Raw genomic sequence first — 51,030 nt, 5'->3', positions numbered from 1 at the left:
TGTCGATCTTCTGTGTAGTTACGACATGAGAATGCTGTTGACCTGCTGTGCTTAGAGTTCAGAGATGACACTGCGATCTTGGCTGGTATGGCTTCTGAACTGCTGTGGTTTATCAGAAGGGTTGTAGACCCTCAGGCTGATCTGGCATCTCACCTGTGGTGCTGTGACTAGACAGAAGATGTCGTAACTAGAGAGATAGTTACTTTGCTCGGGAGTAGAGTGCGACGTCGCAGCATAGTTGATCTTTGGGTGGCGGCTGCCTATGCGAGCTCTCCCGTCACGCGGCATATCTAGAACCAGGTACGCGCCGCCGTCACGAAGGGGGAGATCATCCAGTACGGCAGATGCCGCAGGACGTGCTGGACCCAGTGTTCGAAGTGGCGGGTATCCGGTTCGGCGTACCACCAGCCGAAGTAGCTGACGGATGCCTTGGCCGTCGATCAACACACCGACGGCGCTGGGGGACCGCCGCCCCGGCCTGATCCGGGCGAGCTGACTTGGCGGAGCCGCCCTCAGGGGAGGGCATTGCTCGCAGGTGGAAGCCGAGGCCGCTTGCATGGATGGCGCTCGCGGACCGCTTCACGTTGTCCAGTACGTCCTGCTCGGCTGTGCTGAGAACTGGGAATGGTCAGAGGTTGTTGTCGGTGAGGATTCCGCGGTGCACCGTTTCCTCGACTGTGCGTCCCTGCCGCTGTGCCAGGGTGTGGAAGGCGTCGTGTTCCCGCTGCCAGTTCAGGGCACGCTCGGCGGCCGTCTGGCGGACGTACTCATCCGGGGCCAGGCCCAGTACGGACGCGTGGGCGACGATGGCGTCTTGCTCGACGGGAGTGAATTCCGCAAAGAACTCCTGAGGTTGACCGACCGGCTCGGCTGGCATCTGCACTGGCAGTGCCCTGTGCAGACCGTGACGCTATCGCAGTATTTGCCCGCCCGGATTGGCTGGCCCAGGCCTGGGAGTGGTGCGATATCGGATGCTGGTGGGACGGCTGCTTTGTCAGAGTGGGGGAGTGGCTGATGACTTTCGGTTTCTGACGTTGCGGGCGTTCGCGCGGCCGCCGCGGCTGCTGGTGGTGGTGCCTTCTGTTGAGGCGGCGTGGGTGCGATGGGCGGCGGCGGGGCTGGGCGCGTTGAGCCGGGTCTGGGGAGGCTGTGCCGGAGCGGTCGTGCCTGCCTCGGTGGTTGATCATCCTGCGCTGGCGGACGTGATGCGGCGGATGCAGCCCGATCATGTACTGGCGTACGCGCCTTCAGGCGCCACAGTCGAGGGGATCTACCCGGGAGCCGTGCGCCGAGCGCTGGGCGGCCTCGAGGGCGAGGCGAGACGTCAAGCCGAGGACTTCGCACGCACGGAGGCGTGGAATCTTGGGGGGTTGCCGGATCTGGAACCGGCGCTCGCGGCGCTGCGGGAACGGCTGAGCGTCAATGCCATAGGGGAGGCGGTGCAGGAGACGCAGCTATTTGACGACCCGGCACAGGTGGGTCTGACCGCGTTGGCCGACGTGGCTCTCCGACCGGTCCTGGGCGTGCCCTTTCCTCTGGTGACGACGCCGACTGCTTTGGCCTATGCGGCCCGTGTGGGTGTGGACTTGGAGGCGCCCGCCGCCGCGAATCTCGTGCCGGATGAGGCGCGCTGGCGGGACGGGGTCACCCAGCGGGCCAGCACCGCGCTGCTGGACTGGCTGCACCCCGCATCACCGCAGGACACGCTCGCCCTGCTCGATCCTGCGGCAGCCCGATGCGTGCACCTGGACCGTGACCGCCTTCGGGCCGAGCCGGTGGTGGTCGTCGGGGACAGGCCGGAGGATTTCGCGCTGGCCCAGCTCGCCGGCCTGGTCCACGGCCCGTGTATGTGGCTGCCATGGCAGGACCCGAGCCCGTTCACGATCATGGGCCGCTTCCCGCGCTGGAGGGGATCGGGCACGATCCGCGTCACCAGTGCCTCGATGTCCGTGGAGGACGTCGCAGCGCGGATGCACACGATGTGGGACCGGCGGCCGCGCGCCTTCATCAACGGCAAAGAGGTGGACGACAAGGCATTCATCTGCGTGCCTGTGGAGGACCTGCGCACCAGGGGCAACAGCCTCTACGTGCATGAGCAGGCGTGGGATCTGCCGCGTTCGCTGCCCGCCACCGTGTCGCCGGACGGCTCGCTGGAGGCGGCCCTGGGGCTGCCTGCGGAAGTTCCGCCAGGGCTCGATGCCGCCCGGGACAAGTGGCAGGTCCTGCTGGTTGCTTCGGACCACCCGCTGCCACCACACCGCACCTTGACCGGCGACGCACTGCACGCTGGACAGGCCAACTCATGGGAGACGTTCGTACGGGCCGCGGACGGGGGCATCACCTACTCCTCCCATCGCTTCGACTTCGTCCCCCATGGCGCCTCCCTGGCAGGCACGCTGGCCGCACCACGGCTGCGCTGGCCGAGCCTGCCGGCCGTTCTGGTCCTGGCGGCCAAGCCTCACCGTGTGCAGCCAAGCGCCGCGGGCAAACGGGCGGCCGTGGCCGAACGCCTACTTGGCTCCCGGGCAGCCCTTGAGGATCTTGCCGCCGGCCCCGGATGGGACCTTTTGCAGACGTTCCTGCCCGGCCAACAGCATCCCGGCCAGCCCGAGGACGGCTGGTGGTCCTTGAAGACCTCGGTGGTGATGACCTTCCGCGCCCTGGCCGCCACCCCCCTCGCACCCGAATGGGACACCCCGCAACGTCGCGCCCAAGTCGACGAATGGGCCCGGCAGGGACTCCTGCGCCGAGGACTGGCCCTGGGGTGCCAGGAGTGCCCGGCCTTCGAGTTCTACCCCCTGGAGGAGATCGCGCAGCACTACCGTTGCCGGCGCTGCGGCGCCGGCAACGACCTCGTCCAGGCACGCTGGAAGACCGGCACCAGCGAACCCGAGTGGGCCTACGAACTGCACCCGGCCGTGGCCGAACTTATCGACAACAACGCCCACGTGCCCTTGCAGGCCACCCGCTACCTGCGCTGCCGGGCCAGAGGCATGCGCCCCCTGATGACAGCGGAATTCGAGATTTTGCGCAACGGCGAGCCGTTCGTGGAGATCGACTTCGCTCTGGCCGACGCCGACGAAGTCTGGCTGGGCGAAGCGAAGAAGACCAACGCCTTGGGCGACACCCATCGCGACATCAAAAGAGAGCTGTGCAAACTCCTCGATGGCTGCCAGGCGGTTGCCGCGCACCGCCTCGTCCTCGCGACCGCCGCTCCAGCATGGAACACCGCCACTCTGACGGTGGCCAGACGAGAACTGCACGGCCTGCGCACAGCTGGCAAGTACGCCCCCGATGTCTACCTCCTTACCGCCGTAGGTTCCTCCGCGCCAGCCTTCGAGTGCCTCGCCCCGACTCAAGACTGAACACCCGCGCATCTGGCATCGGGTCTTGCCCGTACGCCAGTCCTCCCGTTACCCCTCCCTTCAGGACACACCGAGGCTCAAGCGCCACAACCAGACGGCATCCGCACCTTCCGACGACGGCCGCCGGCCACTCCAGTCCCCGCCTGCGAGTGCAAAGAGGGACCAGCGCCCGCATCGTGCAGGCCGCCTGCCGACATGACATCGGTCATCACGTTCCGCACTTCACGCTCGGCTCTTCGGGGCCACGTCGGTTCACCCGCCAGGGACACGTTGGTCGGGCAGGTGGAACCGGACCGTGTGGAGGTAAGTTCAGTGTCCTTGCCGAAGGGGTGCCGTATGCGGTTGGACAGGTTCTGTGTTCCTGCGGGGGAGGATGTGCCTGTCGACTCCGGCGGATTTCTCCTGAGCCCGCCCGGCTTGTACGGCAGACCGTCGCCGGTGGTGCCGCTGGCCGATGCCTGCGCCGCCTCCGCGGTTCTCCTCGGGGAAGCCGGTATCGGCAAGTCTCATGCCCTGGCCACCGTCCTTGAAGCGAGCAGAAGTGCCGGGGACCGCAACGCCTGCGTACGGGTTGATCTCGGCGAGGTGAGGTCCTGGGACGACCTGACGCGCAAGGCACGGCTGGTACTCAGCCCGCCCGTCTCTGCGGGACCGCCACAGGACTCGACGCTCTCGGACCACGAGAGTGCTCCTGCACGCCTCCTTGTCCTTGACGGCGTCGACGAGTGCCAAGCCCCCAGCAAAGAGCTCGCCGGCTGGCTCACCGACCTGACCGAGACTTACGACTGCCGGCAGTTGCAGGTACTGATCGGCTGCCGCAGCATGGCCTACACCGAAACGCTGCGGCAGGCCGTCGCTGCCGCTTTCGGCATTACGGACGCTCGCACATACACCCTGGCACCCCTACGCCAAGCCGACTTGGCCGTGGCCGCCACTGCTAGGGGCGCTGATCCCGAGCAATTCCTCGAAGCGGTAACCACCGCCGGAGCCCAGACCCTCGCGCGTACACCTCTGACCCTCGACCTGCTGCTGGACACCTTCCTGCAGCACAGCGCACTCCCTGCGAGCCGCGCGGAGCTATATGCATTCGCCCTCCCGCACGCGGTCATGCACCAGGGCAAAGACCGCGCCCCGGACGACCTTGCGGGAAGCCAGGCCCAGAGATTCGCCACCGCCGCCCGCCTTGCCAGCTACTGCCTGCTGACCGGCGCTGACGGCGTCACCACCAGGCGCGACCCCGAGCCCGGTCGGTCTCTGCTGACGATCGACACCTTCCTCGGCAGACGGGAAAGCAGCTCCGGAGAGACCTTCACCATCGAGCGTCCGCTCATCGAAAGCGTGCTGCATAGTGCCCTGTTCAGCAGCCGCGGAACCGCAGCCGCCGGCCCCGCTCACGCCTCCATCGCCTCCTACCTCACCGCCCGGCATCTGTGCGACCACCGCATCCCGCGGGAACAACTGCAGGGACTTCTCATCCACCGCGCAGAGGTCGGCGATCCCGGAATCCCCACTGACCTTCACGAACTGGCTGCCTGGCTCATCGCCCTGAACCCTGCCCTGGGCCCATGGCTGATCGGCATCGACCCCCAGGCCATCGGCTCCTACAGCTCTTACATCGGCGACCCGCATTGCACCAGCCTCATTGTGGAAGGCCTGCTGAGGCAGGCACGGGAGAACACCCCCCGCAACGGCCTGTTCTGGCGGCACACGACACCGCTGCGACACCCCGGCCTCACCGCGCAGCTGACCCGGGCTCTTCGCGACGCCGTAAGCCGTCCCCTCCAGGGCACGTACGAGCTGGAACTCATCCTCGCCCTGATCGCCGAAAACCAGGTAGGGGAGCTGTTGCCAGCAGTGGCGGCTTTCGCCGCAGATGCGGAACGTCCCCATGCGCTACGGCGTATGGCTGCCCAATGCGCCCACCTTCTGGACCAGGACAGGGCTGCGCCCCTACTCAAACCCATCCTGGCCGAACTGGCCGGACGGCCAGAGCACGATCCCGGCGACGGCCTGCGCGGCGCCGTCCTGGAGACGTGCCAGCCATGGCTCACTACCGAAGAACTCACCACAGCGCTGACGCCGCCACAAAGTCACCCGAGCTCGTACACGTCTTTCTGCCAGAGCCTGCCGGACTTGCTCACAGACGACCAGGTCATCCCATTTCTCGACTGGGCCAGCACGGTGCTCATGGACCCCAACTCCCCTTGGGCCGGATGGTCCGACGCGGGCGCGATGGCCCAAAGCCTTATGGACAGGGCGCTGAGCGGACCGGCCGCCGAGGCGCACATCCCGGCCGTCGCCGCATGGCTGCGCCCCTACCTTCGCACCTACCCTCAACTGGCCGTCCCCGCTCCGCTGTGCGCACCACTGGATAATCCCGGCGACGAGCACACGCGCTCTCTGCGCCGTATGCTCGCCCGGCACCTCATCGAACAGGCCCTTGATGACGAGGATGCCTTCCAACTGGCAGAAGGATGGCAGGAGTACCCGCAACGGTCCTACCGGCGCAGCCTTGCGATCGCCACGGAGCCTGAACGAGAACAGCGCACCAGTCTGCTCGATGCCGGGGACTTCGCCTGGCTCGTAGAGCTGGAACGCGATCTCAGTGATCCAAAGGCCCGCCATGCCTGGCCTGCGCTCGAGCAGGTGTGGTCGATGGTCAACACGACCGAGGCCGGCCAGGAGACGGCATGGGCCACACGCAACACCAGGGTCTGGGCGGCCGTGTTTGCCCGTGACTTCGAAGCTATCCCCGTGAACGGCGCCCTCGCGGATCAACTCAAGGCCCGCGAAGCGCGGCGGCAGGCCCGGACGCAACCTTGGGAGGGCCGGGCCGAGTACGTCGAGGCCACCCGCGGCCTGCTCGCACAAGCCGAGTCTGGCAATGCCGACAGCTTTGTGATCCTGTGCCGCAACCTGCAGTGCGATCCGGACACGGGCCGATTTGCCCTTGTCGACTTCGGCAGCGACCTGCTGTCGCTGCCCGGCACCGCCATCCTCACGGACGGCTACGAACACCACCTACTTGCCGCGGCACTTCGCTTCCTCACAGAAAACCTCCCCACCGACGGCAGCTGGATCGGCACTCCCAACTTTTCCCGGCGCTCGTGGGCTGCCATCCTTGCCTTTACCGCACTCCTGAGTGAGGGCCAGGCGCTGGCCCACTTGCCCCCGAGTCAGTGGCGTTCCTGGGCGCCCACCCTCCTGGCCTTTCCCCTCACCAGTGCGGCGGCTCAGCACATGGGCCCGCGCAGCCAGTTGCTGGAAAGGTGCCTTCCTCATGCTGCACAGGAACTCGAGGACACCTACGACGTACTGGTGAGGGCCTACTACGCGGCGCAAGAAACTCATCCCGCGCTCGGCCTGGTATCCCGCATCTGGACTGCACAGTTGGAGACCCGGTTGCTGGACACGCTCACCGACCTCACCACGCAGGCTCACGAGAGTGCTTCCAGCTCGGCCGCCGACTCGGGGGGCCGTGAGGTTCTTACCTTGGTTCTTTCCGAACTTCTGGAGCATGGTAGTGCGGAGATGCGCCAGCAGGCGCTCGAGCGATTCGGGATGCCGTTGCATGGAGCCAGCCCCATGCACGACGAGCGTTTGGACGCCGCCTACCTGCGTGTCTTTCTGGCGTGGATGCCCACCGAAATCTGGCCGACAGCAGAACGCCGCCTCCGCACCGACCCAACAGCACTCCAAGCTGTCGCTGATGCCTTTATGCGCTCCGGCAGGACCCGGGCATGGCTCACCGGCCTTCCCACCCCCGCCCTGGCCGAAATCGCCCGGCTTCTCCTTAGCCACTCCCCGTCGGTCTCCTCGGATGCACCGCCGCACAAGCACAGCACCGTCGTACTCGACCACCTGGCATCCCGAGGCACCAGCGAGGCCATCCTTTCTCTCCGTGCCCTTGCAGGCGACTGGCCCGAGGACTCAGGCCTGCGAATTCTGGTCCACGAAGCCGAGCAAGCACACAGGGAACTCTCCTGGATCCGTCCCACCCCCGACGAGCTGAGCGAGCTGATCCAGGACCCCCGGCGGCGACTGGTCAGGGATGGAGCGGATCTCCTGGACCTCGTCGTCACACTCCTGAACAAGATCCAGGAAGAGCTGATTCAAGGAACCCTCCCTGCAGCGATCTTGTGGAACGAGACCCGAACGGAAACGCTTCCCGACGGCAAGAAGACACGACAGCGACTGCGTTTCCCCAAAGACGAAAACCTCGTATCCGACTACCTCGCCCACTACCTGCGTCGCGACCTCGCCGAAGGTGGCATCCTCATCAACCGTGAGGTACAGGTCAACCGAAACATCAAGGGAGCAGGCGACCGCATCGACCTGCTCCTGCAGGCCCCAACCGCTCCACAGCCCCAATCCGCAGCCCCCCGGGTGCCGGACGAACCCGTAGCCCATGTCGCCATCGAAGTAAAAGGCAACTGGCACAACGAGATCGAAACAGCTATGGAGACCCAGCTTGCCGACGACTACCTCACCGCGCTCCACACCCGCAACGGCCTCTACCTGATCGCCTTCTTCCCCCACGACCAATGGACGGCAGATGAACGCAAGCGACCGGCAGCAGGTCAGACCCGAGCCAGCCTGCAAGAGACCTACGACACCCAAGCCAGTCATCTCAACAACAGCAGAAACCTGGACATTCGCGCATTCGTACTCGACTGCACCATTCGCACTCCAGCACAGCGCAACACCTGACTAGCGAACCCCGTGAGCGACCGTCTGTCCTCACGCCCCATCGAGGTGAACTGCTTCAGCCAGTCGGCATCGCCTGCTCCAGCGACGACCACGACACCGCTCGTCAACCAGCTCAGTGCAGGCAGATCCTCTCCAAGGTCCCCGCTACCTCCGCCACGGTCTCTTCTCCTGCTCAGGGAACTCTGATCATTCCCGACGGCCGGAGGCTGCCTCGCCTGCCCGAGTAGATGGCCCCATGGGCCGCCTGGCTGATGACCTGCACCATCATCACCACCGAAGCCATTGAAGCCACCGACGCGGCCGACCACGTTGTTTGTGCGGACCCTGGGGTGCCCAATGCCGGTACCGCGCCATCGCCACGATGGAGCCGGACCGTCTGCAAGTCGGCTACGGGCTGCAGTAGACGAGGAAGGCGCCCTTGGTCACTGTTTTGACCCAGGAGTGGGCCCCGGCCAGCAGGAGCTGTTGTTCGCTGCTGCATGCGGCAGCCGAGAGGCCAGGCTGGGCGATGACGGTGTTGATGTGGGGGCGCAGCTGCGGTGCACGTTCCCGGATGCGGTACAGCTCGTCGATGCTGCCGATCAGGTACGGGCTCTGTCCCGGATTGCGGGCGGCCCACTTCACGGCACGCTGGTACAGGGTCCGCAGCAATGCCTCGATGCCGTACTCGCGCCATTTCGCGCCCCGCACGGCCTGGCCACACACCTCGTACAGGTCGGCGACCCGGCGGCCCGGGGCAGGTTCGTGGGAGTACTTGCAGTGCACGAGGGTGATCGTGATGTCGGTGTCGTCGGCCGTAACGCCGACGAGATCGGCCACCTCGTTGGCGCCGTCGTCGTTGAGGAGGATGTCGAAGTGCTGCTGCCCGCTCAGGTGGAGCGACATGTAGTGCTGCACCGAGTTCGCCAGCCGCTCGGGTCCCATCGACTCGACCTGGATGTCCACGCCGGTCCATTCCAACGGGCTCAGCAGGGACAGGTCGAAGGGCGGCAGGTCGGTGCGCGGGGCGAGCAGGCGGTCGTCGGGGGCCAGGAGGCGGTCGCCGGCGAAGAACAGATACGGCTTGTTCCGGTTGATCCAGTCGGCGGCGGGCACGAGGGTGCGCTGGTAGCGGACCAGGGCGTCTTCGGCGATGGGGGAGTAGGTGAGACCGCGGTCGGTGAACTCGGCGGTGTAGGCAACCTCCCAGTCGGGGGAGATGAGCGAGAAGCGGAGCGGTCCTTCGGTCGCGAAGTCGTCGACACGGAAGCCGACATCGGTGACGGGGTGGGATCGGCCGTTGTAGGTGAAGGGCGGGCCTTCTCCCAGTCCGGCACGCCACTGCCAGGGCCATTCCAGTCCGAGCAGCGGGAACGGCGGCCGTTCGGTCTGCTCGACGGGAATGATGAAGCCGGCCATCACGTGCTCAAGGTCCACCCGCGAATCGAGGATCTTGGCGCCCTGTTCGTCGCACCAGTTCATCCATGCCAGCAGGTTGGGTGCGGTGCGTGGTGACCAGAAGCGGCCTGAGAGCGCTGCACAGATGGTCACCTTGGTGCCGTCGTCGAGGCCCGAGGCAACGATGTGCGTCTGGCTGCGGTTCTTACGCGCCGCCGCGTCCAGGGCCTCATAGACGTCGCTGCCCACCAGGAGCGAGAATCGGTTGAAGTGGTCGTGGGAGTCCAGCAGACCGACGTTGGTGGCCACCACCCGGTCCAGACCGGCGAACACCCGGAAGGTGTCAAGCCCTTTGACGGGCTGGCTGTCCCCGCCCAGGACCGCCCTGGCCAGCTCTGTGTAGTCGCCCCTCTTGTGGGAGCCGTAGACGTACAGCAACCGGCGCACAGGGTCGAAGTACATGACGACCAGCTCGTAAAGGACCTGCTCCAGAAACTGCGGGGCGCCCCAGTCCACCAGGGCGCGGTGCTCCACGACGAACCAGGCGACGCGGTCGTTGGCTCCGGTGGCGACGCTCTGGCCGAGTACCCGTTCCTCCCCGTAGCGGCCGACGGCGGCCTGCGGGTCCCATTCGCCCGATGGGGCCCGGTGCAAAACGGCGCTCATCTTCGGTGCCAGGACGCTGACCGCCATGCCGTCGGGGACGTTCGAGAAGGATGTGTCGAACTCGCTGAGCTCCTCGCCGCGGGCCGTGCTCTGCTCGGTGATGTCCTGCAGAACCAGATTCCAGTCCGCGTCCTCCTTCAGCAGATCGCGCAGCGGAGACAGTGCCGACTCGGGATCACGGGCCACGAACACCGATGCGGTGCCGATCCGGCCGGACGCGGCCGCCGCACCGCGCGTGAACCGCCCGATGAACTGGATCATCGGACTAAGACTCTTCCTGACGTCGTGCACTGCAGCGACCTTCAGCTCGGGCATGTCGAAGCCCTCGCCGAGCATGTTCACACACACCACGATGCGGCAGCTGCGATCCCGCATCTGGTCCAGCGCCCTTTTACGGGCAGCAGGCGCCAGCCCGTCGTACAGCGCCACCGGCCCGAAATCAGGCGCGACCTCGCGGTACAGCTCACAGATCTCCTTGGCCCGCCTGACGGTGTTGACCCGTGCCATCAGCAGATGATCGAGATCGGCGGACCGGTCATCGCGCAGGCGTTGCACAGCCAATTCGGCGATCTTGCGGTCGTTGTCCTCCAAGCTCAGCACCGCCCGGTAATCGACACGGGTGAAGTACTGCTCCTTCTGGGCCTGGCGCAGCGGGTAGCGGAAGATGGTCCGACCGGGGATCTTTTTGCCGTCCTCCCGGAACGGTGTAGCGGTGAACAGCAGCACCTTCCGTTCCTCGAACTGACGGATCACGCTAGTCCAGGTCGACGCCGGCGCATGATGGGCTTCATCGACGATCAGATGACTGAACTCGGACAACAGCGCCTGCCGCGCCTCCGGCGTGCAGTGATGCAGCACATGCGGTGTGGTCACCACGACGTTGCAGGCCGCAGCGAACGCCTTCGCGTCGGCCGCATCCGTGAACCGACGCGTCACCCGGCCCACACACGGCCGCAGCGCGCTATCAGAGACCACCTTCTGCCGCTGCAGGATGCCCAGCGACTCGAACTTCGCGGCGATCTGGTCCCGCAGGGCAATGCTCGGCACGAGCACGAGCAGCCGCTCGGGACGGCAGGCCACCAACAGAGCCAGCATCGTCTCCGTCTTGCCGGTGCCGGTCGGCATGACGACGAGACCAGGTTCGGGAAGCGTCGAGTACCAATACCCGATCACCGCGTGCAGCGCCCCGCCCTGCGGCGGCCTCAAACCGTCCTCCCGCACCGCATCGTGCAACTCGAGCGCGTTCTCGTACGACTCCAGCACCGCCTGAGGGGTCAGCAGCTCCTGTGGCCCTCCCCACGCCACCAACCCCTCGCCGCCATCGGGCAGTGTTGCGCTCAATACCGCCACCGTCTCGTCGCGGGCGACAGTCCAGCGTCCGAAGGAGTTGCACACGAACTGACCCTCGGGCTTATCGATGACCTGCAGATCTCCTGCTGGTACGAGAAGTTGACGGACCGTATTGCCCGACCACTGCTGAGCGACCGCCCACAGCTCTTGTGTCCGCAATCCCATCGCCCACCCGCTTCCCTGTCCACACCCCACTCGGGCTGTCACTCGAAACCGGTGGCTGAGTGACGGTGTGCCCCTGAGCGCTGCGGGGCCGAGGGGAAGACGCCGTACACCTGCGCAGGAGCTGATTCATGGTCCGCATGTGGCAGCAGTTATGCAACCAAAAGCAGAAAATGATCCAATTCATTCATTGGGTCTGCTGATCTGGGCGCAATGGGCATCGGGTGGGGCAGACATGAACACAAAGCGCCCACGAAGCCGTTGTGGTGATCTGGTTTGTTCGCTGAGTGTGGCCTCTACGACGATCGTTGAGGCATCGACTAGGGCGTGTGTCGGAAGTAGATCTTGGATGCGATGATCTTGGTTCGTGTCGCGTGGAGTCTCACAGACGGGCAATGGGCGGTGCTGGAACCGCTGTTGTTCAAGGGCAAGAAGCCGGGGCGGCCGCCGATCTGGAGCCGACGGCAGCTGATAAACGGCATACGCTTTCGGGTACGGACCGGCATTCCGTGGCGGGACCTGCCGGTCGAGTACGGGCCGTGGGGGCGGGTGTATGACCTGTTCCGCCGCTGGCAACGGGATGGCACCTGGCAGCGGATCTTCACCGCGCTGCAGGCCCGGGCCGACGCCAAGGGGCTGATCACCTGGGACCTCAATGTGGACTCCACGGTTTGCCGGGTCCACCAACACGCCGCCGGTGCCAGGAAAAGGGGGATCTCTAAAAGGAGCTGCCTGGCGGCGTCGCCGCCGAACCCGCCGATCATGGGCTGGTCCGCTCGCGTGGCGGGCTGACCGCCAAGCTGCACCTCGCGGTGGAGCAGGGCCAATAGCCCATGTCCCTTGTGATCACCGCCGGGCAGCGGGGCGACTCGCCGCAGTTCGAGGCCGTCCTCGGCCGCATCCGCGTGCCCCGCCTCACGACGGGCGGGCCCCGCAACCGGCCCCGGCGAGTCCGTGCCGATAAGGCGTACTCGTCTCGGAAGAACCGTGCCTATCTGCGTAAACGCGGGATCCGCTGCACCATCCGAACAAGGCCGACCAGCTCGCCAACCGTAAGAAGCTCGGCTCTCGGGGCGGCGACCGCCGCAGTTCGACAAGACCGACTACCGCGAGCGCCACGCGGTCGAGTGCGGCATCAATCGGCTCAAGAGGCACCGCGCCGTGGCCACGAGATACGACAAGCTCGTCGTCCGGTACGAGGCAACGGTCCTCATCGCGGCAATCAACGAGTGGCTGTGACCAAGCGACTCAAGACGGGAAACACGCTCCGCAGGTCATCGTCGTCCACCGTGGCGGTCGCGGCCGCCCGCGCTCCTGCCGAGCCGTTGAACGCCACGCTCAACCCAACGGACGCGAACAGTGGCAGGTCGGAGCGGCTGTCTCCGACGGCCCCGCACGAGCGGGGACTCAACCCCAGCTCTCGCACATGCGCGAGAGCGAAATCTCGTTTGTCGTACTCGTCGAAGTGATGAGCAACCCGGCCCGTGAACCGGCCGTCGGAAGTCTCCAGCCGAGGTCCGCCGAACGCATGGAAGCCGAAGCGGTCAGTGAGGTAGCTGCCGACCGGCGACCAGGCGAGGGTTGCCAGCACAGGCACCAGCCCGTTTTGCCAACACCAGGCCACCGTCTCCGTGATGCCCGAGACCAAGGGAAGCCCGTCGAGCCAGCCCGCGACCTGGTCTTCGGGAACCCCTGCCCAGCCTGCCGCGTCCAGCTCGGAGACTTGCCGATTGTCCAGCGTGCCGGAGGCGTAGGCGTCTTCAGCTTTGGCCAACTCGTCCCGATGGCCAAGAAAGCCAGCCAGGAAGACCGACGAACTCGTACCTGGGACGAGGGTGCCATCGACATCGAAGAACACGGCGCCCGCATGATCGGATGAGAACACCGGCCAAGGATGCCACCATCACGCGAAACGCCAGACCAGGGACGCTCCGCATACTTCCGATACACGCCCTGGTCCGACCCGCAGCGGTGCGTCCCCTGATGCCGCCGTTAACCTGCTGGCTGCAGGAGGAGACCGGGGGAGCGCAGCGAATGGTGCAGCCTGACGAATTCGAAGTCTGGTACACGACAGAGGAGTTCCCCGACTCCTTCAACCGGACCGGCCGGATGGTCTTCACTGCCGACGTCTTGGCGCATGCTCTGTTCGTCACCGGCAGGGCACCGCAGGACCAGGTCGCTTACGGCTGGACATCGGTCTATGAGTGGCTGCACCGCGTTGCGCTCATCCCGGCGTACGTCCGCCGGGCGCCCACAGGCCGCCTCACCCGGTCCGATCTCGCACGTGACCTTGATCGCTCGGAGAAAGTGGCTCTCTCCTACATGTTGGGGCAGGCCATGACCGGGGTCTTCAGCCGGCAGACGGCCTCTGTGCGGTTCTTGATGCACGTGGACCGCTACGCCGCCCGCTACGGGATCCGGTTCGCCGCCAACACCCGCAAGCGCGCTGACCTCTTCGGAGAGAGACAGACCGGCGGTTGGGTCGTCGCCGAGGCCAAGGGAAGATCCGGGAACATCGATGACGAGTTGAAGGAGACGATGCGGGCCCAGAAGCGGACGATCCGCTCGATCGGAGGAACGCCCCCGGCCCTGGCGTTTGGGTGTGCTGCCCATTTTCCCCAGTACAAGGGGGTGCCGGATCATCTGAAACTGCACGCGGTGGATCCCGAGGAGGCCGAGCCTGAAGCCATCGACGTCCCAGCGGACCGTGACCGTTTCATCCTGGCCTACTACGAGCCCTTCCTGGCAGCGCTCGAGGTGGGACAGGAGGAACGCGCCCGCGACGGATATGAAGTTGCGTCTTTCGGCCCGTTCGGGATCAGCGTCGGGGTCCTGGCCTCCGTTGCCCAGCGCATCAGACGGGCACAGCGGGGCCGCATGGAGCATCTCTACCAAGACGTCGTTGAACTCCTCGACACGTACCTGGCCGCGGACGGGCCCGCCCGTCAGTTCACGGACGGAACGGTCGTCATGTGCAAGTGGCAGCAGGCACTCGACCAGGACGACTGGAGCACCGAGACGGCCGAGGACTACCCCCAGTGGTGGTGAAACCCGGCGCGGCTGGCCGTTCCCCCAGACGTCCAGCGCCGCACCGCCCAGCTCCGTGGGCGGAGGGGGAAGAGGCGGTGATCAAAGGTCCGATCCGGGTGTCAGGGGTGTTGCGTGAGGGGGGCTTCGGTGCTGTTTGCCCATGCGGTGTCGAATTGCTGGAGGGCGATGGTGTAGAGGAGGCCGGGGGCTCGTGCGTACAGGCAGGGTGAGTTCCTGCCGTGTGCGTTGTCGCTGTAGAAGGTGAGGTAGGCGGCCTTGTCGGTGGCGATGACGCGGCATGTGTGGGGGAGGTTGTAGCGGTGCAGTTGGATGTTGCGTTGTGCACGTGCGGCCTGGGCGAGGTAGTTGATGTTGGCTCGGACCTGGTGTCTGAGCAGGTCAGGGGTGAAGCCCGGGTCGAAGCGGGCGACGTCGTGGGAGCGGCGGTCGAGCCAGGAGTCGTGGGGTGCGTCCGGGTCGGGGAGCAGGATTTGGACGGATGCGGGTGAGAGGCCGCCGGACCACAAGGGGGCGAAGGCGTCGCGGGTGAGTATGTTGCCGCGTCCTGCCATGACTTTGACCCACTGGGCACGGGCGAGGTCCTGGCGCATGGCTTGCTCTGCGGAGGCTTGGTGGCGGTAGACGCGGTGGAGTCCTGTGCCGTTGAACCAGGAACAGGCGGCGGTGAGCCGCCACAGGGGGCGTGCGGCGCGCAGGAGGCTCAGGGCGAGCAGCAGGGCGCTGGTGGCGAGGGAGCTGAGGATGCCGAGCAGGAAGGCGTTCATGCTGAGGCTCCGGTCGGGGAAGGTCTCTTGTGGCTGTGCCGGTGCTCGGGATGAGGTCAGCAGAAGTAGGGCAGCAGGCAGCTGAGGACATGGGCGGCGTTTCGGCTCGCGAGTTCGTGGTGGCTGTGGCCCTTGTGTTCGTCTGCGTTGTCGGACACGCCGCGGATGACGATCCATCCGGGGTTGGTTGTGCCGTGGACCGAGTTCTCTTGCCAGTACTGGCTGAGGCCGCCGGCTTCCATGTCCACGGCGAGGACCTTTTCGTGGTAGGTGGTGAGGTAGGTGCGGATGTCGCTGGCCCGGTCGGCGATGACGGCTTCGCCGGACCCGATGACGCCGGGATAGACCTCGTACTGTTCGCCGGCGTGAGCGGCCGTCTGGCCGTTGATGCGTGCCGGAGTCCCGTGCTCGGTGAAGTAGGCGTTCACGGCGTGGACGATGTGCGCCGGTGCCTGCCGGTGTTCTCCGCGGCGGCGGGTGTCGTGAGGGTTGATCTTGCGGTTCTCGTAGTAGACGACGTCGGTGGAGACAATGACATTGCCGATGCGGGCGTGGTCGTCATGGATGCCTCCGGCGATGCCGGCAAGGGCCCACAGACGAGGGTTGTAGTGGCGGCGGAGGTTTTCCAGGGCGGCCATGGTGGACCGCTGGCCCTGGCTCTGAGTCTGGGTGGCCACGATGCGCAACGTAGTGTCGGAGACAGTGTGTTCGCCCTGGTAAAAGTAGAGGCCGGTGGGTGTCTTGTGCCGGTTGAGTTTTAACGCGTCGATGACGGAGCGCAGTTCCTCGCTGAGGATGGTGACGATCCCGAGGTCCCATGGGACGTTCGCCTCGACGGCGCCGGGTTCGGGCGAGGGCTGAGGGGCGGTCGTGGAGGCGTGCGCCTTGTCTCCGATGGCGATGGTGCTGAAGGTGTTCTTGCTGCCGCGATTGACGATGCCCTTGTTGTGGGTCATGTGGCTGCTCCGTTCTGGGCCGGTGCGGGCTGGCTTGCGGAGACGTTGACCTGAGCCGCGTCCCCTACGGCGTTATTGGTGAAGCTGTTGTTGTCGCCGAAGTTGAAGATCCCGCTGTTGATGATCTTGAGGGCGCGGTCGTTGAACCCGGATGTGTCGACGTCCCGGCTCTGGAGGAAGTCGCTGGCGGCGCTGAGGAGCCGCTGCTCTATGGTTTTCAGCCGTCCGAGGATGTCGCTCTTTTCCAGTTGGACCTTGGTCCAGGTCTGGGACGACTCTTCCCGTATGCTCACGCGGCTGCCGATCAGGATGTTGCGGATCGGCGATGTGGTGAGGTCGCGGGGCAGGACGGCGGCCTTGGCCAGCGTGTAGAGGTAGCGCAACAGGCGCCATGAGTGCTGGATGTCGGTGGGCAGCGCGCTCAGTTCGTTGAAGGCCGCCCATAGGACGGCGGCAGCGCCGTGGTGGCCGAACTCCTCGGCTCGCTGGAATGAGCGCGGTGTGTGAGCGAGCACGCATGCTGCCGTCGACAGGCTCAGGGTGCGTCCCTGCAGGCTGACGTGCAGCAGGACGGTCGCGACGAATTCGGACCCGTCGGCGGGGGTGATGATCTCGAGGAAGTGGTGCTGCTTCGACTCCGGCGTGTTGATGATGGAGCGCAGTTCGCTGCGGGTGAAATGGTGCGGAAGCAGTGACCGGTCGGCGGCGACATCGGTCTCGGCGACGTAGACACGGTCCCGGATCTCGGCCGGCAGCCGGACGTCATGAGTGTCGGCATTCAGCGGCAGCACCGCTTCGCGTAAGTACTCGACGAGTTCGTGTGCCTTGAAGGGCGGCACCGCGTGCTCACGCTCGTGCAGAGGTTCCTCGTCGGATTCGGCCCGCAGCAACTGGATGCTCATCGGCGGGTTCCACTGGTAGACGAGCTCGCCGGCGCCGATGAACGGCGATTCGTCACCGAAGAGCGTGAACATGGTGAGGTCGTCGTCCTCGTCGTCGCTGTGCCGGGAGCGGCGGTACACAGCGCACATGTGGTGCTGCTGGCGATCAGCCGCCCGCTGGCGGCCGGACAGGCGAGCGGGACGCAGAACAGGCGTGCGCAGTATGCGGTTGAGGATCATCTGGCGCGTGGCTCCAACAGCCAGGTAGACGAGTGTGAGCGCCGCAACCAGCAGGAGCGCCGCCAGTGCCTGCCCCGGGTAGAGAAGGCCGACGGCCAGGATGATCAGGGCCAGCCACAGGGCGGCCGTAGTGACGCGTTTGATGACGCGCCCTTTGGGCGTGGTGGCGCGCGGGAGGAGGACTTTGAGGAGATAGCGGTGGGCCCCTAAGGGATCCGCGGTACGGCGCCGGGACCTGCCGGCCGTCATCGACCGGCTGTCAACTCCTCGCAGGGCTACGGCCAGACGCAGCAGTAACAGCAGAGCGAAACTGCTGGCGACCAGGACAGCGGCGGGAACACTTCCGGTGAGCAGAGGGCCGGCTATCGCAGCAAGAACCGTGGCACGGGGGAGAGCCCTGAGTGCAGCGGCACGCCATGCATGCTGCATGACGGGGACGATGTCGAAACCGTAGGACGGGGCGACCCTGCGGTGCGGCGCAGTGCAGACTTCGTCGATGACAAGGTCACGGAAGCGTTCGTCCACGTACACGCCGGCACACAGGTGACGGGTGGCGGCCGTGGGCTCGAGCGTTGTCTCCAGTGCTGGTGGCGCATCGGACGTGGTCATGTCCTACCCCCCGGCTCCTACAGTTATGGTTGCTGTGACCATAAGTGTCGGCGGAGTTTAAGTCAATGAGACCTTTAGGGGTGCGAGTGGACGACTGGCTGAAAGACTCAGATGAGGTCGGACCCTCCTGGCTGACCGTCGACCTTGCGATCTTCACCCTCAGAGACGACCAGCTGATGGTGCTCCTGGTCGAGCGCGGCCTGGACCCCTTCCGCGGCATGCCCGCAATGCCCGGCGGCTACGTACAGAAGAACGAGACGCTGCGCGACGGCGCTCTGCGTGAGCTGGCGGAAGAGGCCGGCATGGACGGCAGCCGCCTGCACCTGGAGCAGCTCGGCACGTACGCAGACCCAGGACGCGACCCGCGGGGCAGAGTGGTGACGGTCGCCTACCTCGCCCTGGGTCCCGACCTGCCGACCCCCGTCGGCGGAACCGACGCCGCACGCGCATTCTGGGCACCCGTAGCGTGCTTGGAGGGCGGCTTGCTCACCTTGGCGTTCGACCACCAGGCCATCCTGACGCAGGCCCTGGAAGTGGTCCGCCGGAAGATCGAGTACACCGCCGTGGCAACCGTTTTTTGCGCGGAGACGTTCACGCTCAGAGATCTACGCACGGTGTATGAAGTGATCTGGGGCCAGCAGCTGGACCCGAGCAACTTCCGACGCAAGGTTCTCAACACCAAGGGATTCGTGGAGCCGACGGGGGATCAGTGGCTTCCGCCTACCGGCCGTCCAGCCGCTCTCTACCGCCGTGGACCGGCATGGCTGCTCAATCCCCCCCTGCTGCGTACCGCAACCTCAGGTCAGCGAGACTGAGGCCGCACCGGCCCCGCGGAGCTAGGCAGGCGCGAGCAGCGCGTGGGCCTGACCGGCGGTCGAAGCAGCACTCTTCCTTTGTGAGCTGCGGCAATACGGCCAGATAGCTCAGCCACCCCAGATGGTGTCGGGCTCGCCAGCATGCGTCCGCATGATCTGCCTGTCGCGTCTGAGTCTCTCGGGCATGGGGACGCACTGGATGAGCGGGAAGCCCCCATTGAGTCGAGGGAAATTCGCGTGGATGCGCGGGCTGGAGACGGTCACGTTGGAGCGTCGTCGAATCGGTGTCCAGGACCAGCATGTCATGCACTCGGGCCACATCGCCTGGGCCAAAAAAAGCCCGCAGCAGCATCTGTTCGGCTGCTACGGGCGGATTCCCGTCCGGTGCCGTCCTGCCGGTCAAGAGGCAGGACGACGGTAAGCCAGGACCGCTACTGTCCAGTGCTCCAGTACTCCTGGATGCGGGCCAAAGCCTCTTCCCTGGTCATGGCGGCCACGGATTCCTCGGACAGGCCCACCTCGTGGATCAGCTTGAAGGCGATGCCGACGGGGATGGACTCCCGGGGCTGCTCAGGCGCGCCACGGTCGGGGCGTACCCCATCCTTGACGCAGGCCCAGAATTCCGCCTCGGTGACCTCGAGTTGAACCCGCAGGATGTGGTGCCACATGTCCTGCCCGTAGGTGCTGCGATCGACCGGGCGGGAGATGCGGGTGTACAGAACGCGACCGTCGAACAATGGCAGTTCGTACCGGACGTGATCGCCACCGCGAACCCGCCACTGGTCGATCTCGCAGAACTTTTGGTGGCTATTGCGGTCGGGTGCGGGCCATTCCACTAGGCGCTCACCCGCCCGTGACCCGGTGCGGTGCTCATGATGTTCAGCAGTGGGACCAGCCCCCTTGCGTCGTGGCTGTGAATGCCCTGCACCTGTCCCTGCCGGGTTGCGGCACGGATCCTGCAGTTGCGCCGACACTCCCGACGCGTTGAGAGGAGTGGTCCCGAACGCGGAGGGGGCAGAGGCGTGCGGGAAGGCTGGGGTTTGAACCTTCCAGGGCATACCCTCCCACCCCTGGTCCACGTACGTCAAGTACGTGACGTACGTGGACCAGGGGTGGGCTACGTAGCACTCCAGGTGCTCTACGGAGAGTGAAGGGCGACCTGAGTTCATATGTAATGATTTGTATTAATAAGCAGTTGACTGACTGGTTCGGTGCCCTGGGTTTCTGGAGTCGGATGTCATCGCTGGGTGGCGCTGTCGTCGTGGAAGGGCCTGGGTGGCTTGAGGGCTGCGTTGCGCCCGGCGGTCTGCCCAGTGCTGGATATCGCCTACGGTCACTGTGGGGCGCAGTCTGTGGTGGGCTCGGTCCAGGCGGTGCTGCGCCTGGGCCGGCCCCTTCCAGCTCTGGCCCGGGCGGCAGTGGCCTGAGAAGAGGTAGCTTCCCGTGGCTACAGGTGCGCAGCGGACGGTATCCGGTCGACGGTCTTCGTTGGGCCGAGAGGGTACCGGTATGGGAGTGGCAGTTCGCGTGATCGCGGTGGGAACACGGGGCAACTGCCGTGACGGTCAGGCGGCGGCGAACCGGATCACGCTCGGGGGAGGTCTGGCCGGGCCCGGTCAGGCGTCGGGGGGCGAGGGGTGGGCGGGCGACCCGTCCTCCCCGACCAGCCACGTGCGCAGCTGGGCATCGTCACTGATGCCCACCAACTGGACCAACCCCCAGTTGCCCTGATGGTTGGGGGCGGTTGAGAGGTGGTCATTCCAGTCCTCTGCGTATTCCCGCAAGGCGCAGAGCATCTCCGTAATGGCCGCTTCCAACGTTGCCCCGTCGGCCGCGATGGGCAATCCGGGGAAGAACAGGGACCAGCCGTCCCCCTCTGCCACCGCCTCGGCCCGTGGGCACAGCAGAGCCAGATAGTGGCGCAACCGCTCGGCGTCTACGACCGCGGCTCTGCCGCTGTCTCGGCGCACGGTGGCGACCATGCCGCGCTCGGCCGCGTCAAGCAAGTCTTTGAAGTGCGCGCGTGCGTCGGTGTAGCTGTCGTAATGCACTGCCGGCATGGTGTGCGCTCCTTCGCTGCGAGCCGACCGTACGGCATCATCTGCCGTCGGCTCGGAAATGTGCTCCGACGGACCTTCCCGGACAAAGGATCAGCCAGGAGCCGGCACGCGAAAACTGTGCCGGTCAGGGCTGCCACTGAGGATCCCATCCGTGCCGCCTTCCGGGGTGGGCCGCCGTTGGGTGAGGTGAGGAACGAGGCCGCGGGCCAGCTTCCCGGAGGAGGAGTGTTGCGACGAGGATCATCACGGACGCGACAGCAATAAGGGTCATGGTGGTGACCCTTCCCTTCCTGTATCCCGTGTGGGCTCTCGAAGAAGACTGCCATCCCTAGTAGAGTACGTCAAGTACGTGACGTACTTATCAGGCTCGCTGCTGGCCTGGCCGAGACCATCTCCGCTGGCCAAAAGAGCGAGCGAGGCCCCGCTGGGACGGCTCTCGCAGTCTGTGAAGTTTGGCAGCCCTGCGGCGAAACCTGCGCCTGAATCTGCTCAACCTGCTCCTCGTGTAGAAACCGGTTTTGGAAATAGAGGCGCGTCAGGGCGGTCTTGAGCGTCATCTCCAAGACGCCGGCTCCAGGGAAAGAGCGAGCAGGGCCACATCGTCGCCACAAGCGCCCAGGGCCGACATGCCGCGCCAGAGTGCAGACCAGGCCCCCGCGCCCTGCGGACAGATGCTGGCGCCAGCGTTCCAGGCTGGCGCTGACGGGGAAACCGGATTGCTCCGCCAGGGCCGTGAGGGCCCAGTCTGCTCGACTGGGAGCCTGTGCGCGGCATGAGGAAACGCTAGCCAGAAGCTGACGCGCTTGGATACCAGAGCCGCGGGGGTGGCTGCGGGCAGGAGGATTCTGGTGCGGTCCTTGCGGCGACCGAGGCCTTGCGCCAGGTCACCGACGGGACACAGCCGGCCCCGCGCGATGTCGAAGCCGGCTGTGTGAGGGGCGCCGCGCGTCAACACGGACGACCGAGTCCGTGCGGTTGGGTGCTGGAGCCAGTCGCATACGGAACTACGAACGAGCGTCGCAGCCATGGCCCGTTCACGGCAAACAGAATTGGGACGGAACGCAGGAACCGGCCTCTGCCCAGTGGCTCGTGGGCCCCAGGTTCCGGCCGGGCAGGGAGAACAGCCAGGCCACCGGTCTTGCCGGAATTGACCACTTGCTGTCCCGGATTCGGCGCCATCCGAAAAACGGGTCTGGCCCAAATCGTCACATGGGACGAGTGTGCATCAATGGCGTGCCCAGGGCCTGCCGTGGTGGCACCATGCTGTCACGCCGCGACGCAGCGTCAACTGCCCGTGGCCTATGACGAATTGCTGGAGCCAGTCAGGCCCACCGCCGTCGGCCGTGGGCCGCCCCGCACGTAGGGAACTTCCTCATGCACGATTCCATGGCACTCTGCGTTGTGCCCGACGGCTCTACCCGCTGTCAGCTCGGCGGGGCGCAAGCCGCCGTCATCGTGGTGGTCATCATCGTGGCGGCCGCCTTGACCAGGGACGGCATGCCGCCAAGGGACGTTCTGTCCCTGCTGGGCGGGGCCGGCCTGCTGTCGGTGACCGTGACTCAGCTGGCCACCGGAGCCGCGAGCCGCACCCTGCGCTACCTTGCCCGAGCACAGCCGGCCTCCCTGCACAGGTAGGCATGATCATGGGCCGAACCGAGAACCCGGTCCCGCGGCCAGACAGCGCCCTGGGCCGACTCGCCAATTACCTTCGGCGATGCAGAGCCCGTGCCGGGCTGACCAACGCGGCACTGGCGGCACGTACGAAATGCAGCGCCACCACGCTACAGCGGGCGGCGGGCGGGGCTGTCCTGCCCACACTCAGAGTCGTCTTAGCCTACGAGCAGGGATGCGGCATAGCCGACGGTGAAGCGCGCCAACTATGGGAGCGGGCTCGACAGGCGGCGGGACTGAGCGATCGACGGCGGGCGATGCCCCCTTATCCAGGCAAAGCACCCCGGCCGGACCTGATCGCCGACCGGGCGGATATGAGCCGGGCACTGCTGGATCTGCGCGAACGCAGCGGACTGAGCTATCGCGCAATGGAGCGCAGGCTGGAAAAACGGCCCGAACTGGGACCGCTGTCTCGGTCAACCGCACAGCGCATACTCACCCGCCAGTCCTTTCCCACCAGCCAACGGCAGCTCATGGCCCTGCTCCACGCCTCCGCTGTGCCCCAGAGGGCCTGGGGCGACTGGGTCCGCGCATGGAAGAAAGTGCACCGTGCACAGGCCCGGAAAGAGTCAGCAATCACACCCGCCCGCAAGCTGGCAGCCCGCGAGGCGGCATCAGAACTGGCCCGATTCGAACTCGAATCAGTCGAGCCGTTCCGCACCCCGACAGCGGCGTGGAGCGTCCGCTGCTGTATCTGCGGCGATCTTTTCCGGGTCCGTCTCAATGACCTGGGCACCGACTGGGCCGGATGCCCCAACCAATGCCCCACTGCCCTCGTACGGGCCGCGGCCGATGCCCTGCTGAAGGAGCTCAAGCCCTTGTCGTGTCCCCGTTGCGAGGGCCCGGTAGCCACGGCGCAGCACATCACATCGTCCGAAGGATGTTCCCTCTGCGGCAAGGCCCCGCTTCCTGAAGCCACGCTGTCACCGCAGGGCCTGTAAGCGGCAACCCCTACTTCCTGACCACGGCGCAGCCACCGACGTATCATCACTTCCTACGCCCGTAACGGCCGGGAACAGCCGAACGCTGCCACCGCCTCGCCCACCTGATGCGCGGAGCCGGCACCAAAGCCGCAGTCCCCACAGAGCGTATGGGCGAGGCGTTCGTTCTGGCGCACGCAGGCCAGGTTGGTCTCCATCTCGACGAGAATCCTCGTGTGCTGCGGAGAATTGACGAGCTCGCATCACACAAAGGCGATCTCGCGCTCACGGCAGGCCATCTGCCCGGCAGCGTCCTCGCACTCCCGCATGATCACGGATTCCGCTGAGCCTCGCAGCGGGACTGCTCCGCGCGACTCGTGCATAGGGTGCTGCCCCGTTGACGTTGTGCCTTCGACTTCTTCCCCGAGGATCTGTCCCTCTCCTTCGACCCCGGCACATCGGCGGCTGCGCGAGTACCCCATCCGCACAAGGCGAAGAACTTGCCAGCCCTCTCGGTCCGGCGCGAAGAGCCCGTCTACTGACGGAGCCCCTGTGATTCACGGCAGCACCACCCCGCCCGCTCGGCCGTTCGAGGGTTTTGTGTTTTCCACCCGGACGGTCAGCCAGGCCCCATTATGGGGCGATGACCGTGCCTAGCCCCGCCCAGCGGCTCGCCGACCATGTTCAGCATCTCCTGGGCGGTGGTCCGTTTTCCCCGCCCGGTGGTTGGAACCACATGGGTGCTGTCATCTGCGACGTCAGCTTCCAGCCCCGGTGCAACTATGCGGCCACCCTGCGGCCGCGCCTGCTCCGACTGCAAGAAGGCTGGCCGGATGCTCGCACCGTCCGCGGGTTCCAGAACCGGCTTGCCTCCGAAGACCTCGCCCTTGCCATGAAGTTCAACCATGCGAAGAAGGTCGCAACAGCCCACGCCATCACCGACCTCCTGGCCGACCACGGGGTCGACACCCGCGAAGATCTCCATACGTGGCTTGACCGTCAGGCCAACCGCGCTGCTCTGCGCACAGTGAAGGGAGTGGGCCCGAAGAGCATCGACTACATCGGCACCCTTGTCGGACGGGCCGAGGTCGCCGTCGACTTCCATCTGCGCTCCTTTGCCGCGGAAGCTGGTGTGGGAGATCTCCGCTACGAGCGGCTGCGCACTGTGTACGAGGAGGCCGCCGCACTTCTCGGGCACCACAGAGGCGGACTGGAGCATGCCGTGTGGCGGTACAAATCGGGGGCCGCATAGCCACCCCTGTGCACGCCCGGCCTGCACACGCTCCCCGCGCCACCCGGCGTATCCCCGGTAGGGTGCTGGGGTGGATCAGCGCGGTAATCAGGGAGAACGTGGTCTTCCCGCTCCCGACGGTCAGCCCACGCTGTGGCAGGACCACGAGGACCTGCCAGCCACCGACATGCCCTTCGGGGTCGTGCTCCTTGCCCTCGGTGCCGCCCACGGCCTGGGAAACAAGGGACTGCACGCACTGGTGCGTGCACACCGAGAGCAACTCGGGCGGGTATGGGACCTTCCCGACGGCCGCCTGGCCGACGAACTCGCCCGCGCCAAAGTCCCCACCGCCCGCAAGATCGCAGACGAGATCAGCACCCACCGGCCCGAACTGCTGAAGGCAGCCCGGGCCAAAGCCGACGAACTCGCCCGCCGCAACGTCCACATCATCGGCCCCTCCGACCTGCCCGCCCGGCTTGCCGAACTCCCCGGCGGACCCCTGTGGCTGTTCGTCGAGGGCGACCCCCGCGCCCTGTACGAGGGACCGCACGTGGCGGTCGTCGGCACCCGGGACGTGAGCCCCGACGGCGTACGCGCCACCGAAGCCGCCGTGCGCACCCTGGCCGCCTACCCGATCACCCTGGTGTCCGGGCTCGCCAACGGCGTCGATGCCGTCGCGCACCGGGCCGCCCTGCGCGACGGCGTACGCAACGTCGCCTTCCTCGGCCACGGCATCGACGTCGTCTTCCCGGCCGAGACCGCGGACATCCGTGCCCGCATCGTCAGCACCGGCGGCGCGGTCGCCAGCGAGTACCTGCCCGGCGAGCACTACCGCAAAGCCCAGTTCGTCCAGCGCAACCGCCTCCAGGCCGGCCTCGCGGACATCGTCGTCGCCGCCGAGGGCCAGCGCACCGGCGGCACCGCCCACACGGTGCGCTTCGCCGCCACCTACCGCCGCCCGATCATCGGCTTCACCTGGCCCGGCGCCGGCGACCTGACCGACCTGATCGACACCGAGCCCACCGGCCGGCTCATCGACATCTTCACCCCGTCCGGACGCCGCACCCTTGACGCCCTGTGCCGTAGCGCGGCCAACTCCTACGGACACACCACCTTCGGCCTGAGCCTGGTCGAGCGCCAGCTCGGCCGCGAGGTGGAACTGCGCGCCCTGCCCCCCGAAGACCTCAAACGGCTACGGCAGCGCCTGGACGACCTGCTGGGCCAGGAAGACGGTGGCCATGCCCGCTAAAGCAGTCATCTTCGACTACAAGACCCTTCTCCTGAGGCCCGGCACCCCCGCAGCCGCCGAGACGGCCACACTGCTGCACTCCCTGGTGGCCCAGGGACTGCAATGGTGCATCCTGTCCACCGACCCGCTCTCGGCGGCCCAGAAAGAGCAGATACAGCAACTCGGCTACCCCGCCCCCAGCCTGGCGGTCGACCAGTCCCACATAGCCGGCGGCAAAAGGCGCGGCTCACCTGCCTGGATCGACGCCGTCACCACCGCCCTGCACCTGCAGCGGCACGAGCTGCTCTACATCGGCTGCACGGCCATGGACTGGCGCACCGCCATCAACTCCGGTGTCATGTACCAGCACGCCAAATGGGCCGCCCCGATGCCCAGCGGCACGACCTCGCTCGTCGCGCACGCCCCCGGCGACGTGGACAGGTTCCTGGAGATGTTCCTCTCCGGCGACCCGAGCTGGTCGCACTGCACCGACCAGGGCAACTGGTCACTGCGCTCGCTGCTGCCCGCCTCCGCGGTGCTGCCCTCGACTTCGCCGGGCCCCACCTTCAAGCTCCAGGACGTCTTCACCTACAAACGACCGGTGAAGATCGCGGATGCGGACGCCCGGAGCATCCTCATGCTGTTCGTCCTCGCCAACGCCTACCTGGAAGACCTGATCCCCGCCAACCCCTACTTCTGCATCTACCCCAGTAGCACGAGCGGCCAGGTCAGCGAGCGGCTGAAGACCTACCTCGACAAGGCAGCTGCGCTCTTTCATGGCTACTACCGCGAAGACCTCCTCGTCCGCGCCGCCGACCGCACCGGACACCAGCCTGGAGCGCTGGAAGGCCAGCCAGGGCCAGGCCGCCCAGAGCATCTCCATCGCCACGCAGGCCCAGACGGTTCACTTGGGCCCCGGCTACCGAGGCAAGCTCGGCACGAAAACCGTCGTCGTCCTCGACGACTTCACCACCCACGGCATGTCCCTGGAATGGGCACGCCTGCTGCTGACCGCAGCCGGAACCCGGCGGATCGTCATGCTCACCGTCGGCAAATACGGCAGCCGCCACACCCGCTACGACCTCAAAGATCCCAGCACGCTGGCCCCTTACCAGCTCAACACTCTCACCGCCGACAGTTTCACCACGACGCCGGTGACACCGGTCTTCGACCCCCAGGCTCAAGACCGCCTCTACCAGCGCCTTGCCACCGCCCTAGACAGTCCCGAGGATTGACGGTGCCCCTATCTGGCTCGTCCCGCACGGCATCACATCCCGCGTTCTCCTGCCGTAGGACGGTCCTCAAGGTCACCGATCGGCAGGAATCGCAGGCCGGCAAGTCACCATGCCTGACTTTTCCGGTACGGCCGCCGGGAGCCAGCTGGCAACCGCCTCCGTCGTTTCTCCACCTGCAACGGCCCACAGGTCTACTCTGAGGCAGATGCAGAGCGCATTAGCCTCGGTCCCGGTCGGTCTGCTGGGCCGCCACGGTGTACCGATAGACAGGTTCTACGGGCGACTGATGGACGCGGTCACCTGGCAAGACGGCAAATGGGTGCACAGCAACCGTGACTGTCGTGCTCCGGCTGGAGTCGGCCCCGGGGAAGCCTGCCGCGTCCACTTCGATGCGGATATCGCATCCCGCATGTGCGGCTGCTGCCGGGTGGATCCTCTGGGTGCTGACGACGGTCTCGCGGACGCCGCCTTCGACCTTGTGAACCTCTGCGAGATCCTCGAAGAAGAAGACGAAGAAGTAGGAAACCGTGAAGAGCCGGACTACGTACCGGACTTCCTCGGGCCCAACTTCAATCGTGATCACTGGCGCACTCTGCAGTATCAGCTGTCGGTAACCATAGAGAGTCTGCGGGCGCACCCATGGCTGCACGACTGGGCACGTCCAGCACTGTCGCGTACCGCAGCCTGCACGGAACGCCGGTGCGAGGAACAACGAGCCCTCATCAACACAGCCATCGTCGAGCAGGCAGCCGTATCTCTGCAGCAGCAACAGCAGTCCGCCACACAGCTGGCACAGCTCTGGCAGTCGTGGCGGAAGAGACAGGACTGGCACTTCAAAAGCAGCCCCGACTACCTCTACTACGGCAACGACGCCCGTCTACAGCCCCCGAGCAGTGTCACGGCCAAGCGCAGCGCAATAACCGTAGAGGTCAGTGTGCGGCTTCCGCCCCCTGCACCGGACTGGGACGGGTATCGTGTGGTGGAAACCCTGTCGACCTGGGAGCTCGCTGCGCTCGTCGCCTACAAGACCACGGCTGACTGGGCCGGAAGCATCGTCTCCCTGGCCGCGCCGCCCGCCGTCGTGCAGGAGTTCCTCAGCCCTGTGAGAGGCCTCGACGTCACACCCCTTCCGTAGGGCACGAGCAGAGCATCGCGGCCGCCTTCACGACAGCCCCGCCCCATTGCCGATCATGGTGCCGGGGAAGCCGTCGAGGAGCCCATGCCCCAGGGGCTCTGCGCCTGGTTGTCGCGCTCAGAGCGCTGGCGTGGCGCACGCCGCAGGGGCCATCGCAGCCGCCCGGGCCGACGTCAGACCACGGAAAGGCGTCGCTGCGGTCACACGGCATCCTTGAAGGGCTCCTGCCCATACGGCAGATCCGCTGATCTGTCCATGGGAGGGGCGTCCGTTCGCCGGTACCTGGCACGGACGTCTCGGCGTCTCGCGCCTTCCGTGACTGCCCGTAAAATTCACCCCTCAGCTTTTCATCGGGGGGAATGTGAGTTCACCTGAGCAGCCGTCATGGTTCCATCCGCTGTTACGGCTTCACCACAGATACGTCGACAAGCGCGTGTCCGCGGGAGAGGCAGCAGCCAAGGAGCTTGGCGTCGATTTCAAGACCGACGCCATCTGGCAGGCTCTCGCATACGACCGTCGCCAGTTCGCATCGATGGCGCTCCAAATGACCGCCGCCGTGAGCGTCCTCGCGCTGGCGCTGATCATTGGCACGCATGCGGCTTGCACACCGGGTGGAACGCTTGAACCAACCCCGGACACAGACTGTTCCCTGACCAAGTACCCCTGGTGGGCGCCTCTCGTGGCGATGAACGCCAGCGTGCTGATTCTCCTCGGTGCGCTGTGGCTCGTGGATGCCATACGCGGCCGGACAACGGCCCGTTGCTCGCACCCGCTGCACTCTCTCCTTGATCTGCTGACGTGCAGCGCCGTCACCTCGCGCCCCGACGCTCCCTATACACAGGCCATCAAGCTCAGCCAGAAGGTCTCTCGGCTCGGGCTGCCGCTTCGGGCTCTGGCCCGTACCGCCGCCGAGGACTTCGGCAAGCGTCGGGCTCTGCGCACCGAATTGGTCAAGCATCTCGGCCGCGTCGACTCCGCCTTCATCGACGCGGCAAACCAACTGGCCGGTGACCGCCAAGCATCCGCGCGGAGAATCGGTGAGCTTGCCGCGCATGCGGCAAACAACATCGCCTGCGGCCGCTTTACCGCAGTGCTGCCGCCGGAGGCCCTGGCCGAGGACCCGCCACTGGAGCCTGACCAACTCGACGGCCGCCGTCTTGGCACCTCCTGCCTGTGGGCGGCGATCATAGTGGCCGGCACCTTCGCCGTCTTGTCGCCCCTGGGCGTCGCTGCCGAGTTGCTGGTACCCGTCGCGCTGATCGCCTTCCTCGTGGTCGTGTACGCCCTGCTCGCGTTCCGGTACGGACTGTCGGAAGCGACGAGGCTCACACGCAGCATCGGCGGGTTCTTCTCGGCAGGCCCGCCTCTGTAGCCCACCTGCTACCGCGTTCGGACCTTGCTGCGCCGCAGGGCCCACTCGAACCGGTGGGCCGGCGAAGTTGTGACCGTCGCCCGACATCTGCGGTGCGCGGACAAAGACCAGGTGGGGAACCGGCTGGGACCAACAGCCGCCCCAGTGTGATCAAGGGCTTCCCCCGTAGGTGGCCCGCACCGGGCTGCGACGGATGCACCGGATGTACGCGAACGGCCGGCGCGTGACGGCTTCACGTCAGCGCCATGTCGGAGGAAACGGTGTAGATGATCACCTCGGCGCCAGGAGGGGCGGCGACACGATCGGTGCCGCAGCGGCTGCATCTCGCCGTGTGATCCGGGCCAGCGCCATAGCGTCGCCATGCACAGAAGGCAATGCCGCTCACTCGAAGGTGTGACGGTGTGAGGCGGCCGTACCGATTTGCCGAACGACGTAGTGTCATATGCCTGTTGCCTCCGGCGCGAGGCAGCACAGACAGACCAGAGGAGAGGACGGCATCACCGATGGCGGACACCGGCTGGAGTGCACAGGGGCTGTGCCGGACGGCCGACCCCGACGACCTGTTCGTCGAAGGCGCCGCACAAAATCGCGCCAAAACACTGTGCACCGGCTGCGTCGTGCGGACCGAGTGTCTCGCCTACGCCCTGGACCAGCGCATTGAATTCGGCGTGTGGGGAGGCATGACCGAACGCGAGCGTCGGGGCCTGCTGCGTCGTCGGCCGACCGTCACCTCCTGGCAGCGGCTGCTGGAGACGGCCCGTGCGGAACACGACCGCACCCAAAGCGCCATGAGCGCCGTCCCTGAAGCGAGTTGACGTCTCCCTCGGCAGAGAAGCGTGCGCTAGGAGCGCTTCGGCGGGTCGGGGCGGCCGAAGCGGCCATCGAAGGAGACGGAGGAACCAAAGAGGTCGTCAACGGAAAACGAGTACCCCGTCGCACCGGGACTGCTCGTAGCCCCAGGCCCATCCGCCTCCTGGACCAGCCCGGTGATCACAGCATCCCAACAGGAACGGCAGCGGCACGTTTCGCCCTGCCGGTGCTCGACCGCAGCCTGGTCCGCAGCTTCGCGCACCTGCTCCGCCAGCGGCTCGAAGCCTGCTTTCCACCGTGCGGCGGACGCCTTCGACGCGGCACCCTCGCGGCTGAGGCCGGCGGCCTCACGCTCGGCACGCTGCTTGGCACGAATCATCGGCCAGTTGGGGCCACCGCTGTACCCGTACGACATTGCCGCTCCTCTCGCGTGACCTACGCGTTGTCCAACCGTTCATCGGCTGCGCCGGACACGCTCACCACCTCCGTTGGAGCAAGGTGCCTGGCGTGGCCAGCCGCCCAGGGGGTCTAGAAACGGCCGCGCAGAGTCCAGCCTCCGGGAGCGGGCTCCAGCTCGGTGGTGATCATCTGGCCCAGTCTCCAGGGCAAACAGGAGCGTTGGTCAAGTGTTGTCTGCAGGCTCTGTGCGGTGTGCGGGGCATGCAGCGGCAGGCGCCGGTGGCGGCCGCGGGCCGGCCGCTGCGCCGCGGCCCCGGCCCGGCGGTTGCGCCGTGGTCGTGGCAGGAGCGGATGCCGGCTGGCCCAGATTCCGACCAGGTCCAGGCCCTCGGCGGGGAGGCCCCATTCTTCAAGGAGTAGTGCGACCCGCTCCAGCCAGGCGTGATCCTCGTCCGGGGTCAGGGTGCGGCGCAGGCGCCGCCGTTCCCGCGCTGCCAGTGCCTGGGCCAGACGGACCGCTTCCGGGTAGAACACCAGCGGAGCGACGCGCAGTTCGTCGCGTCCGGCACGTCCCAGTGCGCGTCTGCGGGCCTGCCAGATCGGCGCGGTGAGGGCGGGGATGTTCCACCAGCAGGAGGCGAGAGCGTAGGCGTCCGCGAACATGGCGCGGCCACCCCCGCCCAGGCGCCGCTCCAGCTGCAGCCGCAGCCGGTGGGCAGCGACGACCTCGGGCAGCGCAGCCAGAGGGAGGGCAGCCGTCCCGGGTTCGCGGCGGTTGTCCAGCCAGCGGCCGTGGCGGGCACACACCTGCCAGGTCGCATCACTGGCCAGGTAGGCGTCCAGACTGGTGCCCTTGGTACGGGCGCACAGCTCGCACACCCGCACCAGGAAGCAGCCGTCCGTATCCCAGGGCCAGTCCCACACCGGCGGCCCCTCCACCGGCAGCAGCCGGTGGTTGCGCAGGTTCGGCAGCGCGCGTTGCAACTCGGCGACCTGACGTCCGGACATGATGGCGAGCCGCTCCAGCGCGGCCAGGTTCAGATACCCGTCGCCGTAACGCGGATCGCTGGGGACCCCGTCCTGACGTAGCGGGGTGCCGATCATGAGCCAGAACTCTTCATCGGGAATGCCGCCGTTGAGGTCTGCCAGGCGGCGCATGTAGGAGCCGGTCGATTCCCCTCCGATGAACGGCATCTGCGACCGCCCCAGCCGCTGCGCCGGACGCCAGGCCCTCGTCCGGCGCGGTCGGGCCGCCCGGGAACGGGGAGTACGCGCTGTCACTCACGCACGCCTTTCTCTCGCCTGCTTTCGACCGGAGCGGCTCTGCACCGCCGGATCACCCGCAGCAAGCACGGCAGACAGCTGCCGCCGCCCCAGCAGACGGGATCTGCCAAGACACCGCCCGTCCCAGTACTTCTCTACGGCGTCCGGCCGGCGCACGTGGCGCGTTCAGCCACCGCGTCCCGCACGGGACGCGTCTTTGGCCGAAATCGTTCGCTGCGCCGCCCGGGCGGCAGGCCCGGCCGGTACATTCCCGCGCGATCTGAGGGCCCGGCCCGGGAGCGGCGCGCCCTTGGCGGTGCCTTGGCGGTTCCGTGAGGAGACGGTATGGAGTTACGCCCGCACCAGGTCGACGCGCTCGCCGCGATCGAGGCCGCCGCGGTCGCAGGCGAGCAGCGCATGACCGTGGTGGCCGCCTGCGGTACCGGCAAGACCCTCATCGCCCAGCAGGCCGCGCAGCGTCTGGCCCCCCGGGGCGCCGTGCTGGTGCTGATGCCGACAAAGGCGCTGGTGACGCAGACGATCAGGCGCTGGCGTGAGGCCGGCCATCGGGGGCTGGCGCTCGGGGTCTGCTCCCTGAGCCAGCGGGACAGCGGACTGTCTCCCGGCGAGGCGGTGATGACGCGTGGCGCGCGGGCGATCGCCCGCGCGCTGCGGGTGGGCGGCCCCGTCACGGTGTTTTCCACCTACGGTTCGCTGCACCACATCCGGCGCGCGCACGAACGGCACGGCCTGCCGCCCTGGGACTTGGTGATCGCCGATGAGGCCCACCGCACCTGTTCCGCCTTCGGAGACGGCTGGGGCACCGTCCACGACGACAGCGCCATCCCCGCCAAGACCCGCCTCTACATGACCGCCACGCCCCGGATCTGGGGCACCCCGTCCCAGCCCGAGCTGCTGCCGTTCATGGAGCGCATTCCGCTGGCCACCATGGACCACCGCGAGATATTCGGCCCGACCGTGTTCGAGCTGGGGATGGCCGAGGCCATTGAGCGCGGCATCCTGGCCGACTACCAGGTCATCATGCCCATTGTCGACGACAGCGACCTGCACGCCATCCTGACCGCTCGCCACCCCGCCACCAGCGCCCACCACAACGGGCTGCGCAACGCCGCCGTCCAGGTCGCCCTGCTGCGGGCAATCGCCGAACACCAGCTGCGCCGCGTCCTGGTCTTCCACAACCGCGTCGCCCTCGCGGAGGCCTTCGCTGGCTGTCTGCCGACCACCGCCATGGAGGTGGGCGACGAACTGCGCATCGAGAACCTGTGGGCGCAGGCGATCCACGGCCAACAGCCCAGCGACTGGCGCCGTGACCTGCTCGACGACTTCGCCGACCCGGACCGGGCCTGCGCGGTCCTGTCCAACGTGCGGGTACTCAACGAAGGCGTCGACATGCCCGACGTCGACGCCGTGCTCTTCGCCGACCCCCGCTACAGCATCATCGACGCCATCCAGGCCATCGGCCGCGGCCTGCGCCAGCCGCCGGGCGGCGGGAAGAAGACCACCCTGATCTTCCCGGTCTACCTGCACCCCGGCACCGACACCGCCGACCTGCTGCACAGCTCCGCGTTCGCGAACCTGCTCACCCTCCTGCAGGCACTGCGCGCCCACGACGACTCGTTCATGGACCGTATCGCGCTGCCCGCCCGCTCCCGCTCCGCCATCGCGGCGCGGCGGGCCGTCTACTACGCCCATCCCGAGCGCGTCGCCCAACTGGCCCGCGCCCTCGGACTGGAGATCACCCTGCCGGCCATCGGCAGCTGGGAGCAGGCCCTTGCCTCCGCCACCGGCTACCGCACCAGCTTCGGGCACCTGGATGTGCCCGCCGACTACACCGACCCGGACGGCTTCGCTCTGGGTGAGTGCGTGAGTAACCTGCGCCTGCGCCACTTCCTGGGCCGCCTGCCGACCGAACACCAACAGGCCCTGGACGCGCTCGGCATACCGTGGACCGCGCCGGTGCAGACTTTCGACTCCATGCTGGAGCACGCCCGCGCCTGGGCGGCCGAGCACGGCCATCTCGCCGTCCCCGTCAAGGCTGACATCGGCGGCCACCGGCTGGGCGCATGGCTGGCCACCCAGCGCCGCAAGGCCACCACCGGCTGGCTGCCCGCCGCCCACCAGCAGGCGCTCGCCGTCCTCGACCCGCACTGGAACGTGCCCTGGATGGACTGGAAGCGCAAGTACGCCCGTGCCAAAGTCCTTGCCCGTGCGGGCTGGCGGTTCACCTCGGCGTCCCAGCAGACAAGCCGCGAGGACCGCGCCACCGTGAACTGGATCTACAAGCAGCGGCTGAAGTTCTTCCGCCTGGAAGAGGGCCAGCAGGACCTGCTGCTCCAGCTGGGCATCCCGCCTCTGCCCGACGGCCTCTATTACGACAGCCACCACGACTCCGAACGCCACGCCTACTACGAGGGCCTGGGCCACCTTGCCGCCTTCCTGGCCCGCGAAGGCCATAGCGACGTGCCCCGTGACCACCAGGAGCCGTGGTGGGGCAACGACGGCGAGCCGTCAAAGACGTTCCCGCTGGGGGAGTGGATCCACCAGTGCCGCAAGCACCCCGAGATGCTCACCGAAGAACAACGCCGCGCCCTGGAAGGGCTGTACATGGTCTGGGACCCCGGCCTGGGGCGTCGCAAGCGCCCCAAGCCGCCCCGCTAGCCTCTGCGGTGGTTCATCCAAGGCGGCCACTGACGGCTCACTCCGCCTGCCGAGCGTGGTGGTGGGGACGGCAGTCCAGTATGCAGGTCACAGATGTACGACGCTGCCGAGAGGGATCGAGTTCAGCAGCTCCGGGGTGATGCGTTCCTGCTTGGAGCGGATCGCCTGCTGTGCCGCCTGGCAGATCAGATGCGACAGCGCGCGCATGTTGCCACGGCTGCGGACGTGGAGGTCCTGCGTCAGCTCCAGCAGGTCGCCGCGGGTGTGCCGGTACAGCCGCAGATTCTTGTCGAACCGGTCGACAATGACGGCGAACGTGCGGGACTCCTCCTCGCTGAAGCCGATCCGGCTGGTGCGCAATACCGGGTGATCGCCCCACGGCTGCTCGTTCGGTTCCAGGGGCGTCTCGTTGTCCCGGGCCAGCGGGTCGACGATGGAGCGCGCGCCGCGCCCGCAGTAGACGAACGTGGCACCGGTCTCCTCATTGATCATATCGAGGTACTGGAAGGCCAGTTCGGCCTCCACGGCGGTGCGCAGCCGCTCCATGCCGTCGATGAGGACGAGCAGGGTGCGGGCCCTGCGCATCGTACGGATGACGGACTCGGTCGGATCCCCGCTCTCGCGTTCCTGGCCCAGAAAGCGGGCGAATGCGCCCGCCCAATTGCGGTTGCCGCGCGCCGTCGGCGGCACGTTCAGCGCGATGACCGGGATGCGGTTCTCGTCCGGCCCGTACAGCTTGGACAGCTGCTGTTCCCAGTGCACGCCGATCCACCGCAGCAGCGCGCTCTTGCCGGTGCCACGCGGACCTTCCACGATGATTCCGGCCTTGCCGCCCTCGCGCTGCCGGTTGGCGTACACCTGCGTGGCCACCACCTTCAAGGCTTTGGTGATCGCTGGGGTGACCACGATGTTCATGTGCCCGTGATACAGCAGCCGCGGGTCGTGTTCGGTGACCTTGGTGCCCTCGGGCGCGCAGTCGGCCAAATCCGGCGGCCTGGCCAGCCGGGTGGCCAGCGCCCGCCAGGTGTAGCAGTCCTCGGGCCACAAAGGAGCCGGCGGGTCCAGGAACATCGGCTGCGGCTCGCCCATGCGGGCCAGCAGCCGCGCCTCCTCGCCGGCCTTGTCCGCCTCCCTCACCACATCCCCTTTCTGTCCCCTGCGTACCCCACCGGGGTCCCGTCCGCCAACTTCCGCTCATTGTCCGGCAGTCGGCTCACGCCGGCCCGTCGTCGTTCTCGTCGCTGTCCGAAGCGTCGGCGGTGTGCGTCTGGCGGATGTCATCGATGATTCGCCGGTAGCGGGTCGTCAGATCCTCGCCGCTCTCACCACTCGCCTCACCGGCCCGAGCGCCTTCCCACGCGGCGAGCGAAGGGTCCGGGGCCACCGGACCGCTGGCCCAGTCGATGTCGCCCGACGCCTGCCCGGTGGCGTACAGTCCGGTGTCGTCCAAGGCCAGCGGGTCCTCATCCGACTCCGCGTCCAGGTCCCCCAGATCAGAGCGGTCGAGCGGTGCGCGTCCCGCATACGGGTCGAACACTGCGGCCGGCGCGGGCGGCGGCGCGGGCGTGTAGCCGTCCGGCGACTGCACCCGCGCGGGCATCTCCGGACCGCGGGCGGCACGCTCCAGCAGCTCGTTGAGCGCCTGCGCGATGGCATCCTCGTCGATGATCCGGCCTCCCCGCTCAAGATGCTGGGAGGCGGCGATGTCCCACAAGAACTGCGTGAACGGCTGCCCGACCAGGTGCTGGTGCACCCACGTCGCCTCCACCCACTGGTTCCTGTCCGGGTCGCGCAGCCACACCCTCGACAGGTCGTTGGGCGTGTATCGCAGCTCCCAGCGGCCCTCTCTCTTGCCCCTCAGCCCCGAACGGGTGTTCCGGAAGGGGTTCAGTCCCTTCTCCGGATCGCGCTCAGGGTTGTCGTAGGTGCGGTTCTTGAACCGGATGCCCTGATCGTTCACGCCCACCCAGGCGGTCGGCAGCAGCCGCAGGTAGTCGTCGCGGGTCAGCGGGATCGGCAGATAGCCGTCAACGGCCACACAGGCCGCGTACATCTGGTTCGGCGTCAGCTCCGGCAGGTAGGCGTCGTAGGGGTCGGCGAGTTCGGGGTGCGGGGTGTTCTGCCATTCCAGCGCGATCCACTGCTGCAGCATGTCGTCGAGCTGGGCCAGCGTCCACAGCCGCTCGCCGTCCACAGTCCGCCGTACCCGTACCGGATCGTTGCCGGTGTAGGTGTTCACATGCTGGCTGAACTTCGATTTGACGGTCAAGAAGGTGCGCTCCACGATCGACTTGTCCTGGCCCGTGCGCTTGCGCGCCGGCCGCAGCGAGATGCCCAGGTACTCGCACGCGTCGAAGAAGGTCCGCCCGGCGAAGACCGTGCCGTGGTCGATGACGATCAGATCCGGGATGATCACCGGCCGGGCCGCCGCCTGCGCGAACCGGGCATCGACCGCAACCAGGTCCTCGAACGGCAGATCGGAGGCGCTGGCGTGGACGGCCGCGTCGAAGCCGGGCCGCATCGGTGCCGGCACCAGGGCCTGGGCCAGCAGCTCGCAGGCATCCACCGCCTTGGTCGCCCGGCCCTTGCGGCGAGGCGCCGCCACCAGGCCGCCTTGGCCGTCCTTACGGCGTTTGCCCCGCCGCCCGGGCTGTTTGGGGCGCACCACCGCGGCGATGATGCTGCGGGTTGCCACACACACCGCGCAGGTCAGCTCCACCCGGGCCGGCTGACCGTCATCGCCCAGCACCCAGATGTCCAGATCGGTGGAGTCGATCTGCACGAGCTCGCCCGGCATCGTCGCCGACGTCACCGAGAACGGCGGCACGTGTCCCGCTCCCGCCAAACGGCGACCGCTCTGGTTCGCCCCCAGATCGCGGGCGTCGATGCCCAGGCGCTGCAGCAGTTTGTACAGTGTCGGCTCGGCCGGCACCTTGACGGACTCCCCGTGTGCGGCGCGTACCGTCCGCCGCAGCTGCTTGAACAGTTTGCGCGCGTCGCTGGGCGTATCTAGGCGCCGGCGCTGCCGGTCCACCAGCATCAGCAGCTGGTCCACCACCCGCGCATCGGTTTGCCCGTACAGCCGCCGCTTCTTGGTGCTGCGCCCGTCCACCAACGCCGCTACAGTGCGTTTCTTGCGGTACGCCAGCCGCTTGGCCTGCACCGTCTGCCAGGACACCGACCAGCCCAGCACCGCGTGCAGCTCTGCGGCCTTGGCCTGGTAGCGCTCGATGAACGTCATGGTGGCCGGGTCATACTGGGGCCGCGGGCGCGCCCCCGCGGGCGCATCGGGCGGCAGCCCGGTGTCGACCTCGATGACCGCCCGCCACCATGCCTGCGCCGCTTCCGCCGCAGCGGCGGAGACGCCCTCCAGGGCAGCGAAGTCGGGCAGCTCGGCCTGGGCAAGGGGCTGTCCCGCCCCGTCCAGGATCGCGAAGTCCACGGCGGCGGCAAGCACCGCCAGTACCACCGACACCGGGGCCTGGTCACCGCCGACGGGGGCCAGATGCACCGTCACCCCGTCCAGGCCGGCCACCGCATACACGCTCCCGCGCCAGCGCACCCGGTCCCCGCGCACCAGGACCCCGCGCGGCGCGCGCCGCACCACCAGCGAGGCCCGCTCCACCACGGCCGTGCTCTGGGGCGCCATCATGGCTGCTCCGTCGCCAGCGGCCGGCGCAGCGCGTCCGGCTCGCCCGCACCCAGCGGCCCCACCAGAGCCCCGGGGCCAAGCGGCACGCTCCAGTCCATGCCCAGCCGCCGGTGCCACAGCATGTGGTAGAGCCGGGGCAGGGCCAGCATCCGCGGCACCCCGCACTGCGCCACGCCCTCCACCAGCGGCCGCGGCCGGGCGAAGGCCTGGCTCAGCGCGCCCTCCACGCCCGCGTCACCGTAGCGCGGATGACGCCGCCGTGAGATCCACCGCAGATTGGCCAGCGCCACCGCCCCGGGCAGCCGGGGCACCGCGAGCTGCCAGCCTGTTTGCCCGCACGCCTCACGCAGTACCGCCAGCTGCCGCTCGAACCGCTCACCCGGCCCCTTCGAGGGCGGGCACACCACCAGCGTGGTCCCGGCCGCGGTACGCACGAAGAAGTCCGGCACCAGCTGCCGCTCCCGGCCCCGCTCCCGCCAGACCAGCTGTCCCGACCAGGCACTGAAGCCGGCCACACCGGGGTGGAAGTCGAGCAGCATCGCCGTAGCGAGTCGGTCCAGCGACCGGCATCCCACATGCCGCCGGGTGGTCACCGCCCACCACCAGGTGACGATGCTGCGCTGCGAGGGATGCCGCGATGGCTTCCACACCTCACCCCGCTCGGCCAGCGGAACCTCGGCCATCTGTTCGGCTGGCCGGGTCCGTCGCACCCCGTACTGGTCCTGATGGACCACCCGTAACTCCCGTGCCATGAAAGCCCCTTGCCTCACGCCGCACTGTCCGTCAGCCCTCATAGCACATCCCCCCGCCGCGCCGCCCGGGCCGCACGACGCATTCCGGACAGCATCAGAACCCACCTACCGGTTGGCTGGGCGGGGCCCGCACGCCACGGTCGCCAACTCGTCTGCCTTGACAAGTGATTCGCGATTCGCGATAAATAAACAATGCAGGATGCGGAGGAGTTGCGGCGTCTGTCGGCCGGCGTTTTCGGCAACCGCTACCGGGCCGAACTCATCGCCGCCCTGGCGGACGCCGGCGACAGCGGTGTCTGCCTGGGGGACCTGGCCATGGCCCGGCAGGTGCCGGCGAGCGTCTACCTGCCGCCGGTGCACACCCTGATCAGACTCGGTCTGGTCAAGCGCCTTCCGCCCACGGCGGGGGAGAGGCGGCGCTTTTACCAGCGCTGCGGCAGCGCCCAGGCCTGGCAGTCACTGGCCGCCGCCGTCGCCCAGCTCCAGGAGCACCCGGCACCGCCCAGCGCGGCCTAGCCCGCAGCCACTAAGGCACGAGAGTCGAAAGGGGCCGGCATGGCGGCGCCGACAGCAGGAGCACGAGCCTTCGTCCAGCACGCCTCCGCGCCCCTGGTCGGCCCGGACGCGCAGCTGGCCGAGATCACCATTGAAGGCAGCCGCAACACCCTCGTCTTCTACCGGCGCGACCCTGTTGAATGCGAGCGCCGCCGCGCCCAAGAGGCTGCCGAGCTCGGCATCGCAGACCTCACGGTCCTGCTCAATCTCCCCGCCGACCTCCCGGTCCGGCTGGACTCACTGCCTCCCCGGCTGCGCGAGCAGATCCGCACCTTGCCCCGGGGCGCCGTGACCCTCACCGGCGACCACGTCTGCCGTCGCGCGGTACGCCCGCTGACCGTGGACCTCGTCATCGCCCGTGCCCGCGGCACCCACTGGGAACAGGGCCTGGCCCGCGCCAGCCGCTTCAAGCCGTTCGCCCGCCGCGCCCTGCTCGTCGACCCGCCAGCCCACGCACGCGACGACCTGCTGATGCGCGCCGCCTACCTGGGCATCGGCATCCTTCAGCCGACCGCCGATGGCCTTGCCTGGGCGCTGGCGCCCGAACCGTACCGGCCCCGCCGTCACACCCCCGTGGCCTGGCACTTCACTGAGCAGCTCCACGCCCGCCTGCCCTGACGTCCGATCAACCGGCGTGCTGTGCCGCCGCCCGGCGCACGGGCAGTTCCGCCCACGCGGGCAGGTCCGGGGACACGGCGAACCCCGGCAGCTGCTGGATCCGCGCATTCCACACCGCCGCACTGTCCAGTGCCTGCTGGCATTGCCGGCGCCACCACACCGCACGGTCGGCAGTGCCGACCGCACGCAGCTGGCGCACCCACACCATCAGCGACGACGCGTTGTGCCCGGCGGCCGGGACCTGCTGCGCCATGGAGGTGAACCGGTCCAAGGGCTCGCCCTGGCACTCCTCGCACGAGCAGGCCGGGGCCTCCCCGTCGAACCGCTTGGCCAGGGTGAGCCCGAGGAAGAAATCCATCAGCTCCGGGAACAGGACGGCCGGGCTGCCCGGACCGCCCTTCGATGCTGCTTTCGCCGGCGTAGGCGGCACGATGTGGCGCATGCTGGCGTCGGCACCGAACGCAGTGAAGCCCGCCCCCCGCGTCAGGCCCCCGAAGGCGCCGAGACCCGCACGCAACACCCCGACGCCCGGCACCAGTTCCAGCAGCCGCGCCAGCCCCGCCGCGCCACCGCGCGCGTCAGGCCGGCCGCCCACCAGGACCGCCTTGGGCCCCACAACCTGCTGCAGCACCTCGGCGAGATACTCCACCGGTCCCGGATGCAGCCAACTGGCGTCGACGGGCACAGCGAACACCACCCGAGGGTCGTCCAGGCGCCTCACCCGTGCCGCCGCGGCCTCCAGCGCGCCGGTGGCTCCGGGGTGCAGATATCCGGTCGGGGTCAAGGCGAGGTCGGCGAACGCCAGGTGCGCCAGCATCAGGTGCTCCAGCGGATCCCCGAACAGCGGCGCAGGCCCGTCGTCCAGGCTGGGAAAGGGGGCCTCCTCGCTGGCGCCAGCGACGCGATAGCAGGCCTCGTCGACCAGCAGTGCGCCATCGAAGCCGTCCTCCCGCAGCTGGCCGGCCTTGGCCAGACCTCCGTCCCCGGTCAGCACCAGGCCGCTTGAGGACGCATCGAGCCGGCCGCGGTAGCGCGCCGCGCGCCGGGAGCCGACCTGCAAGAGCACCCGGTCCGCCACGGCTGCGGGAACCCTGCCGCCGAGAGGAGTCGGCGCACCTGCTGTCATGTCGGCTCCGCTCACGTCAAACGAGGCACAAAGAGCAGGCTGAGCACAGGCGCGCTGCAGCAGCCGATCTGCGAGCCGCGACTCAGCTGGCACAACGGCCCGTCGCTCAACTCCCGGCACAGTAACAGCACTTACCCACCGCACGTGGGCGCTCCGGGCAACGGTGGGCGGCCGCGCGGCGGTTCTCACCAGGCTGCAGCCGCAGTCCGCTTCGTGACCTCGGTGCGGACTCGGCCGATGACGGCGTCGATGTACCGGAGGTAATGGCGCGATGACGTGGCGGGCCAGGTCGAGCGCGCCGAGCTGGTCCTCCACGTCATCGTGGTACGCCTGGTGGATGGTGCAGCCCTTGACGTGGCACACGTCCCGGATCAGTTTCTCGGAGCTGAACTGCTGTCCTGGGTTTGTGGATTTCCCTTTGCAGCTTGTGAGTTGGTTGTAGCTTGTATGTTCTCTCGTTGGCCTTATGTGACCTTCGGGATGGATAAGTGCGTCGTTTCCGCTGGCCGTGGGGCCCCTCACGGTGAAGGGCCCCACGGTGACGGCGGTCAGTTGTCGTTGCCGCGGTTATCGCGCGGTGGGGTGGGGTTGTTCTCCAGGGTGCGCCGGTGGACGTCGGCCGCGAAGTGCAGCAGGTCCTGGGGGCTGATCTTCTCCGACAGGAGGTCTTCGCGTGCGAACTGCCGTACGTCCCGCAGCGCGCTACGCAGCGCCAGACGCCAGATCACGATGCGGACGAGATCGGGGGTGTGCCGCGCGATGGCGCCGACGACCGTGACGCCGGCGGCCGTGACCACGGCCCACGGGAGGCTGTGGTGCAGCAGCGCCATCGACAGGGCGGCGCCCGAGAGGCCGGAACCTGTCAAGGCGGTCACCGGGATGAGCTGGCGCCGAACGGTGGCGGGCTGCTGCTCGCCCTCGGCGGGGGTGTTGCGGTGGTGCCGGATGCGACGGGACATGGAGTCCTCCGTTGATGCCGCGGGGTATCGGACGGAGGCCCGGGGCGAACAGCGCGTGCGTTTCCCGGAGTTCGCGAAGATTTTTTTACGGGAGTTCCGTGAGCTGCTGTCGCTGCAGCTCACATGGGGGGAGTGGCAGTGGGGGACCGTGGATGGAGGCCGGACGGCGGACCGGTCACAGATCGGGACTTGGTCGGCTGGGCGCTGGACGCGGCGCAGCCCCAACGGCGCAAGAAGGCTCTGGAGCTGATCGCGGAGCGCTACCTGCAAGATGTGCTGGTATCGACGGCACGGCGGATGGGAGACGCGGAGGCGGCGGCCGACGTCACGCAGCAGACTTTCGCCGACGTGTGCGACAGGCTGCTGAAGGGAAAAGGCCCGCAGAACCCGGACCGCCTGGGCGGCTGGCTCATCTACTTCAGCCGCAACCGTGAACGCAACTACTACAAGCGCCGTGATGCCGCCCGGGGGCGTCTGACTCCCGCGGATGTGCAGGACGACGGATTCGGCTCAGGTATCTCCCGGGTCGGCGTGGCACGAGACGACGAGCAGCGACTGGCCCAGGCGCGTGCCATCGCGGGCCGCATCGGGCGCACCCTGGCGGCCGACGAACAGGAGATCTACCGCCTCTACTACGAGCAGGGACGGTCGGTCGCCGAGATGACCGAACAACTGGCGCTGTCCGGGCTGCCCCTGTCGCAGAAGACCGTGCAGAACAAGGTCACGCGGGTGGCGGCTGTCATCGCGGTCGGCTTCGAGGCGTATCTCCTCGTGCAGCAGGACCGCACGCTGTGCAGAGGGCTGACCGGCATCGTCGGCCGCTACCCTCAGGAGTTCGGCAGCGAACTGCGTGACCACGTACTCAAACACGCCCGCAAATGCGCCGACTGCGGAACCTGCACGGTGTGTCCCACCTGCAGAGTGCGCGATGTACTGGCCATCGACACCTGCGGGAAGTCCGCGAACTGCCAGCGCTGCCAGGTATGTGACGGCGAACGGGTGGCTCTGAAGGCCGAATGGGCGCCTGCCATCGTCATCTTGCTGTTCCTGCGCCCGGTGCGCACCGTCGTCCTGCAGACCATCAACCAGGCCTGGTCGACAGCCCTCTCGATGCTGTCGTCCCCGCCCTCCCAACCCCCCGGTGGCCCTGCCGGGCCACCGCCCGCCATCGGGCCGCTGCGCCGCCCGATCGTCAAGGCGGCCACGGCTGCGGTCACGACGGCGGCCGTCGTCGTGGGAGCTCTGCTGCTGACCCGCCCCGACGTGAACCCTTCACCCCAGACGGCCCCGGTCGTTGCTGACCTGCCGACCATCGCCTACGCCACGTCCACGCAGGTCCGTGTCCAGACCAAGGACAAGGCCACCACCGTCGCCCCAGTGGGGGCCGGCAGCACCGTCACCGACCTTGTCTGGTCCGCTGACCGACGCCGCCTGGGCTGGCTTGCCAAACCCGACCAGGGCACGGCGACCACCCTGCACTCCGCAGACCTGTCGACCGGCCAAAGCCAGACCTGGAACTGCAACGACTGCGCCGGACTCGCCTTCCAGGGAACCAACCTGGTCAGCGTGCGCCAGAGGGCACAGCTCCTGTCCTATCCGCCCACCGGGAAGGCTCCGCGAACCCTCGAATTCCAGGGCATCGACACCACCAACACCGCCCTGCAGCTGTTCCTCGTCGGGAGCATCGCCTCCGGCAGCGAACTGCTGATCTTCACGCTAGACAACAACGCCGGCGGTGCCGCCGCCAACAAGCTGTACCGGATGGCCGCCAACGGCATGGTGACCACAGTCGTCGACGACACGTTCACCCAGATCCCCGGCGGAGCGCGCCAGCCCGGCCAGTACACGGCCATCAGCCAGGACGGCGCCCGGTTCGCCTTCGGAGGCAACGTCTCGGGTGGAAACCCCTGCGGTCCTCCGGACGGAGTGACCGTCGTGGACCTCGACGCCGACAAACGGACCACGACCGCCCTGCCCACCAGCGGATCGCTCGGACAGCTGCGGATCACCGGCATCTGGTTCGACCCCCAGGGAGCGGTGATGGCCGGCGCCTTCCGTGAGCCGGCCCAAGCTTGCACCACGTCAGGACAAGGAGCAGCGAGCGAGCGGCAACCCACCGCTCTCTACCGCCTGGCCTCCGGCACCTGGACCAAGACCAGGCAGGGCACCGTCATAGGCCAGAGCACCCAGACCGGCTGGAGCGCGCAACGGACCGGAGCCGTCGGCTTGAACGACTCCCGGCCCCCGGCATCCCCGCTCATGATCACCAACCCCAAGAATCAGCAGGTCTCCCTCGACAACTCCGTTGCCGCGTTCGCCTGGGCTCCCACCACCCCAACGGCCACCCCGCTCCTGGGCACCTTGTGGGCTCCCAACCAGAAAGGCTACGGATTACCCAAGCCGACGATGTTTTTCAACGGCGGCAGCCCCTCCGGAATCGTCCGCGACCTGAACTGGACATCCTGGGGAGGGCAACGCGCCACAGGAACAGGAGAATCTCTCTACGTCACCGACAAGGCAGTGGCAGACAGCCCCTGGGAGAAGAGCTCCGTCGTCGCCTTCGACCTGGGGGACTGCAACGGCGTCCGGACCTACCGGAAGATCAGCATGTTCTTTCCCCAGCACGGCGGACGCTTCGACCCGACCCAGTACATCGACGTGTGCACAGGCGAGTACTCGAATGCCCCCTGAACCCGAAGCGCGACTTCAGGACGAGCGGGCCAGTTATCGTTCGCCTCACCACAGCGGCCTGCGTGATCGAGGTGAGGAATCCTCGGGCGGGCTGGCATTCCCATGCGTGTCACGACACCGCAGCGCCGTTCACCTGATCGAGGGAGCGCCCGGGACCGGCGAGGAAGCCGTCGGCGTCGGCGAGCCGGCTGCCGGGCGCGGCACAGGCCAGCGTCCACGGCGCCAGGGAAAACGTGCGGGACGTCCACAGGTCCACATGGCGCCGCTTGGTCTCGTGCGCGTGCGGGCGCGTCCCGCCCTCGGCCACCATGAGGGCCTGCGCGCAGCCGTACAAGACGTAGTAGGCCTGGACGGCTCCACAGCTGTTGGCCAGCCGGATGATCTCGGAGACGTGGGCCAGGTCGTGGGTGTGCTCCAGCAGCCGGGCGGTCGCCCAGGCCCGGCGCAGGCAGGCGAACAGCTGCTCACGGTCGCAGGGGCGCGCTGCGGCAGACGGACGGTAGAGAAGAGGGGCAGCGGCGGCATGCACCCGGGCGACAGCGTCGTCCAGGTCTGATTCCTCCTCGCCCAGGGCGAGTTCGCGGAAGGCGCGGATGTAGGAGGCGTGGGTACGAAAGCTCCGCGTCTGTTCGCTGTCCAGCGCCGGAGAAAGAGAGATGCGTGGCACGCCTCATTGTCCCCGACGGTCACGACTGTCCGCCCTGCCGGGTCGTGCAGCGAAGGGGGCCGGGGGAGTCGAGGTCGATGTCCCCGGCGGCGATGGTGCGGCGGGACCCTCGGCACGGGAAGCCGGGCCTCGACCACAGCCACCAGCCGAGATCAGGGGCCCGCGGCCGTGCGTGTGGCTGGGCCGTCTCAGCCACACGCCGTTCTCCGGCACGCCGACCGGCTGCTTCGACAGCACTGCCGAGCATCAACGCCCGCGATGCGGCGGATCCTGATCTGCTGCGCCCCCGCACTGCGCTCCCCGGCTGCCACAGCCTGTGACGCACAGCACATTCCGGACTGCGGCCGGGGAGTACCCGTTTCCGCCCTGCCGAGGCACGTAGAGGTCGACGATGTCGTCGAATCAACGGAGTTGGCATGATGGAAGAACAGCTGACGGCCCCGATGCTGGGGCGTCTGACGGGCTTTGCGGCCACGGTGGTGCAGGTCCGTGGTGCAGTGGCGCTGGAGCGGGAAAAGCGCCGCACCATGACCCAACTCGCGGACTGCCTGACCCACAGCGGTCAGATCAGCCGGGTCACCCACCGTGACCCGTCCGGTGGCGAGTGGACGATCGCACTGGGGCCTGTCATCGACGGGACCGGTCGCTGGTGACATCCCAAGAACACCAGGCGGAAGGCCGTACGGACCCCCGTGCGGCCTTCTACCGCGCCCACCACTCTCAGCTGGTCGGGTTCATCCGGCGCCGCATCAAACACGCGGATGAGGCCGAACCCCTCGCTCACGACACCTGGCTCGCGTTCCTGGGACGCTTCGAGACCTACCGGCACTACGACAACCCCGCCGGGCCGCTGTTCGTCATCGCTCGCCGAAAGATCAGCGACTGGTTCGCGAAGCAGAACATCATGGACCAACTGCCTGGCGACGATCTCGGCGAGTACCTGACGCGGATGGCGCAGAACATGCCGGACATGATCGGCCAGGTCGGCATGCGAATCGATCTCGCTCGAGCCGTCACCCGCCTCACGCCGCGCCAGCGTGAAGCACTCATGCTCTACTACGTCGACGGCCTGCCCCGCCCAGCCGTAGCCCAGTTGATGGGCATCAGCGTCGACGGAGTGAAGAAGCTGATCGCCACCGCCGTCAAGGAATTACGCAAAGGGCAGACCCTGGACTCCTACCTGCCCGCCATGACGAGCGCCAGCCGTACGCGCAAGGAGGTGCGCAAGTGACCCACTCCATCAACGGCCCCGACCCGATCGAAGACATGCTCGCCGCCCTGCGCGCGGACGACCCCGAATTCACCGATGCCGAACTCGACTCCGGCTTCACCAAAATCCTCATCGGTCTTGAACACCTCACGCCTGAACGCACCCCGCACATCGACGAACCGGCCACCGAACCGGAACAAAGCGGCGCACCCGACGAAGCCGAACGTGAAGCCTGCGACCACAGCGCCCCCGCGTCTGAACCGCCTGCCATCGCCGACCGGCAAGTGCCCGCCGCCTCGCACCCGCAGGGCGACGGCATGACCAGCCGCGCCACGGAATCGGGCTCTGATCCTGCGACCGGGCAAAGGGCGGCCGCCGACCAGAGCGGCAGCCTTCATACCGACGTCGGACGAGCGGCTCGTACCCGCTTGCGGTTCGACCCCGGACGAAGGCTCCGTGCACTGATCGGCATCGACGAAGACCTCCTGTCGAGGGTCGGGTTCGAGCGCAGCCGATACACAGCACTGGGCGGGGCGGTCCTCGGCTCCTGCGTCATCTCGGCGCTGAGCATGTGGAGCATGGCAACCCAGGCACTTGGTACGACCTCTGCCGTGGCCTGGGTCATCACCATCATCTGGGCGCTGTGCATGCTCAACCTCGACCGCCTGTTCGTCGCCGAAAGGCCAAACCGGCGCCGCGTCGGGCCCTTGCTGATGCGTCTGCTGATTGCCCTGTTGGTGGGTACGGTCATCGCCGAACCGCTGCTGCTGCGCACCTTCGAGACGGACATCAAGGAACACGTCGCACTGGAACATGCCAGCGACAGTAAGCAGTTGTACGCAGGCCTGATCCGCTGCAACCCCGTACCCCCCGAGCCGGAAAGCCCCACCCCACCAAAGGACTGCACGGCGGCCTACACCGTCTCCTTCGGCACGGCAGCAGACGGACAGCTGCAGGAACTGAGCACCCTTCGCTCCAACGCCGGGTCTCTGCAAGAACGCGTAGACCGCGACGCTGCGACCCTGTGGGGCTTGGACTCTTCGGCTCTCGTGGAGTGCCGCCGCCTCATCCGCGATCCCGCCACCGACACCTACCAGACGACGCCCACGTGCCTGCGCCTGCGCGAGAGGGCACAGACCTATCGCACCACTCACCACATCGATGAGAACCGCATGCGACTGGCCGGCATGGAAAGCCGCGCCGCACAGATCCAGGCCGATCTCACCGGTATGCGCAGCGCTCTCCTTAAAACACGAGCCGATGGCATTCACAAGCGGATGAACGAGGAGCGCTCCAGCCAGAAGCAGATCGGCATTCTGGAACGTATGCAGGCACTCGAGGACATGGCGAGCCGAGATGTCACCCTGCTCCTGGCTCTCTGGGTGATGCGCCTGCTTCTTGTGCTCCTCGGCGTTCTGCCCGTGCTGGTGACGTATCTGGGCGGCCAGACCGCGTACGACCGCTTGCGCGCCAGCAGCCACGCCACCGCAGTCAGGATGCACAGTGAAGAGGTCTGGCTTGCCCAACGCCAGACCCTGGCAGAACTGAAGATGGCCCAGGACGCCATCGAGCAGCAGATTCAACGCCACCGCGCTGAGTCGGTGGCAACATCGCGGGATCGCACGGTCAGGGAGCTTGCCAGAGTCGGGCCCGCAGGGGATGCGCTGGAAGAGGAGAACGGCTACTCGTCCACCGTCTGACGCACCGGCACCAAAGCCGAGTTCTCCATGCTGGTGGGGTGCGCGTCGTGCAGCGCGCCCCACCACCGCGAGCAATAGGAAGCGTCAGGGAGCGAGACCTTGGAGCTGGTGACGGCTGCCCCCTACCAATGGGAAGAAAACTGCGTCGGCGCCCGGACCCGATGGCGTCGGTAACGCGCCTGTCAGCGGCCGTAGTTACACGGAATCCTCCTCAAGGCGGATCGCGTGGAGGCTGCCGTTCTTGGTGGCGATGTAAGGACGCCGCCCCACAGCCGGGGCATGCCCTGCCGGGCAGGATCCCACAACAACTCCACGTCGATATCCGGGAGGCGGCGATGGGTTTGCAGATCCCAGCCCTGGAGCACTCCCGCGCGGCTTACCGCCCAGGCGGCATTGCCCGCAACGTAGGCGGGCGCCTCGAAGGAGGCCGTCGGCCGGGCAGGCGCGTCCCACACTGTTGTCCCCGTGGCATCGTCCAGCGCGAAGAGACGGCCCGGGTCCCAGGATGCAACGAGCACCATCTCGCCCGCCGTGACCGGGCGGGCGCGAAGAGCTTTGGATACTTCGACCCGTCCAGCGGTGTTCGCCGGTCAGGGCATTCCAGGAAGAGACGCGGCCGTCCTGGTGGGCCAGGTGAAGCGTCTTGGGTGACGCCGTGGGCTTGCCCGCGAGCGGGCCGGGGAGTTGCTGGCGCCGCAGCAACGCTCCGTCGTGCACGTCGTATGTGCGCAACCAGGTCTTTTCTTCGCCCGGTTCGGTACCTATCACGTGCACCCTGTCGGGGCTGGCCAGCCAGTACTGCGGAGAGGCAAGGCGGATCGGTTCAGTCCAGCGTGGGCGTCGAGCCTCGGTATCGAGGGCTTGCAGTGTCCACGGCCTGGATGCGCTGCTGCCGGACCACGTGACGAACACGGAGTCACCGGCGACACGCGGAGTCTCGAGGAAACCTGACGCGTGCGGCTTTAGGGGCCAGCTCCACAGGTGTCGCCCCGAAGCCGTGTCGTACATCTGCAAGATGCCGTGCAGATCGGGCACGTAGAGAGTCCCGCGGTCGCAGACCGCCTGTCCCGCCGCGCACTGGTCGATGCGGGGGCCGACCTCCTTGCCGGAGCGGATGTCGCGAGGGCGCAGGATGTTGCCCATCGCCGAGGTGAACACGATCGTGCCGTCCACCGGAGGCTGATTGTCGTAGCCCATCGACTTGGGCTGCCACAGCGGCTCGCCAGAAGCGGCATCGAAGGCATACAGGATGTGTCCGTCCACGGTCAGCAGCGTGCCGTCGTGGACTACTGGTTGGCGGGCATGCGGCCGCAAACGGCTCGAGCGCGACCACACGAGACGAGTAAGCGTCGAAGCCGCGGCCCGTCTCCGACGAGGACCAGGTAGTGCTGGGGCCGCGATCGGCGCCTCGTCGCGGACGGACAGTGCGTCGCGCAGGGCTCGACACAAGGATTCCCGGGTCACGGTCGCCCCAGCGGGAGCGTAGTCATTCGCGCACTCCCTCAGCCGGGAGAAGAGAGCATCGCCGTCGGCTGCCCCCTGCTGGGCGGCCCATCGGCTGCAGACGTTCCACCGCTGCAGTCCGGTCGACGGGCCGGACACCCTCCAGGCGAAGCTCCAGAACGGACAGATGTGCCAGAAGCCGCCACGCCAGAACTTCGGGGGTGACCGCCGAATCAGGAGCACCGCTGCCCACGGCGGCCGCGATCAGAGCCTGAAGGTCCGAGAGCGCGCGGTGAGCTGATTTGTTCAGCCGACCTGGCTCGATTACACGGCTTCGGAACACACTGGCGCTTCCAGCAGCCGCGGCAGCCGTCGTCAAAGCCTGCAGCGATCCAGCCCGGGGGAAAGGCGCGGCCACCGCCAGGGCCAAATGCCAACGGCCTGCATGGAGATACGCCCACTGCTGCTGAAGAGTGGTCAGGAAGGACCGCATCAGCTCAACAGATGAGATGTCCCTGGCAGAGAGTCGAGGGCGACGGCGCACGGCGATCGACAGGTGGTGCACAGCACCATTGCCCGCACGGCCTGCCACGAGGTAATCGTCCACCGCTGCCACCGCGCGGGCCTGGAAGCGAACCTCGACCGGCGTGACATGATCCCCCAGCCCGGGCACAGGTGTCTTGGTGAGGAGATGCGAAAGCAGCACGG

At 67.5% G+C, this 51,030-nt stretch carries 39 protein-coding genes and 2 pseudogenes (1 of these 41 cut by a window edge); 22 read left to right on the top strand and 19 right to left on the bottom strand.

The genetic code is table 11. The features are described 5' to 3' along the window. Window positions 1-628 precede the first annotated feature (628 nt). Entirely contained in the window at window positions 629-883 is a 255-nt protein-coding gene (locus RKD20_RS47315; RefSeq protein ID WP_424883594.1) for a hypothetical protein, read from the bottom strand. 124 nt (window positions 884-1,007) lie between these two features. Here RKD20_RS47315 and RKD20_RS47310 point away from each other — a divergent pair, with 124 nt between their 5' ends. Beyond that, window positions 1,008-3,365 (top strand): hypothetical protein, encoded by a 2,358-nt coding sequence (locus RKD20_RS47310; protein ID WP_424883593.1) that lies wholly within the window; start codon window positions 1,008-1,010, stop codon window positions 3,363-3,365. 375 nt (window positions 3,366-3,740) lie between these two features. Continuing rightward, window positions 3,741-8,075, top strand: a complete 4,335-nt coding sequence (locus RKD20_RS47305) for an NACHT domain-containing protein (RefSeq protein WP_424883592.1) — start codon at window positions 3,741-3,743, stop codon at window positions 8,073-8,075. Between the two features lie 387 nt (window positions 8,076-8,462). Here the strand turns inward: RKD20_RS47305 and RKD20_RS47300 are convergent, their stop codons facing one another. Beyond that, window positions 8,463-11,468 carry a DEAD/DEAH box helicase family protein gene (locus tag RKD20_RS47300; protein ID WP_424883597.1) on the bottom strand — a complete coding sequence of 1,002 codons (3,006 nt, stop codon included), beginning with the start codon at window positions 11,466-11,468 and terminating at the stop codon, window positions 8,463-8,465. Between the two features lie 516 nt (window positions 11,469-11,984). Between RKD20_RS47300 and RKD20_RS47295 the strand changes: the two genes are divergently transcribed. After that, complete coding sequence (locus RKD20_RS47295) at window positions 11,985-12,422, top strand: IS5 family transposase (RefSeq protein ID WP_424883596.1); 438 nt, start codon at window positions 11,985-11,987, stop codon at window positions 12,420-12,422. A gap of 41 nt (window positions 12,423-12,463) precedes the next feature. Then, window positions 12,464-12,766: pseudogene (locus RKD20_RS47290) on the top strand (transposase); the annotation flags it as partial. 86 nt (window positions 12,767-12,852) lie between these two features. Here RKD20_RS47290 and RKD20_RS47285 read toward each other — a convergent pair. After that, entirely contained in the window at window positions 12,853-13,515 is a 663-nt protein-coding gene (locus tag RKD20_RS47285; RefSeq protein ID WP_424883591.1) for an HAD family hydrolase, read from the bottom strand. A 149-nt stretch (window positions 13,516-13,664) separates the two neighbouring features. On the opposite strand from RKD20_RS47285, the gene RKD20_RS47280 reads away from it, so the two are divergent. Beyond that, window positions 13,665-14,678 carry a hypothetical protein gene (locus tag RKD20_RS47280; protein WP_424883590.1) on the top strand — a complete coding sequence of 338 codons (1,014 nt, stop codon included), beginning with the start codon at window positions 13,665-13,667 and terminating at the stop codon, window positions 14,676-14,678. A 101-nt stretch (window positions 14,679-14,779) separates the two neighbouring features. Here the strand turns inward: RKD20_RS47280 and RKD20_RS47275 are convergent, their stop codons facing one another. Genes RKD20_RS47275 through RKD20_RS47265 form a run of 3 tightly spaced genes read right to left on the bottom strand, consistent with a single transcriptional unit; the run spans window position 14,780 to window position 17,771 of the window. Beyond that, window positions 14,780-15,445, bottom strand: coding sequence for a hypothetical protein (locus RKD20_RS47275; protein WP_424883589.1), 666 nt, complete (start codon window positions 15,443-15,445; stop codon window positions 14,780-14,782). 56 nt (window positions 15,446-15,501) lie between these two features. Continuing rightward, entirely contained in the window at window positions 15,502-16,401 is a 900-nt protein-coding gene (locus RKD20_RS47270; protein ID WP_424883588.1) for a hypothetical protein, read from the bottom strand. After that, window positions 16,398-17,771 (bottom strand): hypothetical protein, encoded by a 1,374-nt coding sequence (locus RKD20_RS47265; protein ID WP_424883587.1) that lies wholly within the window; start codon window positions 17,769-17,771, stop codon window positions 16,398-16,400. Before RKD20_RS47265 ends, RKD20_RS47270 begins: the two co-directional genes overlap by 4 nt. Window positions 17,772-18,217: 446 nt before the next feature. Here RKD20_RS47265 and RKD20_RS47260 point away from each other — a divergent pair, with 446 nt between their 5' ends. Further along, entirely contained in the window at window positions 18,218-18,946 is a 729-nt protein-coding gene (locus RKD20_RS47260) for an NUDIX hydrolase (protein ID WP_424883586.1), read from the top strand. A gap of 431 nt (window positions 18,947-19,377) precedes the next feature. Here RKD20_RS47260 and RKD20_RS47255 read toward each other — a convergent pair whose 3' ends face one another. After that, the gene (locus tag RKD20_RS47255) at window positions 19,378-19,782 is read right to left on the bottom strand and encodes a cytotoxic translational repressor of toxin-antitoxin stability system (RefSeq protein WP_424883585.1); all 405 of its coding nucleotides are present in this window, start codon (window positions 19,780-19,782) and stop codon (window positions 19,378-19,380) included. A gap of 780 nt (window positions 19,783-20,562) precedes the next feature. Then, entirely contained in the window at window positions 20,563-21,006 is a 444-nt protein-coding gene (locus RKD20_RS47250) for a prevent-host-death protein (RefSeq protein WP_424883584.1), read from the bottom strand. A gap of 1,386 nt (window positions 21,007-22,392) precedes the next feature. On the opposite strand from RKD20_RS47250, the gene RKD20_RS47245 reads away from it, so the two are divergent. The 5 genes and pseudogenes from RKD20_RS47245 to RKD20_RS47225 all read left to right on the top strand — a co-directional run bounded on the left by RKD20_RS47245 (window position 22,393) and on the right by RKD20_RS47225 (window position 26,077). Beyond that, window positions 22,393-22,641, top strand: a complete 249-nt coding sequence (locus RKD20_RS47245) for a hypothetical protein (protein WP_424883583.1) — start codon at window positions 22,393-22,395, stop codon at window positions 22,639-22,641. Window positions 22,642-22,643: 2 nt separating this feature from the next. Continuing rightward, a pseudogene (locus tag RKD20_RS47240) lies at window positions 22,644-22,871 on the top strand (helix-turn-helix domain-containing protein); the annotation flags it as partial. 120 nt (window positions 22,872-22,991) lie between these two features. Then, window positions 22,992-23,618 carry a hypothetical protein gene (locus RKD20_RS47235; RefSeq protein WP_424883599.1) on the top strand — a complete coding sequence of 209 codons (627 nt, stop codon included), beginning with the start codon at window positions 22,992-22,994 and terminating at the stop codon, window positions 23,616-23,618. Between the two features lie 622 nt (window positions 23,619-24,240). Then, a complete protein-coding gene (locus RKD20_RS47230) occupies window positions 24,241-24,849 on the top strand; it encodes a hypothetical protein (RefSeq protein WP_424883582.1) in 609 nt (202 codons plus the stop codon). Between the two features lie 70 nt (window positions 24,850-24,919). Then, entirely contained in the window at window positions 24,920-26,077 is a 1,158-nt protein-coding gene (locus RKD20_RS47225) for a DNA-processing protein DprA (RefSeq protein WP_424883581.1), read from the top strand. Window positions 26,078-26,362: 285 nt separating this feature from the next. On the opposite strand, the gene RKD20_RS47220 is transcribed toward RKD20_RS47225, so the two are convergent. Then, window positions 26,363-26,620 (bottom strand): hypothetical protein, encoded by a 258-nt coding sequence (locus RKD20_RS47220; RefSeq protein WP_424883580.1) that lies wholly within the window; start codon window positions 26,618-26,620, stop codon window positions 26,363-26,365. Window positions 26,621-26,832: 212 nt separating this feature from the next. Here RKD20_RS47220 and RKD20_RS47215 point away from each other — a divergent pair, with 212 nt between their 5' ends. The 4 genes from RKD20_RS47215 to RKD20_RS47200 all read left to right on the top strand — a co-directional run bounded on the left by RKD20_RS47215 (window position 26,833) and on the right by RKD20_RS47200 (window position 30,613). After that, entirely contained in the window at window positions 26,833-27,291 is a 459-nt protein-coding gene (locus RKD20_RS47215; protein WP_424883579.1) for a hypothetical protein, read from the top strand. A 205-nt stretch (window positions 27,292-27,496) separates the two neighbouring features. Next, window positions 27,497-28,426: a hypothetical protein gene (locus tag RKD20_RS47210; protein ID WP_424883578.1), complete on the top strand. Its 930-nt coding sequence runs from the start codon at window positions 27,497-27,499 to the stop codon at window positions 28,424-28,426. 361 nt (window positions 28,427-28,787) lie between these two features. Next, a complete protein-coding gene (locus RKD20_RS47205) occupies window positions 28,788-29,798 on the top strand; it encodes a hypothetical protein (protein ID WP_424883577.1) in 1,011 nt (336 codons plus the stop codon). Window positions 29,799-30,301: 503 nt separating this feature from the next. Next, entirely contained in the window at window positions 30,302-30,613 is a 312-nt protein-coding gene (locus tag RKD20_RS47200) for a WhiB family transcriptional regulator (protein WP_424883576.1), read from the top strand. A gap of 26 nt (window positions 30,614-30,639) precedes the next feature. Here the strand turns inward: RKD20_RS47200 and RKD20_RS47195 are convergent, their stop codons facing one another. Continuing rightward, window positions 30,640-31,023, bottom strand: a complete 384-nt coding sequence (locus RKD20_RS47195; RefSeq protein WP_424883575.1) for a hypothetical protein — start codon at window positions 31,021-31,023, stop codon at window positions 30,640-30,642. 113 nt (window positions 31,024-31,136) lie between these two features. Beyond that, a complete protein-coding gene (locus RKD20_RS47190) occupies window positions 31,137-32,201 on the bottom strand; it encodes a hypothetical protein (RefSeq protein WP_424883574.1) in 1,065 nt (354 codons plus the stop codon). Window positions 32,202-32,615: 414 nt separating this feature from the next. Here RKD20_RS47190 and RKD20_RS47185 point away from each other — a divergent pair, with 414 nt between their 5' ends. Next, window positions 32,616-34,949, top strand: coding sequence for a Helicase associated domain protein (locus tag RKD20_RS47185; RefSeq protein ID WP_424883573.1), 2,334 nt, complete (start codon window positions 32,616-32,618; stop codon window positions 34,947-34,949). An 87-nt stretch (window positions 34,950-35,036) separates the two neighbouring features. On the opposite strand, the gene RKD20_RS47180 is transcribed toward RKD20_RS47185, so the two are convergent. The 3 genes from RKD20_RS47180 to RKD20_RS47170 form a co-directional block, all read right to left on the bottom strand. Then, window positions 35,037-36,086, bottom strand: coding sequence for an AAA family ATPase (locus RKD20_RS47180; protein WP_424883572.1), 1,050 nt, complete (start codon window positions 36,084-36,086; stop codon window positions 35,037-35,039). Window positions 36,087-36,162: 76 nt separating this feature from the next. Then, the gene (locus RKD20_RS47175; protein ID WP_424883571.1) at window positions 36,163-38,577 is read right to left on the bottom strand and encodes an integrase; all 2,415 of its coding nucleotides are present in this window, start codon (window positions 38,575-38,577) and stop codon (window positions 36,163-36,165) included. Window positions 38,578-38,597: 20 nt separating this feature from the next. Further along, window positions 38,598-39,353: a TnsA-like heteromeric transposase endonuclease subunit gene (locus RKD20_RS47170; protein ID WP_424883570.1), complete on the bottom strand. Its 756-nt coding sequence runs from the start codon at window positions 39,351-39,353 to the stop codon at window positions 38,598-38,600. A 192-nt stretch (window positions 39,354-39,545) separates the two neighbouring features. Here RKD20_RS47170 and RKD20_RS47165 point away from each other — a divergent pair, with 192 nt between their 5' ends. Together RKD20_RS47165 and RKD20_RS47160 are read left to right on the top strand one after the other, a co-directional pair. Further along, the gene (locus RKD20_RS47165) at window positions 39,546-39,869 is read left to right on the top strand and encodes a hypothetical protein (RefSeq protein WP_424883569.1); all 324 of its coding nucleotides are present in this window, start codon (window positions 39,546-39,548) and stop codon (window positions 39,867-39,869) included. A gap of 39 nt (window positions 39,870-39,908) precedes the next feature. After that, window positions 39,909-40,526 (top strand): hypothetical protein, encoded by a 618-nt coding sequence (locus RKD20_RS47160; RefSeq protein ID WP_424883568.1) that lies wholly within the window; start codon window positions 39,909-39,911, stop codon window positions 40,524-40,526. Window positions 40,527-40,533: 7 nt separating this feature from the next. Here RKD20_RS47160 and RKD20_RS47155 read toward each other — a convergent pair whose 3' ends face one another. Together RKD20_RS47155 and RKD20_RS47150 are read right to left on the bottom strand one after the other, a co-directional pair. Continuing rightward, the gene (locus tag RKD20_RS47155; protein ID WP_424883567.1) at window positions 40,534-41,604 is read right to left on the bottom strand and encodes a hypothetical protein; all 1,071 of its coding nucleotides are present in this window, start codon (window positions 41,602-41,604) and stop codon (window positions 40,534-40,536) included. A 596-nt stretch (window positions 41,605-42,200) separates the two neighbouring features. After that, window positions 42,201-42,611, bottom strand: coding sequence for a hypothetical protein (locus tag RKD20_RS47150; protein WP_424883566.1), 411 nt, complete (start codon window positions 42,609-42,611; stop codon window positions 42,201-42,203). Window positions 42,612-42,800: 189 nt separating this feature from the next. On the opposite strand from RKD20_RS47150, the gene RKD20_RS47145 reads away from it, so the two are divergent. Then, a complete protein-coding gene (locus RKD20_RS47145; protein WP_424883565.1) occupies window positions 42,801-45,302 on the top strand; it encodes an RNA polymerase sigma factor in 2,502 nt (833 codons plus the stop codon). A gap of 109 nt (window positions 45,303-45,411) precedes the next feature. Here RKD20_RS47145 and RKD20_RS47140 read toward each other — a convergent pair whose 3' ends face one another. Then, window positions 45,412-45,969, bottom strand: coding sequence for a hypothetical protein (locus tag RKD20_RS47140; RefSeq protein ID WP_424883564.1), 558 nt, complete (start codon window positions 45,967-45,969; stop codon window positions 45,412-45,414). A 419-nt stretch (window positions 45,970-46,388) separates the two neighbouring features. Between RKD20_RS47140 and RKD20_RS47135 the strand changes: the two genes are divergently transcribed. From RKD20_RS47135 to RKD20_RS47125, 3 genes are read left to right on the top strand one after another with little or no spacing between them, the layout of a single operon-like run. After that, window positions 46,389-46,622 (top strand): hypothetical protein, encoded by a 234-nt coding sequence (locus RKD20_RS47135; RefSeq protein WP_424883563.1) that lies wholly within the window; start codon window positions 46,389-46,391, stop codon window positions 46,620-46,622. Further along, entirely contained in the window at window positions 46,619-47,200 is a 582-nt protein-coding gene (locus RKD20_RS47130; protein WP_424883562.1) for an RNA polymerase sigma factor, read from the top strand. The genes RKD20_RS47135 and RKD20_RS47130 overlap by 4 nt, the downstream gene beginning before the upstream one ends. Beyond that, entirely contained in the window at window positions 47,197-48,879 is a 1,683-nt protein-coding gene (locus RKD20_RS47125; protein ID WP_424883561.1) for a DUF4407 domain-containing protein, read from the top strand. Before RKD20_RS47130 ends, RKD20_RS47125 begins: the two co-directional genes overlap by 4 nt. A gap of 195 nt (window positions 48,880-49,074) precedes the next feature. Here the strand turns inward: RKD20_RS47125 and RKD20_RS47120 are convergent, their stop codons facing one another. Both RKD20_RS47120 and RKD20_RS47115 read right to left on the bottom strand, forming a co-directional pair. After that, a complete protein-coding gene (locus tag RKD20_RS47120) occupies window positions 49,075-50,214 on the bottom strand; it encodes a PQQ-binding-like beta-propeller repeat protein (RefSeq protein ID WP_424883560.1) in 1,140 nt (379 codons plus the stop codon). 151 nt (window positions 50,215-50,365) lie between these two features. Further along, window positions 50,366-51,030 carry the 3' portion of a hypothetical protein gene (locus tag RKD20_RS47115; protein WP_424883559.1) on the bottom strand. The gene runs 22 nt beyond the window's last position, so 665 of the gene's 687 nt are visible here — the last part of the coding sequence; its start codon lies beyond the right edge, outside the window; it ends in the stop codon at window positions 50,366-50,368.

It is taken from the genome of Streptomyces sp. SLBN-8D4, from assembly GCF_049739545.1.
Lineage (GTDB): Bacteria > Actinomycetota > Actinomycetes > Streptomycetales > Streptomycetaceae > Streptomyces > Streptomyces canus_C.
Note: the sequence above shows the minus strand (reverse complement) of the source record. Positions and strands in the feature narration are given on the sequence as shown.

Excerpts from the sequence above, each read along its gene's own strand:
- RKD20_RS47295 (WP_424883596.1), top strand. The coding sequence starts at position 11,985 with ATGATCTTGGTTCGTGTCGCGTGGAGTCTCACAGACGGGCAATGGGCG.
- RKD20_RS47280 (WP_424883590.1), top strand. The coding sequence starts at position 13,665 with ATGGTGCAGCCTGACGAATTCGAAGTCTGGTACACGACAGAGGAGTTC.
- RKD20_RS47275 (WP_424883589.1), bottom strand. The coding sequence starts at position 15,445 with ATGAACGCCTTCCTGCTCGGCATCCTCAGCTCCCTCGCCACCAGCGCC.
- RKD20_RS47270 (WP_424883588.1), bottom strand. The coding sequence starts at position 16,401 with ATGACCCACAACAAGGGCATCGTCAATCGCGGCAGCAAGAACACCTTC.
- RKD20_RS47265 (WP_424883587.1), bottom strand. The coding sequence starts at position 17,771 with ATGACGGCCGGCAGGTCCCGGCGCCGTACCGCGGATCCCTTAGGGGCC.
- RKD20_RS47250 (WP_424883584.1), bottom strand. The coding sequence starts at position 21,006 with ATGCCGGCAGTGCATTACGACAGCTACACCGACGCACGCGCGCACTTC.
- RKD20_RS47245 (WP_424883583.1), top strand. The coding sequence starts at position 22,393 with ATGGCACTCTGCGTTGTGCCCGACGGCTCTACCCGCTGTCAGCTCGGC.
- RKD20_RS47235 (WP_424883599.1), top strand. The coding sequence starts at position 22,992 with ATGAGCCGGGCACTGCTGGATCTGCGCGAACGCAGCGGACTGAGCTAT.
- RKD20_RS47230 (WP_424883582.1), top strand. The coding sequence starts at position 24,241 with ATGACCGTGCCTAGCCCCGCCCAGCGGCTCGCCGACCATGTTCAGCAT.
- RKD20_RS47215 (WP_424883579.1), top strand. The coding sequence starts at position 26,833 with ATGGCTACTACCGCGAAGACCTCCTCGTCCGCGCCGCCGACCGCACCG.
- RKD20_RS47210 (WP_424883578.1), top strand. The coding sequence starts at position 27,497 with ATGCAGAGCGCATTAGCCTCGGTCCCGGTCGGTCTGCTGGGCCGCCAC.
- RKD20_RS47200 (WP_424883576.1), top strand. The coding sequence starts at position 30,302 with ATGGCGGACACCGGCTGGAGTGCACAGGGGCTGTGCCGGACGGCCGAC.
- RKD20_RS47195 (WP_424883575.1), bottom strand. The coding sequence starts at position 31,023 with ATGTCGTACGGGTACAGCGGTGGCCCCAACTGGCCGATGATTCGTGCC.
- RKD20_RS47190 (WP_424883574.1), bottom strand. The coding sequence starts at position 32,201 with ATGCCGTTCATCGGAGGGGAATCGACCGGCTCCTACATGCGCCGCCTG.
- RKD20_RS47185 (WP_424883573.1), top strand. The coding sequence starts at position 32,616 with ATGGAGTTACGCCCGCACCAGGTCGACGCGCTCGCCGCGATCGAGGCC.
- RKD20_RS47170 (WP_424883570.1), bottom strand. The coding sequence starts at position 39,353 with ATGGCACGGGAGTTACGGGTGGTCCATCAGGACCAGTACGGGGTGCGA.
- RKD20_RS47165 (WP_424883569.1), top strand. The coding sequence starts at position 39,546 with ATGCAGGATGCGGAGGAGTTGCGGCGTCTGTCGGCCGGCGTTTTCGGC.
- RKD20_RS47160 (WP_424883568.1), top strand. The coding sequence starts at position 39,909 with ATGGCGGCGCCGACAGCAGGAGCACGAGCCTTCGTCCAGCACGCCTCC.
- RKD20_RS47150 (WP_424883566.1), bottom strand. The coding sequence starts at position 42,611 with ATGTCCCGTCGCATCCGGCACCACCGCAACACCCCCGCCGAGGGCGAG.
- RKD20_RS47135 (WP_424883563.1), top strand. The coding sequence starts at position 46,389 with ATGGAAGAACAGCTGACGGCCCCGATGCTGGGGCGTCTGACGGGCTTT.